Origin of the sequence: Alistipes sp. cv1 (assembly GCF_900240235.1) — a bacterium.
GTDB classification, from domain to species: domain Bacteria; phylum Bacteroidota; class Bacteroidia; order Bacteroidales; family Rikenellaceae; genus Alistipes_A; species Alistipes_A hominis.
In genome coordinates this window covers 57,672-115,015 of sequence record NZ_OEPW01000004.1, presented here as the reverse complement: position 1 = coordinate 115,015, position 57,344 = coordinate 57,672, and the positions used below count along the sequence as shown (strand labels likewise).

Annotated in this window: 58 protein-coding genes (2 of these 58 cut by a window edge); 41 read left to right on the top strand and 17 right to left on the bottom strand. The window is 56.0% G+C overall.

Annotation, left to right across the window (positions count from 1 at the left end; all coding sequences use genetic code 11):
- From zwf to C1A08_RS07715, 4 genes are all read left to right on the top strand, one after another.
- Positions 1-596: the 3' end of a glucose-6-phosphate dehydrogenase gene (zwf, locus tag C1A08_RS07730; protein WP_101572549.1), read on the top strand. The gene continues 925 nt to the left of window position 1, outside the view; 596 of the gene's 1,521 nt are visible here — the last part of the coding sequence; its start codon lies beyond the left edge, outside the window; it ends in the stop codon at positions 594-596.
- A 7-nt stretch (positions 597-603) separates the two neighbouring features.
- The gene (gene pgl, locus C1A08_RS07725) at positions 604-1,302 is read left to right on the top strand and encodes a 6-phosphogluconolactonase (protein WP_055204758.1); all 699 of its coding nucleotides are present in this window, start codon (positions 604-606) and stop codon (positions 1,300-1,302) included.
- Positions 1,303-1,374: 72 nt separating this feature from the next.
- Positions 1,375-2,835 carry an ATP-binding cassette domain-containing protein gene (locus C1A08_RS07720; protein ID WP_101572547.1) on the top strand — a complete coding sequence of 487 codons (1,461 nt, stop codon included), beginning with the start codon at positions 1,375-1,377 and terminating at the stop codon, positions 2,833-2,835.
- 23 nt (positions 2,836-2,858) lie between these two features.
- Complete coding sequence (locus C1A08_RS07715; RefSeq protein WP_101572545.1) at positions 2,859-3,647, top strand: PhzF family phenazine biosynthesis protein; 789 nt, start codon at positions 2,859-2,861, stop codon at positions 3,645-3,647.
- 38 nt (positions 3,648-3,685) lie between these two features.
- Here the strand turns inward: C1A08_RS07715 and C1A08_RS07710 are convergent, their stop codons facing one another.
- A complete protein-coding gene (locus C1A08_RS07710) occupies positions 3,686-6,661 on the bottom strand; it encodes a PEP/pyruvate-binding domain-containing protein (RefSeq protein WP_055205137.1) in 2,976 nt (991 codons plus the stop codon).
- An 81-nt stretch (positions 6,662-6,742) separates the two neighbouring features.
- On the opposite strand from C1A08_RS07710, the gene C1A08_RS07705 reads away from it, so the two are divergent.
- The 6 genes from C1A08_RS07705 to C1A08_RS07680 all read left to right on the top strand — a co-directional run bounded on the left by C1A08_RS07705 (position 6,743) and on the right by C1A08_RS07680 (position 11,991).
- The gene (locus C1A08_RS07705) at positions 6,743-7,966 is read left to right on the top strand and encodes a hypothetical protein (protein WP_055204753.1); all 1,224 of its coding nucleotides are present in this window, start codon (positions 6,743-6,745) and stop codon (positions 7,964-7,966) included.
- An 81-nt stretch (positions 7,967-8,047) separates the two neighbouring features.
- Positions 8,048-8,491, top strand: a complete 444-nt coding sequence (locus C1A08_RS07700; RefSeq protein ID WP_055204752.1) for a peptidylprolyl isomerase — start codon at positions 8,048-8,050, stop codon at positions 8,489-8,491.
- Positions 8,491-8,877, top strand: coding sequence for a DUF3127 domain-containing protein (locus C1A08_RS07695; protein ID WP_055204751.1), 387 nt, complete (start codon positions 8,491-8,493; stop codon positions 8,875-8,877). The genes C1A08_RS07700 and C1A08_RS07695 overlap by 1 nt, the downstream gene beginning before the upstream one ends.
- Positions 8,878-9,390: 513 nt before the next feature.
- The gene (locus C1A08_RS07690; protein WP_145996539.1) at positions 9,391-10,803 is read left to right on the top strand and encodes a hypothetical protein; all 1,413 of its coding nucleotides are present in this window, start codon (positions 9,391-9,393) and stop codon (positions 10,801-10,803) included.
- Entirely contained in the window at positions 10,800-11,348 is a 549-nt protein-coding gene (locus tag C1A08_RS13105) for a hypothetical protein (protein ID WP_145996538.1), read from the top strand. Before C1A08_RS07690 ends, C1A08_RS13105 begins: the two co-directional genes overlap by 4 nt.
- 91 nt (positions 11,349-11,439) lie before the next feature.
- A complete protein-coding gene (locus C1A08_RS07680; RefSeq protein ID WP_101572539.1) occupies positions 11,440-11,991 on the top strand; it encodes a hypothetical protein in 552 nt (183 codons plus the stop codon).
- Positions 11,992-12,076: 85 nt separating this feature from the next.
- On the opposite strand, the gene miaB is transcribed toward C1A08_RS07680, so the two are convergent.
- Together miaB and C1A08_RS07670 are read right to left on the bottom strand one after the other, a co-directional pair.
- The gene (miaB, locus tag C1A08_RS07675) at positions 12,077-13,447 is read right to left on the bottom strand and encodes a tRNA (N6-isopentenyl adenosine(37)-C2)-methylthiotransferase MiaB (RefSeq protein WP_101572537.1); all 1,371 of its coding nucleotides are present in this window, start codon (positions 13,445-13,447) and stop codon (positions 12,077-12,079) included.
- 3 nt (positions 13,448-13,450) lie between these two features.
- Positions 13,451-14,365, bottom strand: a complete 915-nt coding sequence (locus C1A08_RS07670) for a YitT family protein (protein WP_101572536.1) — start codon at positions 14,363-14,365, stop codon at positions 13,451-13,453.
- Positions 14,366-14,491: 126 nt separating this feature from the next.
- On the opposite strand from C1A08_RS07670, the gene plsY reads away from it, so the two are divergent.
- Complete coding sequence (gene plsY / locus C1A08_RS07665; RefSeq protein ID WP_101572534.1) at positions 14,492-15,124, top strand: glycerol-3-phosphate 1-O-acyltransferase PlsY; 633 nt, start codon at positions 14,492-14,494, stop codon at positions 15,122-15,124.
- 134 nt (positions 15,125-15,258) lie between these two features.
- Entirely contained in the window at positions 15,259-15,603 is a 345-nt protein-coding gene (locus C1A08_RS07660) for a TIGR04076 family protein (RefSeq protein ID WP_101572532.1), read from the top strand.
- 187 nt (positions 15,604-15,790) lie between these two features.
- On the opposite strand, the gene serS is transcribed toward C1A08_RS07660, so the two are convergent.
- Complete coding sequence (gene serS / locus C1A08_RS07655; protein ID WP_101572530.1) at positions 15,791-17,059, bottom strand: serine--tRNA ligase; 1,269 nt, start codon at positions 17,057-17,059, stop codon at positions 15,791-15,793.
- A 113-nt stretch (positions 17,060-17,172) separates the two neighbouring features.
- On the opposite strand from serS, the gene C1A08_RS07650 reads away from it, so the two are divergent.
- The 8 genes from C1A08_RS07650 (at position 17,173) to C1A08_RS07615 (ending at position 26,700) form a co-directional block, all read left to right on the top strand.
- Positions 17,173-18,270: a glutaminyl-peptide cyclotransferase gene (locus C1A08_RS07650; RefSeq protein ID WP_101572528.1), complete on the top strand. Its 1,098-nt coding sequence runs from the start codon at positions 17,173-17,175 to the stop codon at positions 18,268-18,270.
- A gap of 21 nt (positions 18,271-18,291) precedes the next feature.
- Positions 18,292-21,951, top strand: a complete 3,660-nt coding sequence (metH, locus tag C1A08_RS07645; protein ID WP_101572526.1) for a methionine synthase — start codon at positions 18,292-18,294, stop codon at positions 21,949-21,951.
- A 28-nt stretch (positions 21,952-21,979) separates the two neighbouring features.
- Complete coding sequence (locus tag C1A08_RS07640) at positions 21,980-22,942, top strand: methylenetetrahydrofolate reductase (protein ID WP_101572525.1); 963 nt, start codon at positions 21,980-21,982, stop codon at positions 22,940-22,942.
- 13 nt (positions 22,943-22,955) lie between these two features.
- Positions 22,956-24,137 (top strand): M20 metallopeptidase family protein, encoded by a 1,182-nt coding sequence (locus tag C1A08_RS07635; protein ID WP_055204722.1) that lies wholly within the window; start codon positions 22,956-22,958, stop codon positions 24,135-24,137.
- 85 nt (positions 24,138-24,222) lie between these two features.
- Positions 24,223-24,393, top strand: a complete 171-nt coding sequence (locus tag C1A08_RS07630; RefSeq protein ID WP_055204719.1) for a DUF362 domain-containing protein — start codon at positions 24,223-24,225, stop codon at positions 24,391-24,393.
- A gap of 70 nt (positions 24,394-24,463) precedes the next feature.
- The gene (gene mqnC / locus C1A08_RS07625; RefSeq protein ID WP_101572523.1) at positions 24,464-25,564 is read left to right on the top strand and encodes a cyclic dehypoxanthinyl futalosine synthase; all 1,101 of its coding nucleotides are present in this window, start codon (positions 24,464-24,466) and stop codon (positions 25,562-25,564) included.
- A gap of 132 nt (positions 25,565-25,696) precedes the next feature.
- The gene (locus C1A08_RS07620; RefSeq protein WP_055204716.1) at positions 25,697-26,209 is read left to right on the top strand and encodes a ferritin-like domain-containing protein; all 513 of its coding nucleotides are present in this window, start codon (positions 25,697-25,699) and stop codon (positions 26,207-26,209) included.
- A 128-nt stretch (positions 26,210-26,337) separates the two neighbouring features.
- Positions 26,338-26,700: an arsenate reductase family protein gene (locus C1A08_RS07615; RefSeq protein WP_055204713.1), complete on the top strand. Its 363-nt coding sequence runs from the start codon at positions 26,338-26,340 to the stop codon at positions 26,698-26,700.
- A 15-nt stretch (positions 26,701-26,715) separates the two neighbouring features.
- On the opposite strand, the gene ribH is transcribed toward C1A08_RS07615, so the two are convergent.
- Positions 26,716-27,240 carry a 6,7-dimethyl-8-ribityllumazine synthase gene (gene ribH, locus C1A08_RS07610; RefSeq protein ID WP_055204711.1) on the bottom strand — a complete coding sequence of 175 codons (525 nt, stop codon included), beginning with the start codon at positions 27,238-27,240 and terminating at the stop codon, positions 26,716-26,718.
- Between the two features lie 78 nt (positions 27,241-27,318).
- Entirely contained in the window at positions 27,319-28,017 is a 699-nt protein-coding gene (locus C1A08_RS07605) for a tetratricopeptide repeat protein (RefSeq protein ID WP_101572521.1), read from the bottom strand.
- A 211-nt stretch (positions 28,018-28,228) separates the two neighbouring features.
- Between C1A08_RS07605 and recF the strand changes: the two genes are divergently transcribed.
- Positions 28,229-29,329, top strand: coding sequence for a DNA replication/repair protein RecF (recF, locus tag C1A08_RS07595; protein ID WP_055204707.1), 1,101 nt, complete (start codon positions 28,229-28,231; stop codon positions 29,327-29,329).
- Positions 29,326-29,622: a DUF721 domain-containing protein gene (locus C1A08_RS07590; protein WP_101572517.1), complete on the top strand. Its 297-nt coding sequence runs from the start codon at positions 29,326-29,328 to the stop codon at positions 29,620-29,622. Before recF ends, C1A08_RS07590 begins: the two co-directional genes overlap by 4 nt.
- Positions 29,623-29,717: 95 nt before the next feature.
- On the opposite strand, the gene C1A08_RS07585 is transcribed toward C1A08_RS07590, so the two are convergent.
- The 3 genes from C1A08_RS07585 to C1A08_RS07575 all read right to left on the bottom strand — a co-directional run bounded on the left by C1A08_RS07585 (position 29,718) and on the right by C1A08_RS07575 (position 33,031).
- Positions 29,718-30,413 (bottom strand): FKBP-type peptidyl-prolyl cis-trans isomerase, encoded by a 696-nt coding sequence (locus C1A08_RS07585; RefSeq protein WP_055204703.1) that lies wholly within the window; start codon positions 30,411-30,413, stop codon positions 29,718-29,720.
- Positions 30,414-30,550: 137 nt separating this feature from the next.
- Positions 30,551-31,837, bottom strand: a complete 1,287-nt coding sequence (gene nhaA, locus C1A08_RS07580) for a Na+/H+ antiporter NhaA (RefSeq protein ID WP_257937068.1) — start codon at positions 31,835-31,837, stop codon at positions 30,551-30,553.
- A gap of 153 nt (positions 31,838-31,990) precedes the next feature.
- A complete protein-coding gene (locus C1A08_RS07575) occupies positions 31,991-33,031 on the bottom strand; it encodes an agmatinase family protein (protein WP_101572739.1) in 1,041 nt (346 codons plus the stop codon).
- A gap of 417 nt (positions 33,032-33,448) precedes the next feature.
- Between C1A08_RS07575 and C1A08_RS07570 the strand changes: the two genes are divergently transcribed.
- From C1A08_RS07570 to C1A08_RS07555, 4 genes are all read left to right on the top strand, one after another.
- Positions 33,449-34,489 carry a 4-phosphoerythronate dehydrogenase gene (locus tag C1A08_RS07570; RefSeq protein ID WP_055204700.1) on the top strand — a complete coding sequence of 347 codons (1,041 nt, stop codon included), beginning with the start codon at positions 33,449-33,451 and terminating at the stop codon, positions 34,487-34,489.
- A gap of 122 nt (positions 34,490-34,611) precedes the next feature.
- Positions 34,612-35,691, top strand: coding sequence for a quinone-dependent dihydroorotate dehydrogenase (locus tag C1A08_RS07565; RefSeq protein ID WP_101572513.1), 1,080 nt, complete (start codon positions 34,612-34,614; stop codon positions 35,689-35,691).
- A gap of 381 nt (positions 35,692-36,072) precedes the next feature.
- A complete protein-coding gene (locus C1A08_RS07560; protein WP_101572737.1) occupies positions 36,073-37,344 on the top strand; it encodes a competence/damage-inducible protein A in 1,272 nt (423 codons plus the stop codon).
- A 361-nt stretch (positions 37,345-37,705) separates the two neighbouring features.
- The gene (locus tag C1A08_RS07555; RefSeq protein ID WP_101572511.1) at positions 37,706-37,897 is read left to right on the top strand and encodes a hypothetical protein; all 192 of its coding nucleotides are present in this window, start codon (positions 37,706-37,708) and stop codon (positions 37,895-37,897) included.
- 120 nt (positions 37,898-38,017) lie between these two features.
- On the opposite strand, the gene C1A08_RS07550 is transcribed toward C1A08_RS07555, so the two are convergent.
- On the bottom strand, positions 38,018-40,120 hold the full coding sequence (locus C1A08_RS07550; protein WP_101572509.1) for a beta-N-acetylhexosaminidase: 2,103 nt from the start codon (positions 40,118-40,120) through the stop codon (positions 38,018-38,020).
- Between the two features lie 232 nt (positions 40,121-40,352).
- On the opposite strand from C1A08_RS07550, the gene rpmB reads away from it, so the two are divergent.
- The 4 genes from rpmB to ftsY all read left to right on the top strand — a co-directional run bounded on the left by rpmB (position 40,353) and on the right by ftsY (position 42,031).
- On the top strand, positions 40,353-40,586 hold the full coding sequence (gene rpmB / locus C1A08_RS07545) for a 50S ribosomal protein L28 (protein ID WP_055204692.1): 234 nt from the start codon (positions 40,353-40,355) through the stop codon (positions 40,584-40,586).
- A gap of 19 nt (positions 40,587-40,605) precedes the next feature.
- A complete protein-coding gene (gene rpmG / locus C1A08_RS07540) occupies positions 40,606-40,788 on the top strand; it encodes a 50S ribosomal protein L33 (RefSeq protein ID WP_019245673.1) in 183 nt (60 codons plus the stop codon).
- A gap of 10 nt (positions 40,789-40,798) precedes the next feature.
- Positions 40,799-40,954, top strand: coding sequence for a DUF4295 domain-containing protein (locus C1A08_RS07535; protein WP_081032587.1), 156 nt, complete (start codon positions 40,799-40,801; stop codon positions 40,952-40,954).
- 117 nt (positions 40,955-41,071) lie between these two features.
- Entirely contained in the window at positions 41,072-42,031 is a 960-nt protein-coding gene (gene ftsY, locus C1A08_RS07530) for a signal recognition particle-docking protein FtsY (RefSeq protein ID WP_055204690.1), read from the top strand.
- A 73-nt stretch (positions 42,032-42,104) separates the two neighbouring features.
- Here the strand turns inward: ftsY and C1A08_RS07525 are convergent, their stop codons facing one another.
- Entirely contained in the window at positions 42,105-42,512 is a 408-nt protein-coding gene (locus tag C1A08_RS07525) for a GIN domain-containing protein (protein WP_145996537.1), read from the bottom strand.
- 212 nt (positions 42,513-42,724) lie between these two features.
- Between C1A08_RS07525 and C1A08_RS07520 the strand changes: the two genes are divergently transcribed.
- Positions 42,725-43,453, top strand: coding sequence for a DUF4919 domain-containing protein (locus C1A08_RS07520; protein ID WP_145996536.1), 729 nt, complete (start codon positions 42,725-42,727; stop codon positions 43,451-43,453).
- Between the two features lie 86 nt (positions 43,454-43,539).
- On the opposite strand, the gene C1A08_RS07515 is transcribed toward C1A08_RS07520, so the two are convergent.
- On the bottom strand, positions 43,540-44,049 hold the full coding sequence (locus tag C1A08_RS07515) for a ferritin (RefSeq protein WP_101572502.1): 510 nt from the start codon (positions 44,047-44,049) through the stop codon (positions 43,540-43,542).
- Positions 44,050-44,146: 97 nt separating this feature from the next.
- Here C1A08_RS07515 and rimO point away from each other — a divergent pair, with 97 nt between their 5' ends.
- The 4 genes from rimO (at position 44,147) to rny (ending at position 47,974) form a co-directional block, all read left to right on the top strand.
- Positions 44,147-45,439, top strand: a complete 1,293-nt coding sequence (gene rimO, locus C1A08_RS07510) for a 30S ribosomal protein S12 methylthiotransferase RimO (protein ID WP_101572500.1) — start codon at positions 44,147-44,149, stop codon at positions 45,437-45,439.
- A 78-nt stretch (positions 45,440-45,517) separates the two neighbouring features.
- Positions 45,518-45,808 carry a hypothetical protein gene (locus C1A08_RS07505; protein ID WP_055204679.1) on the top strand — a complete coding sequence of 97 codons (291 nt, stop codon included), beginning with the start codon at positions 45,518-45,520 and terminating at the stop codon, positions 45,806-45,808.
- Between the two features lie 16 nt (positions 45,809-45,824).
- A complete protein-coding gene (locus C1A08_RS07500) occupies positions 45,825-46,112 on the top strand; it encodes a cell division protein ZapA (RefSeq protein ID WP_081032585.1) in 288 nt (95 codons plus the stop codon).
- A 320-nt stretch (positions 46,113-46,432) separates the two neighbouring features.
- Positions 46,433-47,974 carry a ribonuclease Y gene (gene rny / locus C1A08_RS07495; RefSeq protein ID WP_101572498.1) on the top strand — a complete coding sequence of 514 codons (1,542 nt, stop codon included), beginning with the start codon at positions 46,433-46,435 and terminating at the stop codon, positions 47,972-47,974.
- 175 nt (positions 47,975-48,149) lie between these two features.
- On the opposite strand, the gene C1A08_RS07490 is transcribed toward rny, so the two are convergent.
- The 5 genes from C1A08_RS07490 to rplU all read right to left on the bottom strand — a co-directional run bounded on the left by C1A08_RS07490 (position 48,150) and on the right by rplU (position 51,086).
- Complete coding sequence (locus C1A08_RS07490) at positions 48,150-49,331, bottom strand: 6-bladed beta-propeller (protein WP_101572496.1); 1,182 nt, start codon at positions 49,329-49,331, stop codon at positions 48,150-48,152.
- Positions 49,332-49,380: 49 nt separating this feature from the next.
- A complete protein-coding gene (locus C1A08_RS13100) occupies positions 49,381-49,644 on the bottom strand; it encodes a hypothetical protein (RefSeq protein ID WP_118457851.1) in 264 nt (87 codons plus the stop codon).
- Positions 49,645-49,688: 44 nt separating this feature from the next.
- A complete protein-coding gene (locus C1A08_RS13545; RefSeq protein ID WP_373419258.1) occupies positions 49,689-49,862 on the bottom strand; it encodes a hypothetical protein in 174 nt (57 codons plus the stop codon).
- Positions 49,863-50,494: 632 nt separating this feature from the next.
- Complete coding sequence (gene rpmA / locus C1A08_RS07485; protein WP_055204673.1) at positions 50,495-50,752, bottom strand: 50S ribosomal protein L27; 258 nt, start codon at positions 50,750-50,752, stop codon at positions 50,495-50,497.
- A 22-nt stretch (positions 50,753-50,774) separates the two neighbouring features.
- The gene (gene rplU / locus C1A08_RS07480; RefSeq protein ID WP_055204671.1) at positions 50,775-51,086 is read right to left on the bottom strand and encodes a 50S ribosomal protein L21; all 312 of its coding nucleotides are present in this window, start codon (positions 51,084-51,086) and stop codon (positions 50,775-50,777) included.
- A gap of 386 nt (positions 51,087-51,472) precedes the next feature.
- Here rplU and C1A08_RS07475 point away from each other — a divergent pair, with 386 nt between their 5' ends.
- The 6 genes from C1A08_RS07475 to C1A08_RS07450 form a co-directional block, all read left to right on the top strand.
- Positions 51,473-51,778, top strand: a complete 306-nt coding sequence (locus C1A08_RS07475; RefSeq protein ID WP_055204669.1) for a DUF4286 family protein — start codon at positions 51,473-51,475, stop codon at positions 51,776-51,778.
- Between the two features lie 10 nt (positions 51,779-51,788).
- Positions 51,789-53,348, top strand: a complete 1,560-nt coding sequence (locus C1A08_RS07470) for a TIM-barrel domain-containing protein (protein WP_101572494.1) — start codon at positions 51,789-51,791, stop codon at positions 53,346-53,348.
- A gap of 45 nt (positions 53,349-53,393) precedes the next feature.
- Complete coding sequence (cysQ, locus tag C1A08_RS07465; protein WP_055204665.1) at positions 53,394-54,233, top strand: 3'(2'),5'-bisphosphate nucleotidase CysQ; 840 nt, start codon at positions 53,394-53,396, stop codon at positions 54,231-54,233.
- Between the two features lie 83 nt (positions 54,234-54,316).
- The gene (locus C1A08_RS07460) at positions 54,317-54,790 is read left to right on the top strand and encodes a methylglyoxal synthase (RefSeq protein WP_055204663.1); all 474 of its coding nucleotides are present in this window, start codon (positions 54,317-54,319) and stop codon (positions 54,788-54,790) included.
- A 101-nt stretch (positions 54,791-54,891) separates the two neighbouring features.
- Positions 54,892-57,129, top strand: a complete 2,238-nt coding sequence (gene bglX / locus C1A08_RS07455) for a beta-glucosidase BglX (RefSeq protein WP_101572492.1) — start codon at positions 54,892-54,894, stop codon at positions 57,127-57,129.
- 11 nt (positions 57,130-57,140) lie between these two features.
- Positions 57,141-57,344 carry the 5' portion of an NUDIX hydrolase gene (locus C1A08_RS07450; RefSeq protein WP_101572490.1) on the top strand. The gene runs 393 nt beyond the window's last position, so the window shows 204 of its 597 coding nt (coding positions 1-204); the start codon lies at positions 57,141-57,143; the stop codon falls past the right edge of the window.

Below are 57,344 nucleotides of genomic sequence, written 5' to 3'. Positions count from 1 at the left end.
GATACCGCGAAGAGAAAAACGTCGCTCCGGATTCGACGACCGAGACTTTCGTGGCGATGAAACTCTTTATCGACAACTGGCGCTGGGGCGGCGTACCGTTCCTGTTCCATACCGGCAAACGGCTGTCGAAAAAACAGTCCGAAGTCGTGATCCACTTCAAATCGACGCCGACGCAACTCTTTTCGGGCCAGTGCTCCGGGCGTTCGTGCAACAAGCTCACGCTGCGTATCCAGCCCGACGAGAGCATCTCGCTGAAATTCGGACTGAAAATGCCCGGCGCGGGACTGAGCGTACGGCAGGTCAGCATGGATTTCCGCTACGACTCGCTGTCGTCGGACTACCTGCCCGACGCTTACGAACGGCTGCTGTTGGACGTGATGCTCGGCGACTCGACGCTGTACGCCCGCCGCGACTCGCTCGAAGCGAGCTGGCAGTTCATCGACCCGATCCTGCGGGCCTGGAAGCAAAACCCGCAGCGGGGCCTGCTGACCTATCCGGTGCTGACCGAAGGGCCCGACCCGCAGCAACTGCTCGAAGACGGCAACGACCGGCCGGATGAGAATTGTACCCTGGACGAATCCATTTTTCAGGAATAAACACGCTATGGAAATGCTCTCTTTCGACTGCGTGCACGACGCACTGCAGGCAATGACCGAACAACTGGCCGCAGCGGTCCGGCAAAAAACGGACGGTCCGTTCCACATCGCCCTCTCGGGCGGCGGGACGGCCAAACTGCTATTCCGGCTCTGGGCGCAGGAATACGTACGGAAAATCGCGTGGTCACGGCTGCGCTTCTATTGGGTCGACGAACGATGCGTCCCGCCGGACGACCCGGAAAGCAATTTCAAATATGCCGACGAACTGCTGTTTCAAAAGATCGGCATCCCCGACAACCACCTGTTCCGGATACGGGGCGAAGAGGATCCCGAACAAGAAGCCCGGCGCTACGCGGCGGCCGTCCGGGCCGAACTGCCGCTACAAGACGGACTGCCGCGCTTCGATGCGGTCGTCCTCGGCATCGGCGACGACGGCCACACCGCTTCGATCTTCCCGCACACGCCCGGATTACTGACCGACCCGGCCTGTTACGCGGTATCGCGGCATCCGGTCACCGGTCAGTGGCGGATCACGATGACCGGCCCGCTGATCCTCAACGGGGCGGAACTGCTGTTTCCGGTCATCGGCCCCGGAAAGGCGGAAATCCTGCAAAAAATAGACGGCCCGCAGGGAGCGGAATATCCCGCGGGGTACATCCTCCGCCGCGCCGAACGGGCGGCGGTCTATACGAACTGTAAAATATAATCCCGCGCGCTCCGCCTTCCGGTCATCGTCGGGTATTTTTGCGTACCTTTGCGGCGACCAAACCGGAAAACGATGGAACAACCGATCATAGCACTGCAAAACGGAGTCGTCCGCGACGAAAGCCGGCGGTTCCGCACGCCCGTCAATTTCACGCTCGAAGCCGGGGAGCATATCGCCGTCATGGGGCTCAACGGCAGCGGCAAAACGATCCTAATCGAAACGCTGTTGGGCAACCTTTACCTCGCGGAAGGCAAGTTGAACTACGATTTCCGCTCGGACGACAACCGTGCGTCGCAGCACATCCGCTACATCACATTCCGCGACGCTTACGGCAGCGCCGACGGAGAATACTATTACCAGCAGCGGTGGAACGCCACCGACCGCGAAAGCGCGCCGCTGGCCTCGGAAATGTTCGACCGCGTGACCTGCGACCCGCTGGAACGCGAACGGATCTTCGATCTGCTCGGCATCCGCGGCATGTTGCAAAAACAGATCATCCTGTTGTCGAGCGGCGAGCTGCGAAAATTCCAGATCGCCAAAATGCTGCTTGCCGCGCCGCGCGTACTGGTCGTCGAAAGCCCGTTCATCGGACTGGACGTCGAAGCGCGCCGGACGCTCGAAGAGTTGTTCGTCACGCTGACCCGCCGGTCGGACGTACAAATCGTGCTGTCGGTCTCGTCCCCGGCCGACATCCCGTCGTTCGTCACGCACGTCTGCACGGTGGACGGTATGCGGTGCGGCGCGAAGCAGACCCGCGAAACGTTCCTGCGCGACGAACCGTTCTCGCGACGCCGGGCCGAAATGACCGCCGCTTACGAACGGCAGCCGATCCAACTACCCCCTCCCCTCGCCGAACCGCTGCATTGCGACGAAGTGGTGCGGCTGCGCAACGTTACGATCCGCTACGGCGAACGGACGGTGCTCGACTCGGTAAACTGGACAATCCGGGGCGGCGACAAATGGACGCTGACCGGCGCCAACGGCTCCGGCAAATCGACGCTGCTGAGCCTGATCTGCGCCGACAACCCGCAATCCTACGCCCAGGACATCGTGCTGTTCGGACGGCAACGCGGATCGGGCGAAAGCATCTGGGATATCAAAAAGCACATCGGCTACGTCTCGCCGGAGATGCACCGCTCGTACATCAAGAATATCCCGGCGATCGACATCGTGGCGTCCGGATTTTTCGATTCGATCGGCCTGTACCTGACTCCGAACGACGACCAGCGGGCCGTCTGCGAAGAGTGGCTGAAGACATTCGAAATGGACGGACTGCGGGATAAATCGTTCGTGAAACTATCGTCGGGCGAACAGCGGCTGCTGTTACTGGCTCGCGCCTTCGTCAAAGACCCCGACCTGCTGATCCTCGACGAACCGTTGCACGGACTCGACTGCTACAACAAGGAGCGCGCCCGCGCCGTGATCGAGGCTTTCTGCCGCCGGCCGGACAAGACGATGATCTACGTGACGCACTACGAGCGGGAGCTTCCCCGGTGCGTGGACAAAAAAATGGTGCTGCAAAAACATGCATAGCGAACCGGAAGTTCCGAACAACGATGAATACGTATAAACTATACCAGGTCGATGCATTCGCCGAAAAGTTATTCACGGGCAACCCGGCGGCCGTCTGCCCGCTGGACAGTTGGATAAGCGACGACCTCTTGCAGAAAATCGCGATGGAAAACAACCTCGCCGAAACGGCCTTTTACGTCGGCCGGGGCGACCGGTACGAAATCAGATGGTTTACGCCGAACACCGAGGTAGACCTGTGCGGCCACGCCACGTTGGCGGCGGCCCACGTCCTGTTCGAATACGAAGATCGGCGAGAAACCCCGATCCGTTTCTACTCGCCCCGGAGCGGGGAATTGCAGGTGAGCAAAAAACCGGACGGCCTGACGCTGGACTTTCCGGCCGACGAACCGCACGAAGTTCCGGTTTCGGACGAACTCCTGAACTGCTTCGATAAAAAACCGGTCGGGACCTATAAAGGAAGAACCGATTACATGCTGGTTTTCGCGAACGAAGCCGATGTCGCCGACATCGAACCGCGATTGGAATCCATCGCAAAATTGAAAGCCCGGGGGGTCATCGTTACGGCAAAAGGCGAAAAGGCGGATTTCGTATCCCGTTTTTTCGCTCCGCAATCGGGAGTCGCCGAAGATCCCGTCACCGGATCGGCGCACACGACCCTCGCCCCGTACTGGGCCGCAAAGTACGGCAAAACCGAACTGTCGGCGATACAACTGTCCGCCCGGAAAGGTTACTTACGGTGCAGAGTCCTCGGCGAAAGGGTCGAAATCAGCGGCCGGGCCGAACTCTATCTCAAAGGCGAAATCTACATCTGACGCTTCCCGGCCCGTTCCCGGCCTCTTTATCCTTCCGGTCATCCTTTGCGGATGATGCCTTTGTTTTTGCGGCCGTCGACGTAAATGTACAGCGGCTCCGTAAAACGGACATGCCGCACCAATTCGCTCTCGTAGACGGCTTGTTCGCCGTCCAACTGAGCCGCGTCGAACGCTCCGTCGCCGAGGAACGGGCTGATGGTCATGTAGCCGACGCCGAACGACGTGAGGTTCTGGAAAAAATGGGTCCCTTGACTCGGTTCGACGCGGAAATTTTCGAGCCCGCACTCGACGATCACTTTCGCTTCCGAAATCGCGGTCCACTTGACCGGAATGCCGAGCCACGGGTCGCTCGACCCCCAGCGTCCGGGACCGATCAGCACGTAGGAACGCTTTTCTGCGCGCATCCGGTTGTTCAGCGCGCCGATCTCGTCGGCGATCTGCTGCGTGCGCGCCGAATCGAACGCCTCGTTGCGAATATAAACCACGTCGCATACGTCGCCGATCGCGCCGAGCCCGAGAGCGTGTTCGGCATAGACCAGCGCGCCGTCGGGGGATACCTCCGACCAGTCGAGCGAAACGTTCGACTGCGTATCGACGATCGGGCGTATCTGCAGGAAATTGAACACGCAATCCGTGCCGTACGGCACGTCCATATCGACGGCAAACTCCATTTCGATCGGGCAACGCATCTCTTTTTCGCCCATTTCGAGCAGGTCGCAGACGATCTGCGCCAGCGGGATCGTATCGTATTTCAGGATTCGCGAGAAGGTGACGATCTTGCGCCCGTCTTCGAACGTACTGTCCGTAATGCGTTGATTCTGCATATCCCAGGTCGAAGCGACATGACGCATGTTGCGAAAATGCTTCGCCTTGTTGATCTCGAAACGCTGCAGGTTCACCGCGTCGTCGATCGACGTTTTGAACTCTTCGGGCTTCAAGTTCAACGCATACATCTCGCGCTGCGTCTCGCTCAACGCCAGTTCGGGCGTCGAAAGTTGCAATACGTTTTTCGGATAACGGGGCGAAAAGCGGAGCGTCTGACCGCCGTCGACAACCAGCTTGCCGAGCCCGAACGCGAGGTTCACGATACCGTCCTGCGGCTTCTCGTCGCCGATCGGATAAAAATTCAGCGAACGGGCCACGCCGGAAATCGTCGGAAAGAAATACCCGCTGTCGGCCGTCCCGCACACCTCCTGGATCACGACGGCCATCTTCTCCTCGCTCAGCAGGTTGGCCGTCGCCTGGATATAGGCGCGGCTCGATGCGAAATAGACCGACGCATAAACGCTCTTGATCGCCTTGCCGAGCAGTCGCAGCGTCTGGTCTTCGTTGCTGGTCATCGGAATCATATAAGTCGAATAGATACCGGCAAAAGGCTGGTAGTGCGAGTCCTCCAGTTTCGAACTCGACCGCACGGCCAACGGTTTCGACGAGTGGCGGATGAAGATTCGCAGGTCGTCGACCAGCGACTCGGGCAGCCGCGAGCTGACGAATTCGGAAAGTATCTCGTCGTCGGAGATATCGGAGTTGATCACGTATTGCAGGCCGTTCTCGCGGATGAACTCGTCGAAACAGTCGGTGGCGATCACCAGCGTCCGCGGCAGGTAGATCCGCACGCCCTCGTACTTGTCGTAAAAGCGGTACTTATGCAGCATACTGTTCATAAAGGCCAGTCCGCGCGCCTTACCGCCGAGCGAACCGTTGCCGATCCGGGCGAAACCGATGTAATTGTCGTACGTGTCGGGGTCGAAACGCGCCACCACGCCGTATCCCTGCAGGATGCGGTATTCGCGGATCGCCTGCGCGATGAATTCGCGCATCCGGTCGATCGAGTCGAACGAACCGTTGTGCAGCTTGCGCACCGTCGCCGCCAACGAAAAAAGCCCGCGGGCATACATCCACTTCGACAGCCGGTTGCGTTCGCCGTGATAGAACAGCACCTCCTCGGGAATCTCCATAACCAATTGTTGCAGATCGCGCAGGTCGCGGGCGCGGCCGATCACGGTTCCCGTCTTCAAATCCTTGAACACGAAGTCGCCGAACGAAAACTCCTCGCCGATGTAGTCGCTCAGTTCGATCAACAGCGTCTTCGAATACTTCGCAATAAAGCCGACGCCCAGTTCCTCGGCCGTCGCGCGCATACTCTCCTGCGACGATTGCAGCAGGAACGGCATTTGCGGATTATCTTTTTTAATCAGCTTGCAGAGGTCGATTCCCGCATCCAGCTTTTCGCTCGACGCCGGATCGTCCTTGTGAATAACGAAACCGACGTCGGAAATCACCCCCAGCAGGTTGTTCTTGTATTTTTCATACAGTTCGACCGCCTCCGCGTAATTCGTCGCCAGCAGGATCTTCGGCCGGGCGCGCTTGCGCAGCTTTTGCTGCTGCTCGTTGAGCGCCTCCTTCGCGAATTCGCGGCTCTGCTGCAACACCAGCTTGTAGATCGTCGGCAGGTAGGTCGAATAGTACTTCACCGAGTCTTCGACCAGCAAGATCGACTGCACGCCGACCTGCAGGATGTCGTTGTCGGCGTTCATCCGGTCTTCGATCAGCTTGATGATCGTCAGGATCAGGTCGGGATTGCCGTGCCAATAGAACGTGTAATCGATGGCCGACGTGTCCTCGTTCTCGATCCGCATCCCGATATCGCGCGAAAAATTGGTCAGCAGCACGATCGGAATGTCCGGCTGCTGTTCGCGGATCAGCTTCGACAGGTGGAAAACGTCGATCTCGCCGACATTGAACATACTGATTACCAAATCGAATCCCGGATCGTCGCGCAACAATTCGAGCGCTTCGACCGACGAACTGACGCGCCGGAACGACGGCGGATTGCTCAGGTTCAGATCGATGTACTCGTTGCTGATCTGCACGTCGATCCGGCCGTCCTCCTCAAGCGTGAACGCATCGTAACTGCTTCCGATCAGCAGTACCTTGCGGATGCGCCGCCGCATCAGGTTGCCGTAGTCGATCGTCGTGTCGGCCGTGATCCGGCCGATGGTATCCTGTGTCATAATCTTATCCGAATAGTGCGAAACAAACTTACGCATTTTTTGGAACTTTTTTTACCTTTGCACAAACTATCGAACAACCCTATGGCTAACTATACGCTCGAAGAAGTCACCTCGCGGCGGGCTGCGCGTGAATTTCTCGACCTGCCCAAACGGCTTTACCGCGACGAACCGCACTGGATCTGCCCGTTGGACAGCGACATCGAAAACCGGTTCCGCCCGCAGACCAACGAATTGCTGCACGACGGCGAAGCGATCCGCTGGATCGCACTCGACGAACGGGGCCGCGCGGTCGGACGCATCGCCGCCTTCTACAACCGCGAGTTGGTCAAAGCGTCGGAATACCAGCCGACCGGCGGCTGCGGATTTTTCGAATCGATCGACGACCAACGGGTAGCCGACCTGCTTTTCGACGCGGCGCGCGACTGGCTCGCCGCTCGCGGCCTGGAGGCGATGGACGGCCCGATCAACTTCGGCGACCGCGATTCGTGGTGGGGATTGCTGGTAAAGGGATTCGAATTCACGCCGCTGTACTGCAACCCGTACAACTTCGAATACTACGTCCGCCTGTTCGAGAATTACGGCTTCCAAAACTATTTCAACCAGCACACCTACCTGCGCGAACTGGCCGAAGGCCTGTTTCCGGAAAACGTTTACGAACGGGTCAAACGGCTGAAGGAAGAGCCGCGCTACCGGTTCGAGCACATGGACAAGCGCCGGATCGAAAAATACGCCGACGACTTCCTGGAGGTTTACAACAAAGGATGGGCGGGATTCTCGGGCGTCAAACCGATCGACCGCGAACACGCTTTCGCCCTGCTGAAAAAGATGCGGCCGATCATCGACGAACACCTGATGTATTTCGCCTACTACGACGACCGGCCGATCGGCTTCTTTTTGATGATTCCCGACCTGAACGGCGTGATCGGGCCGCTGAAGGGGCGTTTCGGCCTATTGCAGAAATTCCGCTTCCTGTGGCGGTTGAAGGTGACGAAAAAAGCGACGCGCATCTTCGCCCTCATCTTCGGCGTCGTTCCCGAATTCCAGGGGAAAGGGATCGAATCGGGCATGATCTACACGTTCGAACAGGACGTGGCGAAAAAGATCAAATTCAGGTATAAAAGCCTCGAACTGGCATGGATCGGCGACTTCAACCCGGTGATGATGCGGATGGTCGAGAATTACGTCTGCGCCCAGAAGCACAAAATGCACACGACTTACCGCTACTTGTTCGACCGCACCAAAGAATTCAAACGGGCGCCGCGGATGAACCTGCGCAAACGGGAACCGGCGACGGCGGCCGAATAGCGCCCGGCCCGGCCGGTTTGGAATTCAGCCGGTAAAGCCTTACCTTTGACTTGACCAATTACCGATAACAAAAAATAAACCATGACAAAAGGAATCATACATACCGAGAAGGGGGATATGACCGTCGAGTTTTACGACAACGAAACGCCGATCGCGGTGAACAATTTCTGCAAACTGGCCGAATCGGGCTTTTACGACGGGCTGACGTTCCACCGCGTTATTCCCGATTTCGTGATCCAGGGCGGCTGCCCGCAGGGAACCGGAGCCGGCGGTCCGGGTTATACGATCAAGTGCGAGACATCGGCGGGCAAACAGTATCACGACCGGGGCGTACTGTCGATGGCGCATCGCGGCAAGGACACCGGCGGATCGCAGTTTTTCATCTGCATGAACCGCACGAATACGGCGCACCTGGACGGCGTGCACACCTGTTTCGGCCGCGTGGTCGAAGGGCTCGACGTGATCGACCAGATCCGCCAGGGCGACCTGATTCTGAACATCGAAATCTTTAAAGACCAAGCGTAATGGAATTCGAAGGAACCGTATGGCGGGTACTTCCGCTCGTCAAGGGAACGAGCGCCCGCGGCGAATGGATGAAACAAGAGGTGGTATTCGAACTGCCCGGCGAGTTCAACCGCAAACTGTGCGTCGGGTTCTGGGGCGACAAGGCGCAGGAAGCCGGCACGCTGCAACCGGGCGAATCGGTCGCCGTTTCGGCCAACGTCGAATCGCGCGAATATAACGGCCGCTGGTTTACCGAAGCGCGCGCGTGGAGAATCACCCGCAAAGCGGCCCAGCAACCGCAGCCGCAGGCTCCGGTAGCCGACGGGCTGCCGCCGATGGACGCATTCGCTTCCGACGAACCGGCCTCGACGAGTTCGTCCGCCGAAGTAGACGACCTGCCGTTCTAAACGCAACGAGGTTAGAACAGATAAAAAGCCGTTCTCCGATTGGAGAGCGGCTTTTTTGCGAAACATGCGAACCAATCCCGGAACCATTTTCTCGTCCGGCGATAACAACCGCCGTCGCACGGATACTATAAAAAATACTATTCCACCCTAAAAAACACATTTTAACATCTTTTTACGCCATAATTAATTGATTTCTCCTTGTTTTTCCATATATTGATCCAAATTATATAAAAAAGGAGGTGTATATGACATAAAACCATTATATGCAGGAACAAAGGAATATCCACTGTTATTTATTATCTAAAATTCAAAATCAATGAATCAAAAAAATGGCGATTAAGCTGTATAATCGCATTTATTTTTATTTGCAGTTGCCAGAGCGATCCGTATGATAATGCAGAATTTCCAAGCGCAACGAACTCTTCTTCAAAATTCTCCCCCCAAGAGGCCCGTTCCTATTTCGAACGAACCGCAGAAGATTTGCGGGCAGTCTCGTTTCGACACACGCACTCCATGCAGACAAAATCGTCGATTTGCGAACAACCGGAGTCTCAGGAGGTATTTACGCCTTTATGGAACGACCTGAGGCAAACGGACGAAAACGACCTTTGCGTCACAATGGAGATTCCGTTGGAAACGAGAGGCGTACCTTTGCTGGGCTGGTGCGAGTCGCATCTGACGGGCGATCGACCAGGCGGCGTTTCGCCGGTAGCGATCGCCAGCAACCTGGTGATCAAAAAAAACATCGAAACCGACGACATTTTTTATTTTGTGGCTACCTTTATACCCGACCCGACATGCGCTCGGGAACGCAAGGGTCAGAAACATCCTTATCGGTTTATGATGGATCGGCAATACAGCGGATACGTAGTGATTTCCGACGTGACGGGCGAATATGTTACGGCTTTTTTACACCGGAACGGATCGCACTGCCAGGTACATCTCCGTATTCCCGAGTCAGAGCAACCGACGGATTCGTCCGAAGTGACCGACCGGCTGCGCCTGGCAACCCCGGGGGCGGAACTGATGACCCGGAGCGCGGACTCCGAGCAGGACGAAACGCGTTACTATTGCGCCTATTGTAACTGGCAGATCGTAAACGGCTCCTGCCCGAATCCGAACTGCAAACCGGTGGAAGTCGTCGCCTGCCCTGTCTGCCACAGTCAGGAGTGCGTCTGTTGCCCGGTCTGCAAAAGCTATCCGTGCAAATGTAACCCGAAGACGTGCACCAATGCGAATTGTCCTTACGGCGGATATTGCAACGGACTGTGCTCGACGGGCAGCGGAGGCGGCACCGGAGGGGGAGGCAGCACCGGAGGGGGTACCACCGGAGGAGGTGGAACTCCCGGAGGGAACATAACGCCGCAATCGTTCAGTTGGAAACCGGGAACTCCGTATCCGACGGTGTCAACCACCTATGTCCGGTGGAAAAATTTGTTTAATAATGCTCAGACGACTCTCGATTTTCGACTGATTTATATCAACTCGGCCATCGTAGACGATAAATTTATCATCCGCAACTTCAAATATCCCTCGAACATCGGATATGTAACAAAAGATCCATATTCGGGAAAATGGTATATAGACCTGGATGCGTCTCAGATCCCGCAGGGAACTTTTGCGGAGCAACTCATTATGGTGCATGAGTTGTATCATCTTCATCTGTATTTGAAAGCCGGTGTGACAAAACCAACTTCTTCCGACAATGATGACCATCATCGACAAATGGTCGAAGACGGAATTTATGTCGAATGGCTTAAAAAAATGTTTCCAGGCCATAAGGATGCAGAATACGAGCTGATGAAATATGCAGGAACTGTTGATTCTCCTGTATATAAAAATAGACCGTTTACTGAACGAATGGCAATTCAAAGTTTCTTCGATAAAAACAACATTACTCATTATAAAATCGTCAATTTACCATGAAACGTATATTTATTTTATCAATAACCTGTTTAACTTTAAGTCAGATCATTTGCGCTCAACCCCAATCGCGTGTCAAGGGCGATGCGATCTATTTCTATTGTACTTCACGCACCGATCCCGACGAAGGCGTCGAAAGAGGAGAAAATCCGGCAAACGACAATGACCCGCTTTATGTACATAGACCTATCTTTTTTCAGATGGTTTCAAAAACTAAAGATATTTATATTGATTTTGCTTTTTTCAACTACAATCCGGCGGAACTCAGCAAAACCCGCCCGGTAATCCCGGCGAAAGACCAAATGGAAATCGTCACGGGACCCCGAACCATGCTGCGGTTTATCAATACGTTCAACCCGATCACGCTGGAAAACAAATTGGCATCCTTCAAAACGAAAGAAGAATCATGGGCCTGGGTAGACTCGCTCAAAGCAACCGGTAAACAGATTTACCTGATCGATTGGAATGATCCGATAAATGGTAGCGGAGGAACAGAACTCAGACTGATCCAGGTAAGGCCTACCCTTACCAACCGTCCGTCTTACTAACAAATTAAATACTAAATGATAACTATCGGCAGAAAGGTGCGATTCTTTCTGCCGATTTTCATTATATTTACAAAAACGAGCCTGTCGAATTATGAAAACATGGTTGCTATTTGTATTCGTTTGCTCAGCGGCATTCACGGCACTCGGTGTCGAACCCCAACCCCGTGTCAAAGGCGATGCGATTTATTTATACTGTTCCGCATCTACACAAGACACCCGGGAAGGCATCGAAAGATTCGAAGATGCTGAAAACGACAATGACCCGTTATTCGCGCATCGGCCGATCAGTTTCGAAATGAAATCGAAACAAAAAAACATTTACATACTCTTTTTCCATTGCAGTTTCAATCCGGCGGAACTCAGCAAAACCCGCCCGGTAGACCCCGCAAAAGATCAGATGGAAATCGTCACGGGACCCCGAACCATGTTGCGGTTTATCAATACGTTCAATCCGATCACGCTGGAAAACAAATTGGCATCCTTCAAAACGAAAGAAGAATCATGGGCGTGGGCAGACTCGCTCAAAGCCACCGGTAAACAGATTTACCTGATCGATTGGAATGATCCGATAAACGGTAGCGGAGGAACAGAACTCAGACTGATCCAGGTGGCACCAACAACTATCAACCGACCGCTTTTTTAGATATAAAAGCAGACTAAAAAAACCGGAGGACAGGGACATGCTTTCCGCCGGTCTGTTTTTTCAGTTTTGGGACTTTCGAAAAGAGCTAAAGCAGTTCGCCGATCAGCGTGGCCGAACTGCAATCGGTGATCCGGACGGTCGCGTATTCGCCGATCCGCCGGTCGCCGCGGTCGAAGACGACGACTTTGTTCTGCGACGTGCGGCCGAACAGCCGGTCGTCGCTGCGTTTCGAAACGCCTTCGATCAGCACTTCGAACGTGCGGCCCACGTCGCGGCGGTTGCTTTGCAGCGACAGTTCGTTCTGCAGGCCGATGATTTCGGTCAGTCGGGCCGTCTTCACGTCATCGGGCACGTCGTCGGCATAGCGGCGGGCCGCCTTGGTATTCGGGCGTTCGGAATATTTGAACATGAAGGCAAATTCGTAGCCGACTTCCCGCATCAGCGACAGCGTGTCGCGGTGATCCGCATCGGTCTCGGTGCAGAAACCGGCGATCAGATCGGTCGACAGCGCACAGTCGGGCAAGATACGCCGGATCGCGGCGATCCGGCCGAGGTACCACTCGCGGGTGTATTTTCGGTTCATCAACTCCAGCATCCGCGTGCTGCCGGACTGCGCCGGCAGGTGGATTGCGCGGCACAGGTTCTCCCGCCGCGCCATCACATGCAGCACCTCGTCGCTGAGGTCTTTCGGATGCGAAGTCGAAAACCGCACCCGCAACAGCGGATCGATCCCGGCTACCGCATCGAGCAGCGCGGCGAAGCCGGTCGAATGCCCGTCCTGTTCCCAACGGTACGAATTGACGTTCTGCCCGAGCAGCGTCACCTCGCGGTAACCGGCGTCGAACAGCTCGCGGGCTTCGCGGAGAATCGTCCGCGGATCGCGGCTGCGTTCGGCTCCGCGCGTATAGGGAACCACGCAGTACGAACACATGTTGTTGCACCCGCGCATGATCGAAATAAAAGCGCTGACGCCGTTCTTATCGAGCCGCACCGGGGCGATTTCGGCATAAGTCTCCTCCTGCGACAACAGCACGTTGACCGAACGGCTGCTGTCGCCGGCCTGCCGCAGCAGCCGAGGCAGATCGCGGTAAGAGTCCGGCCCGGCCACGATATCGACCAACTGTTCGCGCTCCATCAACTGCTCTTTCATCCGTTCGGCCATGCAGCCGATCACGCCGACGAGCAACGCTTTCTTACGCCGCTTATAAGGCTTGAACTCGCGCAAACGGCCGAGGACGCGCTGCTCGGCATTGTCGCGTACCGAACAGGTATTCACGAGGATCACGTCCGCTTCGTCGATCCGCTCGGTGTAACGGTATCCGTCGCGCTGCAGGATCGACAGCACCACTTCGCTGTCGCTGACATTCATCTGACAGCCGTAGGTTTCGATATACAGTTTACTGCCATCGCCGGACAACGGCCGCAGTTTTTTCAGATTTTCGGCATTGAAATCCATCGTTTACTCTTTTTGCGGGAAAGGCTTGAAACCGTCCCCATAAGTTTCGTCGGCATCGACAATCACGACGAACGCCGTCGGATCGATCTCGTGCACCATACTGCGCACCATCGACACCTCGCCACGGCTCACCACCACGAAAATCACCTCCTTATCCCGCGCGGTGTACAAACCCGACGCCTTCAGGTAAGTGCCTCCGCGTCCCATTCGTTCGAGGATATATTCCCGGATCTGCTCGCGCCGGTCGGAAACGATGAACAGCAGCTTGTCGTAGCTCGCGCCGTCGAGGATATAGTCGATGACCCGCGACGAGACAAAGATAGTGACTAACGAGTAAAGCGGCAAGCGCCAGTCTCCCAAAACGATCATGCCGAACAGTACGACGCACGAATCGACGATCAGTATTCCGCGCGAAAAGCGGATGTGCGCGTAGCGCGTCAGTAACTTCGCGATGATGTCGGTGCCTCCCGACGTGGCGTGCGACTTGATGATCAGCCCGGTTCCGGCGCCGATCAGCACGCCGCCGAAGATACACGGCAGGAACATGTCCTGCGACAGATTCATGGCTCCGCCGAACAGCGTTTCGGGACTCTCGCCGAAAAGCCACGTCATCGCGTTCATCGAAAGGGGGATCAACAGCGCGGAAAAAATCGTTTTCGCCCCGAACGCCCGCCCGAATACCTTCATCCCGACCAGCAGCAGCGGGATGTCGAGCATCAGGCCGAACGTCCCGACCTGCACCGACGGAAACAGATAGTGCAGCACGATGCCGGCGCCGTACACCCCTCCCGGCACGATGCGGTACGGGTTCATAAACAACACGAACCCGGCGGACAGCACGACACTGCCGACGAACACGTAAATCCACGAAACGACGGACTGTCTCGCAAGCCATCGGTCGTATACTTTCGGAATCATAACATTCCTCCTTTTTCTATTTTCGTTCCAATAAATAACAAAAGTAATCAATTCTGTTAAAAACCAAACTCCGGATTTCGTTTATGCGTTTTATTTGCCTAATTTTGCGGCTCAACGCGAAAAATCATGGTACTCAATATAACCTTAATCGTCATTGCTTATCTGCTGGGATCCATTCCGAGCGCCGTATGGATCGGCCGCCGCTTTTACGGCATCGATGTCCGCGAACACGGCAGCCATAACGCCGGAGCGACCAACACGCTGCGCGTGCTGGGGCTGCGGGCGGCGCTTCCTGTCTTCGGGATCGACATGCTGAAAGGATTCGTCGCGGTGATGCTATCGCACCTGACCGCTTACGAAAACGGCAGCGACGCGATGTTCGACCTGAAGATCGCGCTGGTGGCGGCAGCCGTGATCGGGCATATCCTGCCGCTGTTCGCCGGGTTTCGCGGCGGCAAGGGCGTCGCCACGCTGGCGGGAGCGGTGTTGGCCGTCTATCCGTCGGCCGTGTTGTTGTGCCTGCTGATTTTCGGGATCGTCTTCGTAACCACCCACTACGTATCGCTCGGTTCGATCAGCGCCGGGATCGCGTTCCCGATCTTCGTAATCGGCGTATTCGGCGAACGGTCGGTATCGCTGATCGTATTCAGTTGCGTCATCGCGGTGTTGCTGCTGTATACCCACCGCAGGAACATCCAACGGCTGTTCGACCACAGCGAATCGAAGACCTATCTGTTCAAAAAAAAGGACAAAAAATAACCGCTTCCCGGAACAACCCGTTTGCAAAGGAGCCTGAAAAAGAATTTCCCAAAATTCGTTATTTTTAAGAAACCGCATCCTGCCCCCGCCGGCACAGACGATCTTACCCGACGCAGGGCAAAAACAGATCCGATATGAAAAAAGTGAAAATAACGGTGCTGAAAACCACCCTGGACGAAGAACTGGCCAAAGAGTACGGGGCCGAAGGACTGACCGCATGCCCGATGCTGAAACAGGGACAAACGTTTTATGCGGATTACGCCCGCCCCGAAGGATTCTGCGACGAAGCGTGGAAAGCGATCTACCAATACGCGTTCGCCCTGGCCCACGGAGCGGGAAACGGTCTTTTCTATTACGGCGACTGGATCCGGAAACCGGGAATGGCGATCTGCAGTTGCAACGACGGACTGCGTCCCGTGATTTTCAAGCTGGAAGCGACCGACGAAGAATCGACGATCGACTACACTCCGGTGCGGTAATTCGGCCCCGGCCGGAAACGCCGGAAGCGGAAAACCGTTCCCGCGCTTCCGAAACCGGCACTCACTCCGGCACGCCCACGGCGCATACCGGAGTTTGCTCCGCCCGCCGCGACAGGAACGTCGGATACCCATAAAAAAACGGACGGCAGCCCCGCGAGGCCTGCCGTCCGTTTTTAAAACCCGGTCGTCAGATCCGGTCGAAACGCGTGTATTGGGCCAACGCCGCCGGGATACGAATATTCTCCGGAGTCTGGTTGTTCTCCAGCAACGCCGCCAGGATACGCGGCAGAGCCAGCGAACTGCCGTTCAGCGTATGGGCCAACTGCGTTTTCTTATGAGCATCGCGGTAGCGCAGCTTCAACCGGTTTGCCTGGAACGACTCGAAATTCGATACGGACGACACCTCGAGCCAACGTCCCTGCGCCGCCGAATAGACTTCGAAATCATACGTAATCGCCGACGTGAAACTCATGTCGCCGCCGCAAAGTCGCAGAATCCGGTACGGCAGTTCCAGTTTTTGGACAATGCTTTCCACATGCGCGATCATCCCGTCCAGCGCCTCGTAAGAGCGGTCGGGATGCGCCAGTTGGACGATCTCCACCTTATCGAACTGGTGCAGCCGGTTCAATCCGCGCACATCCTTGCCGTAGGAGCCCGCTTCCCGGCGGAAACAGGGCGTATAAGCGGTCATCTTGATCGGAAAATCGGATTCGTCGAGGATTACGTCGCGGTAGATGTTCGTCACGGGCACTTCGGCCGTCGGGATCAGGTAGTAATTGTCGAGCGTCACATGGTACATCTGCCCCTCTTTGTCGGGCAACTGCCCGGTACCGAAGCCCGACGCCTCGTTGACCATCAGCGGCGGCATGATCTCGGTATAACCGGCAGCCGTATTGCAGTCGAGGAAAAACGCGATCAACGCGCGCTGCAGCGCAGCGCCCTTGCCTTTATAAACGGGAAAACCGGCCCCGGTCAGCTTGACACCCAGTTCGAAATCGATCAGGTCGTATTTGCGGGCCAATTCCCAGTGCGGCAACGCTCCTTCCGGAAGCGCGGGATTCGTCCCGCCCATACGCACCACCACGTTATCGGCCGCCGTCTTGCCGCGCGGCACGTCCTTGTTCGGGAAATTCGGCAACGTCACGATCACGGCGTTCAGCTCTTCGCCTACGGCCCGCAACCGCTCCTCCATGCTCCGCGAGCGTTCCTTCAACTGAACCGTTTTCGCCTTAGCGGCTTCGGCCTCCTCCTTTTTGCCCTGTTTGAACAGCATACCCACTTCCTTGGCGATGGCATTTTGCTGCGCCAGGCATGCATCCAATTGAGCCTGAATAGATTTACGTTCATCGTCCAGCGCTTCGATCTTCTCGACGGCCTCTGTGGCATCCACCCCCTTGACGGCCAAACGTTCCAGCGTAAACGCCTTGTCTTCCCTGATTTGCTTAAGTGTCAGCATTTGGTTTCGATCTTTTTAAATTTTTGTATACTGCTTTCGTTCGTTTTTACGTAATATCAGTGAGGCAAAGATACTATTTTTTCGTACCTTTGTAACCTGTGAATTCATAATTTATGGACATCCGGAAAAACATATCGCCGCTGGTCGTACTGCTGTTTTGCCTGTTAAGCGCATGCGTAGGAACCGGAGGAGCGAAAGCCGACGGCGTTTCTGAAAAGAAACGGGAACAGACGGAAAAGAAAAAAGCCGGCCTGATACGCAGCGTATCGCCGCTGTACGGCACCTACGTCACGCAGGGGGAATCGCAGCGGATCGTAGCGGAACTCGGCGCGGAAGTCGATAGCGTCGTTTTGTCGATCGGCGGCAGCCGCGTGACGGCGCTCGACACGGCGGGTTACGTGTATGCCACCGACGGGAAACACCCCACCGGACGGATCGTTTACCGAATCACCGCCTACCGCGACGGCGACAGCGACAGCCGCACCGGCGAATTTACCATCCTGGCCGCAAAAGCGCCCATACTGTACGGACACAAGGTGCTCAGGCAATATCCGCACAACGCCGACTCGTATACGCAGGGCTTGCTGTGGCACAACGGCTCGCTGTACGAAAGCACCGGCCTCGAGGGACGTTCGTCGGTACGCAGGGTCGAACTCGCCACCGGCAGGCCGGTCGTCACCAAAAAACTGGACGACAACCTGTTCGGCGAAGGCCTCGCGCTGCTGGACGGCAAGCTGTACCAACTGACATGGCAAAACAACAAGGCGTTCGTCTACGATCTGGAAACGTTCGACAAAGTCGGCGAATTCGATTACAGCGGCGAAGGCTGGGGACTGACCACCGACGGGAAGCACCTGTATATGAGCGACGGCAGCGAAAAAATTTATGTCCTCGACCCGGAAACTTTCCGGCGGATACGCACGATCGAAGTCTATACCGACCAGAGCAAGGTAGCCTACGTCAACGAGATGGAGTGGATCAAAGGCGAAATCTGGGCCAACGTCTACATGACCGACACCATCATCCGGATCGACCCGCAGACCGGCGCGGTGACCGGAGCGATCGACATGAGCGGACTGCTCTCCGAAGCGGACGTCACGCCGGCGACCGACGTGCTGAATGGCATCGCCTACGACGCCAGAACGGGCCGGATTTTCGTCACCGGCAAAAACTGGAACAAACTATTCGAAATTTCGGTCCATCCGAAGTAGGGCCGACTCCACAATTTACGTATGCTGAAATTTTCGATACACGACCAGAGCGCGCGCCGAATCCTGATCCTCGACGGCGGACTCGGAACGATGATACAGGGCTACGGCCTGAGCGAAGAGGATTACCGCGGAACGCGTTTTGCAGATTGGAAAATCCTGCTGAAAGGGTGCAACGACCTGCTCGTGCTGACCCGTCCGCAAGTGATCGCCGAAATCCACGAAGCCTATCTCAAAGCGGGAGCCGACATCATCTCGACCGACACGTTCAACGCCAGCGCGGTATCGATGGCCGATTACGGGCTCGAGGCGTATGTTTATGAGATGAACCGGGCGGCGGCGGCGCTGGCCCGCAAAATCGCCGACGGCTATACGCTCCGCAATCCATCGAAACCGCGCTTCGTAGCCGGTTCGATCGGCCCGACCAATCGCACGGCGTCGATCTCGCCGGACGTCAACAATCCGGGTTACCGGGCGGTGACGTTCGACGACCTTCGGGCATCCTATGCCGAACAGGTGCGCGGTCTGCTGGACGGCGGAGCGGACGTGCTGCTGATCGAGACGATCTTCGACACGCTGAACGCGAAAGCCGCGCTGTTCGCCATCGAGGAGACTTTCGCCGAACGCGGAAGACGGATTCCGGTGATGGTCTCCGGAACCATCACCGACGCCAGCGGACGGACGCTGTCCGGGCAAACGATCGAGGCTTTCTACGCTTCGATCGCCCATGCGAATCCTTTTTCGGTAGGACTGAACTGCGGCTACGGCGCCGAACTGATGCTGCCTTACATCGAACGGCTGGCGGCGGTCGCCGGGTGCGCCGTATCGTCGCACCCGAACGCCGGACTGCCGAACGGCTTCGGCGGTTACGACGAAACGCCCGAAATGATGGCGGCAACGATCGGAACCTACCTGGACAAAGGCCTGCTGAACATCGTCGGCGGATGCTGCGGCACGACGCCGGAACACATCGCCGCCATCGCGCAAGTCGCATCGAAATACACGCCGCGCGCAATCCCGGAACCGGAGCACGTAACTACGCTCAGCGGACTGGAAACGCTGCGGATCACGCCCGAAGCTAACTTCGTCAACGTCGGCGAACGGACGAACGTGGCCGGATCGGCCAAATTCGCCGGCTTGATCCGTGAAAAAAAATACGAAGAAGCGCTGTCCGTAGCGCGGCAGCAAGTCGAAGGCGGCGCTCAGATCGTCGATATCTGCATGGACGACGGGCTGATCGACGGCCCGACGGCGATGCGCGACTTCCTGAACCTCGTGATGTCCGAACCGGACATCGCACGGGTCCCGGTCATGATCGACTCGTCGAAATGGGAAGTGCTCGAAACGGGGCTCAAATGCGTGCAGGGTAAATCGGTAGTCAACTCGATCTCGTTGAAAGAAGGCGAGCGGGAGTTCCTGCACCGGGCCGGACTGATCCGCCGTTACGGAGCGGCGGCCGTCGTAATGCTGTTCGACGAACAGGGTCAGGCCGATACTTTCGAACGGAAAATCGCGGTCGCCGGCCGCGCCTACAAATTGCTGACCGAAAACGGCTTCCCGGCCGAAGACATCATCTTCGATCCCAACGTGCTGTCGGTAGCCACCGGTATCGAAGAACACGACGGCTACGGCATCGACTTCATCCGCGCCTGCGGCTGGATCAAGGCCAACTGTCCGTATGCGAAGGTCAGCGGCGGGGGCAGCAACCTGTCGTTCTCGTTCCGAGGCAACAACAAGGTGCGCGAGGCGATGCATTCGGTATTCCTGTACCATGCGATCGCCGAAGGGATGGACATGGGCATCGTCAACCCGTCGATGCTGCAGGTGTACAGCGAAATTCCTTCCGAATTGCTGGAACTATGCGAAAACGTCGTGCTGAACCGGCGTCCCGACGCGACCGAACGGCTGACCGCATACGCACAGCAACTCAAGGATAAAAGCGGCACCGTGTCCGACGATACGCAACGGCTACAGTGGCGCAAAGGGAGTGTCGACGAACGGCTGGCGCACGCCATGCTGAAAGGAATCACCGATTTTATCGACGAAGACACCGAAGAAGCCTACCGGTCGCTGGGCAATGCGCTGGCCGTGATCGAAGGGCCGCTGATGAACGGCATGAACCGGGTCGGCGAATTGTTCGGCAGCGGAAAGATGTTCCTGCCGCAGGTGGTCAAGAGCGCCCGCGTGATGAAACGCGCCGTCGCGGTGCTGACTCCCTACATCGAACAGGAGCGCAGCGAAGGACGCGCCGCATCGGCCGGGAGGATCGTCGTGGCGACGGTCAAGGGCGACGTGCACGACATCGGCAAAAACATCGTCTCGGTGGTGCTGGCCTGCAACGGCTATCAGATCGAAGACCTCGGCGTGATGGTCGAGACGGGACGGATCGCCGACGCCGCCTCGAAATGGCAGGCCGACGTGATCGGACTCAGCGGACTGATTACCCCGTCGCTCGAGGAGATGGCCAAAGTAATCGTCTCGGTCGAACAGATGGGCCTGAAGATCCCGATTCTGATCGGCGGCGCCACCACGTCGGACATGCACACGGCGGTCAAACTGGCCCCGCTGTACAGCGGCCCGGTGATCCACGTCAAAGACGCGTCGGAAGACGTGCGGATACTCGGCGAACTGAATTCGGCGCACCGCGAAGACTTTTTGCGGAACCTGCGGACAGAGCAGCAGCGGCTGCGCGAAGAGTTCGTCCGCAAAGAGAGCGGCAAAACCTACCGCACGCTCGCCGAAGCCCGCGCCCGCGCACTGAGAATCGACACGAGCCGGATCGCGCGGCCCGCGCGCACGGGACGTTTCGTTTTCGCGGACTACCCGTTGGACGAAATCGCGAAACTAATCAACTGGAGTTACTTTTTCGCCGGCTGGGGACTGGCCGGACGCTACCCCGCCCTGCTGGACGACCCGATCAAAGGCGAAGAAGCCCGCAAACTGTTCGCTGACGCGCAGGAGCTATTACAGCAAATCATCGACAACAAATGGCTGAGGGCCAACGGCGTCGTCGGAATTTACCCGGCGACCGGCGACGGCGACGACATCGTGCTGTACGCAGACGACAGCCGGCGGCAGGAACTCCTGCGGCTGCCGCAGTTGCGCAACCAACAACCCGACGACGAAACGAACCTGTCGCTGGCCGACTTCGTCGCTCCGGCAGGCAGCGGAATAGCAGACTACGTCGGCGCGTTCGCCGTAACGGCGGGCATCGGTCTGAACGAACTGGCCGAACGTTTCCGCCGCGACAACGACGACTACCGCGCCATCATGACCAAGTTGCTCGGCGACCGGCTGGCCGAAGCCTTCGCCGAAACGTTGCACCGGCGGGTGCGCACCGAACTGTGGGGATACGAAAAACCGGACGCATTCACGCCGAAAGAGCTGTTCGCCGGACGGTACCGGGGTATCCGCCCGGCATTCGGCTACCCCTCGTGCCCGGATCACTCGATGAAAGAGGACATCTTCCGGCTGATGCGGGTGACCGAAGCGACCGGCATCGCGCTGACCGAATCGTACATGATGACGCCCGGCGAATCGACCTGCGGCCTGATCTTCGGCTGCGAGGAGGCCCGTAACTTCTCGATAGACAAGATAGACGGCGAACAACTCGCCGATTACGCGGCAAGGAGGAACGTCGATCCGGAAAAACTGAAAACAATCATGCCGCAGCACCTGCGGTAGCGCCATAGCGAAATTAAAAACCTATTTCATGCACATTACCGACATCATACGAAAAGCCGGCGCGGAAGGCAAACCCCGTTTCTCGTTCGAACTGCTGCCGCCGCTCAAAGGCGACGGAACACAGCGCACGTTCGAAGCGATCGACCCGCTTATGGAATTCTCCCCGATCTTCTGTAGCGTCACCTACCACCGCGAGGACGTCAAATACGTCGAAAAAGAAAACGGTCTGCTCGAACGGCACACGGTACGCCGGCGGCCGGGGACGGTCGGCATTTCGGCGGCCATCATGCAGCGGTACGGCCTGACCGTCATCCCGCACCTGATCTGCGGCGGCCAGTCGCGCTACGACATCGAAGACGCCCTGATCGACCTGGACTTCCTGGGAATACAAAACGTGCTGGCGCTCCGCGGAGACAATCTGAAAGGAGAACACACGTTCCGCAACCACCCGGACGGACACCTGCACGCGTCGGAGCTGGTCGAGCAGATCGAACGGATGAACCGAGGCGTTTTCATCGACGGCGAGGTCGAACAGTGCCACAACACGAATTTCTGCATCGGCGTGGCCGGTTACCCCGAGAAACACGCCGAAGCCCCGAACAAAGCCGAAGACCTGCGCCGGCTGAAAGAGAAAGTAGACGCCGGCGCCGCGTACATCATCACGCAGATGAGTTTCGACAGCGCGAAAATCCTGTCGTTCATCGACGACTGCCGCGCGGCCGGAATCGACGTGCCGATCGTTCCGGGCATCAAGCCGTTCTCGACGAAAGCCCAGCTCACGATGCTGCCTCAGATTTTCCATGTCGACCTGCCCGAAGCGTTGGTCGAAACGGTGAAGCGGTGTAACAACAACGCCGAAGTGCGCGAAGCGGGCGTCGAATGGGCCATTGCACAGGGACGCGAGCTGATCGCGGCCGGAATTCCCGTCCTGCATTTTTACACGATGGGAAAGACCGACAACATGGTCAAGATCGCCCGCGCGTTATTCTAAAAACCGAGAACCTATGGACTACGAATCGATTAAAAAACACGCGAAGGCCGTTTCCGAACAGGTATTGACCGTCCGCAGGACGATCCACTCCCGGCCGGAGCTGTCGTTCGAAGAGCACGAAACGGCGGATTACATCGCCGCACAGCTTACCGAAGCGGGAATCCTGTTCCGCAGGATCGCCGGAACGGGTATCCTGGCGCGCATCGAAGGGCACGGCGACCTGCAACGCTGCGTGGTGCTCAGGGCCGACACGGACGCGCTGCCGATCTGGGAGGAAACCGGACTCGAATGCGCCTCCCGGCACGACGGAGTGATGCACGCCTGCGGGCACGACATGCACACCGCCTGCCTGCTCGGCGCGCTGCTCGTGCTGAACCGGCACAAATCGGAGATCGCCGGAACCGTGTTCGGGCTGTTCCAGCCCGGCGAAGAGGTTTGCCCCGGAGGCGCGTCGATGGTCATGGCAGAAGACCCGTTCCGCGATTACCGGGTGGTCGCATTCGTCGGGGAGCACGTCGCCCCGGAAATGGCAGTGGGAAACCTCGGTTTCCGCAGCGGAAAGTACATGGCTTCGAGCGACGAATTGTGGATAGAAGTACACGGCACCGGCGGCCACGGCGCCCTGCCGCACACGATGACCGATCCGGTCGTAGCCGCCGCCGCGCTGATCACGTCGCTGCAACAGGTGGTCAGCCGCAACAACAACGCCACGATCCCGACCGTGCTGTCGATCGGGCGGGTCATCGCCAACGGAGCGACCAACGTCATTCCGCCGGTCGTACAAGTCGCCGGGACGCTGCGCACGATGGACGAACGGTGGCGCGCGCAGGCCAAACGGCGCATTCACGAGATCGCCGCCGGAGTCGCCGCGGCCCATTGCGTTACGGCCGAAGTGAAAATCCCGGAAGGATATCCGTGCGTGGTCAACGATCCGGCGCTGACCGTCCGCGCCCGCAGCATCGCCGCCAAACTCTGGGGCAAGGAGCACGTCGAAGAGCTCGACCTGCGGATGACCGCCGAAGATTTCGGCACCTACACGGAACGCTACCCCAGCCTCTTTTTCAGGCTCGGCACCGCGCGTAAAAACGGCGAATGCGGCGGCGCGTTGCACACCGCTACGTTCAACCCGGACGAACAAGCGCTGGATTACGGCGTGGTCACGATGGCCGTATTCGCCCTGGAGTTTCTGCAATAATCCGCCAAATTTATTCGTTGTTAACTTGACTCGTATATAGAATAATTATACATTTGCGTCGTGGAACTCTTAAAACAAACAGAAAATGGCTTACAAAATCAGTAAAGACACATGCACCGCTTGCGGTACCTGCATCGACGAATGCCCGGTGGGAGCTATCTCCGCAGGGGATGTCTATGTAATCGATCCCGAGTCCTGCACCGAGTGCGGTACCTGCGCCGACGTTTGCCCGACCGAATCCATTTCGCTGGAATAATACGGCCACGCAACGTGGGAAAATAGAACCGCTTTCTCTTCGGAGAAGCGGTTTTCCTATTTAAAAAACGATGGACAACGAAAAAATATACCGCAAGGCGCTCGCCCTCGAACCGCTGACCGCCGGCGAGGCGATGCGGCTGTACGACACCGCCCCGACCGGCGAGTTGACGTTACTCGCATGGGAACTGCGCCAAAAGCAGGTTCCGGGCGACGTGGTAACGTGGCAAATCGACCGCAATGTCAACATCACGAACGTCTGCATTTCGGGTTGTAAATTCTGCAATTTTCACTGCAAGCCGCACCAGACCGAACGGGCCTACGTCACCACGATCGAACAGTATGCCCAAAAAATCGAGGAAACCCTCGCGCTGGGCGGCGACCAACTGTTGTTGCAGGGCGGCCTGCACCCGAAACTGGGGATCGATTTTTACGAAAACCTGTTCCGGGAGCTGAAAACGCGCTATCCGCAGATCCGACTGCATGCGCTCGGCGCGCCCGAAGTATTCCACATCGCCCGGATCAGCGGGCTGGACACGGAAACGACGCTGCGACGGCTGGTCGACGCGGGACTCGACTCGCTGCCCGGAGCCGGAGCCGAAATCCTCGACAACGGGGTGCGGCGGGCCGTCTCGCCCGGCAAACCGAACGCCGACCAATGGCTCGACGTCATGCGCACCGCGCACCGCCTCGGCCTGGCGACCTCGGCGACGATGATGTACGGGCACGTAGAAACGCCGCGGCAACGCATCGAACACCTGATCCGAATCCGCGACCTGCAGGCCGAATGTCCGGCCGGAAACTACGGATTCATCGCCTTCATCCCGTGGATCTTCCGCGCGAGCGGAACGCAGCTCGAACGCGAGGGCGTAAGCGCCCGGTTCGTTCCGCTCGAATACCTACGGATCATCGCGATCAGCCGCATCGTCCTGCACAACATCCGCAATATACAGGCTTCGTGGCTGACGGTCGGCAAAGCGACCGCGCAAATGGCGCTGCACGGCGGCGCCAACGATATGGGATCGATCATGATCGAAGAAAACGTCGTCTCGTCGGCCGGCGCGCACAATCGTTTCGACGCGCAGGGTATCCGGCAGGCGATCCGAGAGGCGGGCTTCGTGCCGCGCCTGCGCAACCAGTTATACGAATTCCGGGACGAACCGTCCGCATAGGAACACCCGGAACGGGCCAAGTTATTCTGTACACGGGACTTTTCCGAAACATTCCGACAATCCCGCCGCGATTTAGCACAATATTTGCACGAACCGTTTCCAAACCGTCATTAATCACTAAAACGCAAAACGATGAAACAGGTAAGTGCAGAGGTGCTAAACCTCGATGTTCAGAAACTGATCGAAATGCTTAACGCCGCCCTGTGCGAAGAGTGGCTGGCCTACTACCAATATTGGGTAGGCGCGCGCGTCACGGAAGGCCCGATGCGCAGCGAAATCGAATCGGAAATGCTCAAGCATGCCGACGAAGAACTGTCGCACGCCGTCAAACTGATCGATCGGATCATCCAGCTCGGCGGCACGCCCGTGCTCAGTCCCGACCAATGGATGAAAATGGCCCGGTGCAAATACGAAGCGCCGACCGACCCGTACATCGAAACCGTTCTCGAACAGAATCTGCGCGGCGAACGCTGTGCAATCAAGCGCTACCAGGACATCGCCGACTTTACGAGCGGGATCGACTATACAACCGCCAAAATGGCCGTCGAAATCCTCGAAGACGAACTGGAACACGAGCAAGACATCATCTCGTTCCAGCGCGACATCACTTCGCTGAAAAAGACGCTCGACAAAATGATGAAATAAAACAACCCGGTTACGGACATAAGAGGGAATCCCGCTATTTGCGGGATTCCCTCTTATGTTGCCGAAACTGCGGCGCGGCCCGGAAAAATTTCCTAAATTTGTCCGTACTTCAAAAAAAACGGAACGTCATGAAATACCTGTTTCTTCACTATCCAAAGTGCGGCACCTGCATCAAAGCCGCCAAATGGCTGCGGGCGAACGGCATCGACGTCGAAGCGCGCGACATCACGCTGCAAAACCCGACCGCGCAGGAACTCTCCGCATGGATTCCCGCCAGCGGACTGCCGATCCGGAAATTCTTCAACACCAGCGGGCTGAAATACAGGGAACTGAACCTGAAAGAAAAAATGGAAACAGCAACCCGCGAAGAGTTGCTGTCCGTACTCGCCTCCGACGGCAAGCTGGTCAAACGCCCGTTGTTGGTCGCCGCAGACTTCGTGCTGGTCGGCTTCGACGAAACCGCATGGCGGCAACGGCTGGCGGTACGCTAAAAACCTTCAGGCTGATTAGTTGATCTTCTTTCGGTCGGCTTCGGTCTCTTCGGGCTCCATCTCTATCTGCAAAGCGATCATCTTGATGACCGCAGCGGCGGCTTCGTCCCCCTTGTTGCCGTACTTTCCACCGGCACGGTCGATGGCCTGCTGCAAATTCTCAGTCGTCAGCACCCCGAAGGCCACCGGCATGTTCCACGACAGCATCAACTGCGTAACGCCCTGCGTAACGCCCTGGCACACATAATCGAAATGCCGCGTCTCGCCCTGGATCACGCAGCCCAGCACGATCACGCCGTCCACATCGGTGTACTCGGCGAAAAACTGCGCTCCGAGGGAAAGTTCGAACGTCCCGGGGACGCGTTTCACTTCGATATTCTGTTCGTCGCACCCGGCGTTTTTCAACGTACGCACCGCTCCTTCGAGCAACGCGCCGGTGATCTGCTCGTTCCACTCCGACACCACGATGCCGATCCTCATATCCGCCGCCGAGGGCAGTTCCGTTCCTATTTCCGACAAATTTTTATGAATCGTCGCCATATCTTTTATTTATAGTTTAAGTCAAAAAAGGTTGCCGTACAACACAGCAACCTTTCGGTTTATGGATTCCGTAAACGGTTACTGCTGCTGAATTCGCCCGATGTATTTCTGAATATCGCGGGCCTCCATGCTGGTCGGATAATCGACCTCGACCGCCTCGTACGCCGCGAGCGCCTTGGCATTGTCGCCGAGCTTTTCGTACACTTCGCCGGCTTTTTTCAGGTAGTAAGGCGCCGTAAGCGGATCGCTGCTCGTGGCGACGGCTTTTTCATACGACTTGGCAGCCTCGGCGTAATCGCCCATCTGGACATAAACGTCGCCCCGCAGTCCGTAGTTCTGCGCGGCCAGCAAAGCGGACGGCACGTCGTCGGTCGAGCCTTTGTACTGAGTCAGGTAGTCCAGCGCTTCCTGGTACTGTCCCAGGCGCAGGTAGCAGATTCCGGCGTAATGCCTGGCTACGTTGCCCGTTCCGGTCGAACCGTATTTTTCGATCACCTGCAGGAAACCGGCGAAATTACCGTCCCCGTTCAGCGCCAGTTTGAACGAATCCTGGGCGAACTGCTGCTCGGCGGCGAACATCATCGCCGAAGCCTTCTCCATCCGCGGAACGGCGACCAGGTATTTATATCCGAAGAAACCTCCCACCACGATGATAACGACTCCCAAAGCGGTCAGCAGCGACCGGCTGTTTCGCATGATAAAAGCCTCGACGCGACCGATCGCCGATGCGATGGCTACCTCGGGATCTTTTTCGGCCTGCGGTTTGTTTTGTACCATAATCGATTCAAAAATTAAAATTTACATACTTACGAAATGCAAAAGTAACCTTTTTTAGGGAAATTAAAACTATTTCGGCATCTTTTTTATCTTTGCCCGCCTCCGGAGCGACGCCCGCAAAATCCTCCCGTCGGCATCCGGGAAGCAAAAAACCGCGCGCCGCGGAATATTCCCGAAAATTAAGTATCTTTGGGAACGTAAAAACAACCTTATGCACCTCCACAAACTGTCGCTGATCGACTTCAAGAACATTGCGGAAGCCCATATCGAGCTTTCGCCGCAGATCAACTGCCTGGTAGGCGACAACGGAACCGGCAAAACCAACCTGCTCGACGCCGTACATTACCTGTCGGTCGGTAAAAGCGGATTCAATTTTGCCGATTCGCAGTGCATACGCCACGGTGCGGACGCATTTTTGATCGACGGCGTTTACCGGACGTCCGAAGATCGCAGCGAGCACATCGTTTGCTCGTACAAAAAAAATTCTCAGAAAAAGTTGTGCCGCGGCGGGAAGGAGTACGAAAAGCTGTCCGATCACTTCGGACTGATCCCGCTGGTGATGGTCACCCCGTCGGACACCGCGCTGATCAACGAATCGGGCGAGGAGCGGCGCAGGTACATGAACAGTCTCATTTCGCAGCTCGACCGGAAATACCTCGCGACATTGGTGCGGTACAACCACCTGCTCGCCGAACGGAACAAACTGCTCAAGGCGCAGCAAACGCCGAACTTTTCCGAAATAATGGAAGTGATCGATCTACAGATGGCGGCTCTCGGAACGGATATCAACGCAAGGCGCAAACAACTGATTGACGAACTGGCGCCGCACGTAGCGCGATATTACGCCGCACTGTCCGGCGACCGAGAACAAATCAAACTGAAATACCGGTCGGAACTGAACCAACTGCCGTTCGATGAAATCTTGCGCGATGCGCAGCCACAAGACCGGGCGAACCAATACACTACGCGCGGCGTGCACCGTGACGACCTACGTATGACCCTCGGCGACTATACGTTGCGCAAATACGGTTCCCAGGGACAACAGAAGTCGTTTCTCATCGCGCTGAAGTTGGCCCAGTTCGATCTGATAGCCGGCCACAGTCCGGTTCGGCCGATCCTGCTGCTGGACGACATCTTCGACAAGCTCGACATGCAGCGCGTCGAACAGTTGATCCGCATCGTGACCAGCGAACGTTTCGGTCAGATCTTCATTACCGACTGCAACAAAGTCCGGCTCGAAAACGTACTGCACAGCAACGGATGCCGGTACACCCTGTTCAACGTAACCGACGGCGAAATCCGAACGGCATGAGAAGACGCGATCCGATCCGGATAGGCGATGCGCTGAACGATTTTTTCACGTCCACGCCGACGATCGCCCGCAAAATAGCCGAAGCGCGGATTCCGGACGTGTGGCCGCGCGTGGTCGGAGACATCGTCGCATCGTATACCGTCCGGCTCGAGATCAAGACGGGCGGACGGTTGTTCGTCTACCTCAGTTCGTCGGTCGTCCGCAACGAGATCTTCATGCAGCGCGCGGCGCTCAAAGAGGCGATCAACCGGGCCGTCGGCAGCGACATCCTGACGACGATCATCGTCAAATAGCCGCCGCGAAATACCGCCGCCCCTTTTCAAAGAAACCGATAAAAAACCGGGAAGCGTTTACACGCTTCCCGGATCTCTCTGCTCGGAGCGAAAAATTATTTCGTAGCCGAATCCGCAGGAATCACGTCGATCAGATCGACTTCATAGTACAATGCCGAGTTGGCGGGAATCATCTGACCGCGGCCCTGTTTGCCGTAAGCCAGTTCGGACGGCAGCCACAGTTTGATTTTGCCGCCTTTGCCTACCAACTGCATACCTTCGGCCCAACCCGGGATTACGCCCTTCAACGTAATGTTGGCGGTATCCTTGCTGTCATAGGTATTCTGCAGATCCTTTCCTTTGCGGTCGGTCATCTTGTAGAGTACGCGTACGGTCGAAGCCGAATCGGGTTTCACGCTCTCGTCACCCATTTCAACGATCTCGTACAGCAGGCCCGAAGCGGTCTTCTTCACGTTGCTTCCTTTTTCGGCTTCGGCGATGAATTCCGCGCTGGCGATACTGTCTTTACGGGGTTTAACCACCGTGTAGTATTCGCGCATAAAGTTATAGGCGGCCTCCTTGCTCATCACGGAAGTATCGCTCTTGGCAACGTCCTGCATCGCTTTTGCGATCACCGCCAGATTCAGGTTGGCGTCCAACATCGTATCCATGTTCTGGATATAGCTGCCCATATCCAGGCCCATAGCATAGGCCAGCGAATCTTCGGTCGATTTGAGGCTGCCTCCGCCGGTCGAGGTGCAGGCGCCGAGGAAAAGGGCGGCTACACCGCTTAAAATAACAACTTTTTTCATTTTTTTAGAACTATAAATTAATAATCAGAATCGTCTTCAAAACCGTGCCACGTTTTCAGTAGCCGTATACGAGTCGCAAACTTAAACAAATTCAGCGAATAATGCACCATTTTCGCCGCATTTTCGGGCAAATATTTTCAATCTTCCGGTTTTTCCTTCCGTTTCACCATCGTGCGGGTAAAAACGAACCCGACGATCACGGCGGCCAGCGACGCCACCAGAATCGCGATTTTGCCGTTACTCACCGTCGCCGGATCGGCAAAGGCCAGGTTATTGATAAAAATCGACATCGTAAATCCGATCCCCGCCAGGCACGAAACGCCGAAAACCCCGGCCCAGGTAGCTCCCTGCGGCAATTCTCCCCATTTCAGCCATACGACCAGCCGGCTGAACAGAAATACGCCCAGCGGCTTGCCGACCACCAATCCGAAAAAGATTCCCATCCCCAGCGGCTCCAACAGCACGCGCAAGTCGCCGAATCCGCTGATCGCGACCCCGGCGTTGGCCAGCGCAAAAACGGGCATAATAAAAAAGGAGACGACGTGGTGCAGCGCATATTCCAGCCGTTGCGACGGGCTGATCGCATTGGTCGCCACCAAGCGCACCATCTCGATGTCTTCGAGCTGTTTGCGGTTCGACAGCACCTGCACTCCTTCGCGGTCGTGCCGGCGGAACGAACGCAGGTAATACCGCGTCTTGTAGGAAAAATAACGTTTCGTAAAACGGGGCGTAGACGGAATCGTCAGCGCGATCAGCACGCCGGCGATCGTCGCATGAATCCCCGAATACAGAAACAGAATCCACATCACGATACTGAGAATCAGGTAATAGCGCATCTTGTAAACATTCAGCCGCTTCAGCAGGATCATGAAGACGAACACGACGGCCGCCGCCACGAGCATTCCGACCTGGATGTCGGTCGAATAGAAAACGGCGATTACCAGAATGCCGCCGAGGTCGTCGACTACGGCCAGCGCCATCAGGAACACCTTCAGCGAAACCGGAACCCGGTTGCCGAGTAGCGACAGGATGCCGATCGCGAATGCGATGTCGGTTGCCATCGGGATCCCCCACCCCGACAGGAAATCGCCGCTCCGGTTGATCAGCACGTAAATCAGCGCAGGCACCGCCATGCCTCCGATCGCCGCCGCCACCGGAAGCGCGGCGCGGCGCACCCCGGAAAGTTGGCCGGCGATGATCTCGCGTTTGATTTCCAAGCCGACATAGAAAAAGAAAATAACCATCAACCCGTCGTTGATCCACGCTTCGAGCGGCTTGCTGAGCCGGAAATGGTCGAACCCGACGGTCAGATGGCTCTCAAGCAGGTGGTGATAGACCCCGGCGGTTTGCGGAATGTTGGCCAGAATCAGGGCCAACACCGCGAACGCGACCAAAATCACGCCGCCCGCCCAGGGGCTATGCATGAAACGGTGGTGCTTTTCGTGGCGGACAAAAAAATTCCGCTTGCGTCTGAAAGTAACGGCCCTCGTCATAATCCGTTGTCGAATCGATAAAATAACGCCGCTGCAAAACGGCAAAATGTCAGAGCCTTACCGCAAACAGGATACCAAAACCTCCTATTTGCCGCTCCGCAACGCAAAATTGCACAGTTTATAGAGCATCCGCGCGCCGACGTTGGCGTCCCAGTCATCGTCGCCGGCCGGATCGGGAGCCACCTCGCAAAGGTCGAACCCGACCACCTCGCGACCCGAAGCGGTCAGCCGGTCGAGCAGGTAAACCGCTTCGGCAAAACTCAGTCCGCCCGGAACCGGCGTTCCGGTATGCGGGCAATACTCCGGCGCGAGCCCGTCGATATCGAAACTGACGTACGCCTTTTCGGGCAGGCAGGCGATGATCCGGTCGCACACGGCACTCCAACTTTCGCCGCCGAACTTCGCGGCGGACAGCGCGTAATCGTCGAACAGGCGGACACGCGCATCCGCCGCGGCCAGGCGCGCCTCGTCGTCGCAGAGATCGCGAACGCCCACCTGCACCAGAGCCGACACTCCGGCCGCTTCGTTCAACACATTATACATAATGGAAGCGTGCGAATAGGTAAATCCTTCGTAAGCCCGGCGCAGGTCGGCATGAGCGTCGACATGCAGTACGCCGACGCCCGGATTACGCTCGGCCACCGCGCGGATCAATCCGAGCGGGACGCTATGGTCGCCGCCGACCAACCCCACCTTTTTACCGGCGTCCAGCCATCGGCAGGCCTCGTCGTACACTTCCGCATTGAGTTTTGCGGAACCTTCGTTGACCCGCGCGATACGGCGGCGCACCGATTCTCCGGCCGTACCGCCCGATTCCCAGTGTTCGATCACCCGCCGAGCCTCTTCCCGCAATTTTTTACCGCGCAGTTCCAGCGTATCGCCGACCGGCAGCGTCCCGATTCCCTGCCGCCAACCGTCCGGATTGTGCAGGTCGTACAGATCGACCTGCAACGAAGCGTCCAGGATTGCATCGGGACCGCCGGCCGTCCCCTCGCGGTAAGAGGTCGTCACGTCCCACGGAACGGACATCAGCACCAGTCGAGCCTGCTCCGGCGTAAAAGGAAGTCCGAAATAGCGCCCGTTATTCACGCCCGGAGCGTTCGGATCAAAATCTGTTTTCTCCACGTTTTTCGAAATTAAGCGGCCCGCAAACGACCGGCCCGCACGGACAAAAATAGATAAAAATACCGGATTTCCGGGAAAAGGCTTTTTTCCGAATTTTGAAATCCAACCCGTTACCGTTTTTCTTCCGACAAAAAGAACGATCCGGACAATATCCGCCAATCCGCCCGCGTTACTAATGTAGATTTCCGATTATCGTTGTGAAACGGAGATCGGGTAGTTTTTTTCATAATCATACATTAAGTTGGGTAACCCCCGTCGCAGTAGCTGCGGCGGGGGTTTTTTCACGATTCGTCCGCCCGATGCCGGATTCCGTCGCTGCCGGAGCCGGAACAAGCCGTAAAAACAAGCCTTTGCGAAAATCCGGACGGCGATTCCAAAGTTATTGTTACATTTGCCCCGGAAACAATAAGCTGGAAGATGAACGCAAAACCTTACGTGCTGGCCGACTGCGACATTCCCTTTCTCAAAGGCGTGCTGGAACCCTACGCCCGCGTGCAATATCTCAAAGGCAGCGAGATTTCGCACTGCGACGCGGCCCGGGCCGACGCTCTGGTCGTGCGGACGCGCACGCACTGCGACGAACGGTTGCTCGGCGGCACGCCGGTCGGATTGATCGCCACGGCCACAATCGGCCACGACCACATCGATTCGGAATACTGCTCCCGGCACGGCATCGCGATCGCGACCGCCCAGGGATGCAACGCGCGCGGGGTGCTGCAATACGTCATGGCGGCCCTCGCGGCCCTCGCAGTCCGGGACGAATGGTCGCCCGCAGACAGAACCCTGGGCGTCGTAGGCGTAGGAAACGTTGGGTCGCTGATCGCCGAATACGGCGAGCTGTTCGGCTTCCGAGTGCTGCGCTGCGACCCGCCGAAGGCCGAACGGAACCCGCAGGACGACTACCTGCCGCTCGGCGAACTGTTGCCGCAGGCCGACATCGTCACCTGTCACGTTCCGCTGAATCGCACGGGAAACTATCCGACGCTGCGAATGGCTTCGGCCTCCTTTTTCGAAGCGATCAAACCGGGGGCGATATTCATCAACACGTCCCGGGGAAAGATCGTCGACGACGAGGCGCTGATCGGCGCGCTGCAAAGCGGACGGCTGTCGCACGCGGTCGTCGACACCTGGAACAACGAGCCGGATATCCACCCGACGTTGCTAAGCCTGGCCACGTTCGCCACGCCGCACATCGCCGGCTACTCGATCCAGGGAAAAGCCGCCGGAACGGCGGCGGCCGTACGAGCCGTCAGCGAATTTTTCGGATTCCCCCTGAACGGCTGGTATCCTCCGCAGGTAACCCCGAGCCGGGCCGACCCGAACATCACATGGGAACGGATGCGGGAAACCATGCCGCGCTATTTCCGGATCGAAGCCGAGACGCAACGCCTGCGCAGTGCGCCTTCCGCATTCGAAAACATCCGCAACAACTACGACTACCGCACCGAGTTCTTCTAAACGATCCGATTCATAATGAAAATGTTGCGGGCGACGTACTTTTGCCCGGAATTGCTTCCGGAATGCCCGTTATTTTAAAAATTATTCCTACTTTTGCAGAAATTCTGGCCGCCTGATTAATTATGTATAAGAAAGTCATCCGTCCGATCCTGTTCCTGATTCCCCCGGAAATCATCCATCGGATCATCGTCACCGCACTGCGCGTGATTCATTACATTCCCGGTTCACGTATGCTACTGAGAGCCTTCTGCGCCGTCAGACATCCGTCGTTGGAACGGGAAGTGTTCGGCATCCGGTTCCAAAATCCGGTCGGGATCGCCGCCGGCTTCGACAAGGACGCCGAAGTGTACAAAGAGCTGCTCTCGCTCGGATTCGGATTCACCGAGATCGGAACGGTCACCCCGAAAGCGCAGCCGGGCAATCCGCGCCCGCGCCTGTTCCGGTTGCCCGAAGACAACGCGCTGATCAACCGGATGGGCTTCAACAACCAAGGGATGGAAAACGCCGTCCGCAACCTGCGCCACCGCCGTCCGCACCAGATCATCGGCGGCAACCTCGGCAAAAACACGCAGACGCGCAACGAAGACGCTCCGGCGGACTACCTGCGTCTGTTTCGCAACCTGTACCAATACGTCGACTATTTCATCATCAACGTCAGCTGCCCGAACGTCGCGAACCTGACCAGCCTGCAAGACAAGAACAACCTGAACCTGATCCTGCGCGGTTTGATCGACTTCAGGCGCGGACAGAACCAGTACCGGCCGATCCTGCTGAAAATATCGCCCGACCTGACCGACGCGCAGATCGACGACATGATCGACGTGCTGGTCGAAACGGGACTCGACGGCATTGTCGCGACAAACACGACAACCCGCCGCGACGGACTCGAAACCGATCCGGCCACGGTCGCAGCCATCGGCAACGGCGGACTCAGCGGAGGTCCGCTGACCCGACGGTCGCTGGAAGTGGTGCGCTACATTCACGAAAAAACCGAAGGTCGCTTCCCGATCATCGGCGTGGGCGGCATCATGACCGAGGACGACGCCGTAGCGATGCTGAACGCCGGCGCCAGCCTGATCCAGATCTATACCGGCTTTATCTACAACGGTCCGCAATTCGTCAAACGTATCTGCAAGCGACTGAAGCAGGAAGCCGAGAGCAAGACGAAAACGGAAACCCGATCGGAATCCGGACAACGCTAATCCCTACCGTATGCGAAACGTTCCGCTCGAAAAGGCGGAACGTTTCGATTTACGACGAACGTTCCGGAAACCGGTTTCGAAAAAATGCCGGGCGAAAACGGCCGCCGGAAACCCGACGGCGGGCGAAATCCGGGCGGAGCGGAGCCGGGAACGCCGCCCGACGCTCCTTTACCGCAGCCGGCGACTCCGGAAATTTATCGAAAAAATCAGCCGATCCGCAGTCTCGGCCGCAACGGTCCGAACGAATTTACCGATAAAGCCGTATCTTTGCCGGACGTTTCGCCGGCGGCGGGAACGTTCCGAACAACGTCCGCCGGAATCGGCCGAACGACTTTAAACCGTATAATCATAAAAAATCCCGGATTCGGGATCAGAGAAACGATGCAAGCAGAAATCATTACCATCGGCGACGAAATTCTGATCGGACAGATCGTCGACACCAACTCGGCATGGATCGGCGAAAAGCTGAACGCGGCCGGAATCAAAATCCACCGGATCACTTCGGTATCCGACCGAGCCGAACCTATCTCCGAAGCCGTCACGCAAGCGTTGTCGCACTCCGACATCGTCATCTGCACCGGCGGTCTCGGCCCGACCAAGGACGACATCACCAAACATACGCTGGCCCGGTTGTTCGGCATGAAACTGGTACGCAACGAGGCCGTCTACGAGCAGGTGCGCGCGATGACTGCCGTACGGCACATCGACTTCAACGAACTGAATCAGGGCCAGGCCCTCGTGCCGGACGGATGCACCGTCCTGCCGAACCGTTGCGGAACGGCTCCGGGCATGTGGTTCGAGCGGGACGGCAAAGTGCTCGTATCGCTGCCGGGCGTCCCGTTCGAAATGAAAACGCTGATCGGCGAGCAAGTGCTGCCGCGGCTGTACGAACATTTCCGATTCGACGCGATCGTACACAAAACGGCGATCACCTACGGACTGGCCGAATCGATCCTCGCCGAAACGATCGCCGACTGGGAAAACGCGCTGCCCGCCTACCTGCACCTGGCCTACCTGCCCAGCGCGATGAATATCCGCCTGCGGCTGTCGGCCTACGACGTAGACGGACAGCAGGCCGCGGCGGAAATCGACCGGCAATTCGCATTGCTGGACCAAGCGATCCCGTACCGGATCATCGGTTACGGCGACGCTACGCTCGAAAGCGCCGTCGGCGAGTTGCTGCGCGGCCGCGGCGAAACGGTCGCCGCCGCCGAATCGTGTACGGGCGGCAACATCGCCCACCGCTTTACGGCGCTGCCCGGAGCGTCGGATTACTTCCGGGGAGGCGTCGTAGCCTATTCGAACGACGTCAAGACGGCCCTGCTCGGCGTGAACGCGGACGACCTGAACCGCTGCGGAGCGGTCAGCCGACCGGTGGCCGAACAGATGGCGGCCGGAGTGCGCAAGGCGACCGGAGCGACTTACGGGATCGCGACGACCGGCATCGCCGGCCCGACCGGAGGAACGCCGGACAAACCGGTCGGCACCGTCTGGATGGCCGTCTCAGGCCCCGATGAGACGTATTCGATCCGGATGGTTTTCGGATCGCTGAGGAGCCAGAACATCGAACGCGCGTCGTCGAACGCGATCAATCTGCTCAGGCTGCGCCTGTGCGGCGCTCCGGGAAACGGACTGTGGACGATCCGGTACTGAAGCCGCCCGTAACCGCTTGTGTATTCGGATTATTTCATTGCTGTTGTAGTACTCACGCGTTGAAAGACGTCGTGATATTGTTTCGGCCTGAAAATCGGGAACTTTCAAAGGAACAGGGCGATAGGCACGGGCTCACGCCGGGAGTATGCCGTATGTGAAACGGCCGTTTTCCTGCGTGAAATCTTTTGTATCCGGGATCGATCTCGACACGGGACGTATCCGTACATTCGTGCATACTTAAAGCGTGAACTGTATGCGCTTATTCGTTCCGGATACCCAGGATCTCAAACCGGATCGGTCATGCAGCCTCACGTCTTCCTATGCACTTCACCGGGAGGCGGGTGAAATAAAATCCGGAACAATGAGCCAACCGATCTTTCCGAAACACGGCCCCTGCGCGACGCCGATCGCCCAGGACAATCAATTCCTGCACGAACAGACATTCGCCCTGCAACAGGAAACCGCCCGGCTCGACCGGGAGATCCGAAAAATCATGCAACGCAACGAAGAACTCGAAAAGAGGCGCAAAACAAATGCCGTTGCAATAAAATAGCCTGCGAAACAGCGAAACACATTTAGAATTCCCTTTGCGGAACGCGTATGCAAAGCGTAGCCGGATATGAAAACGGCGCGGACGAAATATCCGCGCCGTTCGAAATTTCCCGCCGGCGTTTTATTGCTGCGGCCTGTCGAAACGGAAACCGACCTGCTCGCGCGGAAGGTGACTCCCGTCGCGCCCCTGCTGTTGCAGGTCGAGCTGGATACGGTCGTACTGCTGCTCCCATTCCAACAGCATACGGTCGTAGCGGATCGCCGCCACGTCCCAGTGAATCGGACGGTTTTCGCCGCGCCACAGATCGCGGTGAAACAGTTTCAGTTCCTTGGTCATGTCCCTCAGCGATCCGAGGCGGCTGGCGTACGGCATAATCAGGTCGTACAACGCCGTATTGACCGCATATCCCTTGTCGTCGTCGCGGACGAACGCATCGTACAGGTCGGACATCTCGCCGGCCAACAGCGCCTTGTGAAACACGAAATCCATCCGCCGGGCGGCGAACAACAGCGCATCGACCGTCGAACCGTGCAGCGCGACCCGGTCGCGCGCGCGGCTGAACTGCGTATAAGCATCCTCGCACCACAAGCGCATCTCGCGGCACGCCCCCGTATTTTGCAAGTGATTCTGCAACGCCACGCCGGCTTCGGTGAACGGCGAAGTGTAAGCCATCTCGAAGTTGACCGCCCCGACGCGGCCGTGCACGTCGGCCAACTTGCAAATTCCGTCGGCGAACGGATGCCCGTCCGAATTGCGATAGAACGCCCAATCAAACGCATCGCGGTAGCGGTCGAGATCCGACTCGCCGTACTGCCAGGCGCAGGCGGCGGCGTAAACCACGCCGTACCAACCCATATCGAACAAGTCTTCGCCCATATCGTCCCACGAAGTGTTCAGCATCCCCATCGAGCCGTATTTCTGCCCGTCGCGGACGAAATTACGGATATTCTTCATGTGAGACAGGTAATCCGGGAAAACGCGCCCGCCGTAGAAAGCCGACGGCGCGACGAACGTGGCGAAGTGTTTGTCGGCATACGGCTTCAAGAACGTCTCGTAGCTATCCCGGGGCAGGTAGTCCCACGCGACGGCGATCACGTTCGACGGCAGCAGATCGAGTTTCTCGGGATGTTCGACGGCGATCTCTCCCCAAAACAACAACTTTTTATCCTTCAGCGCGGGCAGTGCGGCCACCTTTTTCAGATGTCCCAGGTAAACGTCGGCGTGCGACGACCCGGCCACCGACTCTTTACTTTTGCCGCGTCCGAGTTCGAACGTCTCGTCGCAACCGATATGAATGAACTCGGACGTGAACATCGGCACGATCTCGCCCAGGTAGTCGCCGATAAAATCGTACGCCCCCGGTTCGGTCGGACTCAGTATCTGGCTGCCGCGCTTTTCGCCGAGGTCGGCGTAACGCTCCTGCCGCAACACATAGTGCAGGTGCCCGAAGGTCTGTTGCTGCGGGATGATCTCGACATGGTAACGTGCGGCGTAATCGATCAGTTCGGCGATCTCCTCCGGGGTGATCGTGCCGCCGTACGGGTTGATCGCCGGATGCGACTTCGACTGGTATAGGTTTTCGGCGTAGATACTGTATCCGTTGATTTTATATTCTGACAAAATGCGCACCTGCTTTTTGGCGTATTCCAGCGTCGGAATCGGCCCGCGGCTCCAGTCGTCCTGCTGCCAGCGATAACGCATCGCCGGAGCGTCGCGCACGGCGACCGCCCGCACCCGGTATCCGTCGCCGGACGGATAGACCAGTTGGCGTAGCGTCTGCACGCCATAGAACAGGCCGGCGGCCGTATTGGCCGAAACGATCACGCCCTGCCCGTCGGCCAACAGCACATACCCTTCCGGATTAAAATCCGGAGCGAGTTCCAACCCCGCCTGTTTCAAGCGTTCGTCGGCCTGACGGTTCAGCCCCGGACGCGTCAGCATCACGGCCCCCTTAACGCCCGACCGCGACTTTCTTACGACCGTGCGGATATTTTCCAGTTCGTCGGTCAACGTCGCGGCGGCAAAAAAATCTTCCTCGTCGCCGGAACACACCCGGACGGTAAGCCGCTCCCCGGGATCGAAATCGCGCTCCCCGACCCGCACCTCGGCCGGATAAGGTATCAACGGCAGTTTTCCGCCTTCGAACGGGTTGTGTTGCTGCGCGATCGCCCGGCCCGTGCCCAATGCCAACAGCGCCAACAACGGCAAAATGATTCGTTTCATACGTATTTTTTATTTGAATTCGTCACACGAAAATACGCATTTCGGACGACATTCCGTTCCGTCCCGAAAAAATTATTGACCGCCGCCGTCCGAAACGGCGCATCTCCGCATTTCCCGTTATCTTTACGGCTTCGTACGAAACGCCCTGTTTTTTTACCGCCGTATTTTTTTATTCGGAGAATATTTCGTATTTTTGGCGATCCTTTTGGAGTAATGTAAAAAAACGAATTCTATGAAAATTTGTGAAATCACGGGTAAAACGGCTCAGGTTGGCAACAACGTGTCGCACTCGAACAAAAAAACCAAGAGGCGTTTTAATCCGAATCTGAAAACGAAACGCTTCTGGAACGAAGAAGAAGGCCGGTGGATCACCCTTAAAGTGACTGCCGCAGGCATGAAAACCATCAACAAGAAAGGTTTGTCCGCAGCCCTGAAAAGCGCCGCTGCGCCCAAATCGGTCTATTAATTATTAATCGAAGCAGAAAATGGCAAAAAAAGGTAACAGGGTTCAGGTTATCCTTGAGTGCACGGAACAGAAAGAGAGCGGGCTTCCGGGAATGTCAAGGTATATCACGACCAAAAACAAGAAAAACACGCCCGACAGGATGGAGCGTAAAAAGTATAACCCGATCCTGAAACGAGTAACCATCCACCGCGAAATTAAATAAGGTTTGAATCATGGCAAAGAAAGTAGTTGCGACGCTGAAGACCGGAGCCGGTAAAGCGCACACGAAATGTATTAAGATGGTGAAATCCGAAAAGACCGGAGCCTACTCCTTCAAAACCGAAGTAGTGCTGAACGATCAGATCAAAGATTTCTTCGCAAAAAAATAAGCGATTTTCCGTCTTATTACAAAAAGCTTCTTAACTGTAAGGAGCTTTTTGTATTTTTGTAGGGCGCATCCCCCGAGTCTCCCGGGGCCCATGCATATCATCAAATAGCGTACGATTATGGGACTGTTCAATATTTTTTCAAAAAAGGAGCATAAAGAAGACCTCGACAAAGGGCTCGAAAAGACGAAAGAAGGGGTTTTCTCGAAACTGGCGCGGGCCGTGGCCGGCAAGTCGAAGGTCGACGAAGAGGTGCTGGACAACCTCGAAGAGGTGCTGATCACGTCGGATGTCGGCGTCGACACCACCGTACGGATCATCGAACGGATCGAAAAACGGGTCGCCGAAGACAAATACATGAACACCGCGGAACTGAACCGCATCTTGCGCACCGAAATCACGGCCCTGCTCGAAGAGAATAAAAGCGCCGGCGAGGAGAACTTCTCCTACGAGAAACGCAACGGTATGCCATACGTGGTCATGGTGGTCGGCGTCAACGGGGCCGGCAAAACGACCACGATCGGCAAGCTGGCTTCGAAACTGAAAAACGACGGTAAAAAAGTCTATATCGGCGCCGCCGACACGTTCCGCGCCGCCGCGATCGACCAACTGGCCGTCTGGGCCGAACGCGCCGGGGTCACGATGATCCGCCAGGACATGGGTTCCGACCCGGCCTCGGTGGCTTTCGACACGCTGCGTAGCGCCGTAGCGAACGACGCCGACGTCGTACTGATCGACACGGCGGGACGGCTGCACAACAAAATCGGCCTGATGAACGAGTTGACCAAGATCCGCAACGTTATGGCCAAAGTGATTCCCGACGCGCCGCACGAAGTGATGCTGGTGCTCGACGGATCGACGGGCCAGAACGCCTTCGAACAGGCGAAACAATTCACGCAAGCCACGCGCGTCACCGCCCTCGCGATCACCAAACTGGACGGCACGGCCAAAGGCGGCGTAGTGATCGGCATCAGCGACCAGTTCAAAATCCCGGTGCGCTACATCGGCGTCGGCGAAGGGATCGACCAACTGCAGGTATTCGACCGCAGGGAATTCGTCGACAGCCTGTTCGGGGAATAAAAACCGCCCGGCGAAACCCCAGCGGTTTCGTTCGGGCGGGAAATCCGCGCCGCACCGGCGCAGGAAGCCGATTTTAAGGATTTAATTTTCCGAAAGACCCCCGGTCGATCTGGAGCGTGCCGATCCGCGGATCGCCTTTATACCGCACGGTCGCCGCGCCGGACAGGCTGGAAACGCTCAGGTTCTGAACGGCCCATACTCGCAACCCCGCCGCGCCGGAACCTCCCAGCGTAACGTCGTTTGCCTTCAGTCCGACCGCTTCCAAATGCGCGCCGCCCGACCCGGAAGCCTTCAGAGCCCCGGTTTCGCCGAAAGCCGTAATGCGCGCGCCGCCCGACATTCCGATTACGATCTGCTCGCATTTTACGGCCATATCGATATTGGCCCCGCCGCTGGCGTCGATCTTCAGGCTGCCGGCTGTCAAATCGCACACCGTCGCGAAGATAGACAGCACGATCAAAAACGAAATGGTAATCGGCATCAGTAACCGGTTCAGGATTCCGATACGCCAATCGGAGATGTCAACAAAATCGACTGCTTGCAGGCATTCGGCCACAAGAGTACCTGTTCAGGAAACAACCAACGAATTGCATTCCTATCACCGTATCACCCCATACGGCCAACTTAAATCTATTTTTGCATATTCAGACTAATTTCTTTAATTTTGAATACCTCACTAAAACTACCTCTCTTATGAAAAAACTTTCCATACTCAGCCTCACCGTCTTATTGTTGACCAATAGCTATCGAGCTCAAGCCCGTTCCCAGGAAACTAAAACAATAACAACGGAAACCATTATGAAAAAATTCCTCACGACCGTCCCTGGCGACAGTGTGGCAACCGATTCACCGAATACCTACAACCAGTTGCTTGCACGTTTTGAGCAGGCCGATACGACCCTGACCCCGTGGGAATGCGCCGAAATCTATTACGGATTCGCCCGGCAATCCAATTACAAAGGTCTCGTAGGAAACGGAGAAAGCGAAGCACACAAACTATTACAACTCGGAAAATACCAAGAAGCATTCGATCAGGCCAAATCGATTCTGCACGAATGTCCTACTTCCCTGGGAGCCCATGAAATACTGCTTGCTGTTAGCGACGTATGTAAACTTCCCCCGGAGGAGACGGAGCCTTATCGGAAACGTTTCAGAATGCTACTGCAAGGTATCTGGACTTCCGGCGACGGACGAACAAAGGAAACGGCTTTTAAAATACTCGGAATACCGGATGAATATGTTATTCTGCGCGTATTGAACGTCACAAAAACAATCCGGGGGGAGTCACTGGACAGGGAAGGGTATCTCGAAACGAAGATCAAAGCGGAAGGTATTCCTGAAGGCAAACTTTATTTCGACATAAAAATCCCGTTGGAAGACAGACGGCAAAAATTGATGAAAGGCCGAAACAAAACGGAATGAAACCTAAAACAACATCCGCCTCAAACAAAAATATGCCGTCACAAAGACGGCATATTTTATATACTTGTATACTTGAAACGCCGGAATTATTTCCCCGGCGCAGGCGTGCTAGTTCGCGCCCCGAGTTCCTTGTCCAGCATAAAGGTTCCCACCTTGTCGTCGCCGACCAGCTTCAGCGCATCGATAATGCCCTGCACGTTCTCCTCTTCCTCGATTTGCTCGTCAACGAACCAAACCAACCGGTTAGCCGAAGCGAAATCCTTTTCGGCGGCGGCCAGCTCGCACAGCGCGTCGATCCGGGCGGTCACGCTTTTTTCGTGTTTCAGCGTATCTTCGAAAGCGGCCAGCGGAGAATCCCAGGCGGAAGGCACTTCGGCAATCGGCGCCAGAGCGACCTTTCCGCCGCGTGCGAGGACATGATCCATCAGCATCCGGGCATGATCCTGTTCCTCGCGGAACTGGATCGAAAACCAGTTGGCCATTCCCTTGAGTCCTTTCCGAGCGAAATCGCAGGACATCGACAAATACAAGTATGCGGACCAGAATTCCGCATTGATCTGGGCGTTGATCGCCTCTTCCATTTTTTTACTCAGCATAATCTATCGTTTTAAATGTCCGTAAACATTCGGTCAATTTCATGTCGACATGCAAATATAGTGCGGATTTTCCTATTTTTGCAAGCAAATACGCACTATGAAACGTAAAATCAACGTCATAACGCTCGGTTGTTCGAAAAACCTCGTCGATTCGGAACACCTGATGGCGCAATTGCAACGCAACGGTTTCGAAATCGTCCACGACTCGAACGAAACGGACGCCAGGATCGTCGTAATCAACACCTGCGGATTCATCGGCGACGCCAAAGAGGAGTCCGTCAACACGATCCTCGCATTCGCCGACGCGAAGACCAAAGGCTGTATCGACCACCTGTTCGTCATGGGCTGCCTGGCCGAACGCTACCGGGAAGAACTGCGGGAAGAGATCCCCGAAGTGGACGAATACTTCGGCGTCAACGACCTGCGCGACATCGTGAAAACCGTCGGCGGACGCTACCGCGACGAACTGACCGGGGAGCGGCACCTGACCACGCCGGGCCATTACGCCTACCTGAAAATCTCGGAAGGATGCAACTGGGGATGCGGTTATTGCGCGATCCCGCTGATCCGCGGACGTCACGTCTCGGTGCCGATGGAAGAGCTGCTTCGCGAAGCGGAGATGCTGGCCGCGCGGGGCGTCCGGGAACTGATCGTCATCGCACAGGATACGACCTACTACGGCCTCGACCTGTACGGCGAGCGGCGGCTCGGCGAGTTGCTCCGCAGGCTGTGCCGCATCGACGGGCTCGAATGGGTACGCCTACACTACGCCTACCCGGCGCAGTTCCCGACGGACGTGATCGACGCGCTGCGCGACGAACCGAAAATGTGCAAATACCTCGACATCCCGTTTCAGCACATCAGCGACCCGCAACTGAAAAGTATGCGCCGCGGGCTGAACAAGGCGCAGACCTACGAACTGATCGGCGAACTGCGCCGCCGGATCCCCGGCATCGCGCTGCGGACGACGCTGCTGACCGGCTATCCGGGCGAAAGCGAAGCGGATTTCGACGAACTGCTGGAATTTGTCGAACGGGTGCGATTCGAACGGCTCGGAGTCTTCCCGTACTCGGAAGAAGAGGGCACCTATTCGGCCATGCGGCTGCGCGACGACGTACCGGACGAGGTGAAACAACGGCGGGCCGACGCGATTATGGAACTGCAAAACCGCATTTCGGCCGAAAACAACCGCCGGCGGATCGGCACGCGAGAGCGGATCATCATCGACCGGCGCGAGGGAGAGTTCCTCGTCGGACGTTCGCAATACGACTCGCCGGAAGTCGATACCGAAATCCTGGTCGAAACCGACGAGAATCCGTCGCCGGGAACCTTCCTGGACGTAAAAATAACGGAAGCAGGAGATTACGACCTTTACGGAAAATTCGTATAGGGAAGCGCGGAAAATAGATTTTGCATTTTGACAAAAAATAACTACTTTTGAGTGGACGAATCAATTTTGTCTGCAGAAATGGATGACAACAAGGCGATTATCGATTCACTGAAGAAAAAGGTTTCTCGGATCATCGAGGACAACCGGCGACTTCGCAGCGAAGTGCGTGAATTGACCGCCGAACGAGACACGGTCATCCTCGAAAAAAGAGCGGCCGAAACGGAAATACGGCAGCTCGGCAGACGAATCGAAACGCTCGAAACGGCGGCCGGTCTGATGGGAAACCGCGGCGACAGCCGGATAGCAAGGCTCAGAGTCAACAAACTATTGCGGGAAATTGACAAATGCCTTGCATTGATGAACAAGTAGCGAAGACGTTATATTGATGGCAGGAACGCGCAGGATATCGGTGAAGTTGGCGGGTAAAGAATACCCGATGACGATCCGGCAGGCCGAGGAGGAAAAGTACCGGCGTGCGGCACAAGATATCAATGCCCTGATCTCGGTTTACAAAACCCGGTTCGCCGCCGAACCGGAAGATTATCTGGCCATGGCCGCTTTGCAGGTGGCCGTCGACAAGGTCGGGCTGGAAATGAACCGGGAGATGACGGAAGAGGCACAGCGTTTGCAGAAAATCGAACGAGAGATCGACGACTACCTGAACAATATTTGAAACGTAAACGACGTCTTAATAACAGACAACAGGTTCTTGGACATATAAGTTAAGGAATAAAAACCCGCATGGATTCCTTTTAAGCTTTGCGAAACTCAACACTATTTACATTGGGGTCAAGCTCAGTATTTCAAAAACAGGCCTTAACCTTCCCCCCGGAAGGTTCTTCATCCGAAGACGTTGGACGTTTGCGATAAACGGCAGCCCCATACATGACGAGATTGGAGATTCGTCAAACAAGGAAAGAGGAATTTGTGCGGGTCTTTTTTATACCCAAACGTACATTTTGTTTAACATATAAATACATTTAACTAACACCTATGAGCATTGTAATTATAGCAATAATTGCCGTCATCTGTTCCGCCGCAGGCTGCTATGCAGGCTATTCGATCACATCGAAAATCGTCCGGAACAAGAAGGCCGCGATTCTGAAAGAGGCCGAATCGGCCGGCGAGATGATCAAAAAGGAGAAGATTCTCCAGGCCAAGGAAAAATTCATCCAGCTCAAAAGCGAACACGACCGGGCCGTCAACGAGCGCAACCAAAAGCTCTCCCAGAGCGAACAGCGCGCCAAACAACTGGAAAACAACCTGACCCAGCAGCAGGACGAGCTGAACAAGAAAATCCGCGAACAGGATTCCGTACGCGAGCGTCTGCAGGCTCAGATCGAGAGCGTCGAACGCAAGAAGGAAGACCTCGACCGCAAAATCAAGGAACAAAACACCCGTCTCGAACAGATCAGCGGCCTCAGTAGCGACGAAGCCAAGAACATCCTGATCGAAAACATGAAAGAGGAGGCCAAGACCGAAGCGATGACCTATGTCAACGAAGTGATGGAAGAGGCCAAGATGAGCGCCAACAAGGAAGCGAAAAAGATCGTCGTACAGACGATCCAGCGCGTCGCTACCGAAGCGGCCATCGAAAACTCGGTCACGGTGTTCAACATCGAGAGCGACGAAGTGAAAGGCCGGATCATCGGCCGCGAAGGACGGAACATCCGGGCCCTGGAAGCCGCTACCGGCATCGAGATCATCGTCGACGACACGCCGGAAGCGATCATCCTGTCGGGCTTCGATCCGGTACGCCGTGAAATCGCGCGTCTGGCGCTGCACCAACTGGTAACGGACGGCCGCATCCATCCGGCACGCATCGAAGAAGTCGTTGCCAAAGTACAGAAACAGATCGAAGAAGAGATCGTCGAAGCCGGCAAGCGCACCACGATCGACCTGGGCATCCACGGGCTCCATCCCGAACTGATCCGCCTGATCGGTAAGATGAAATACCGTTCGTCTTACGGACAAAACCTGCTGCAACACTCGCGCGAAGTGGCCAATCTGTGCGGCATCATGGCCTCGGAACTGGGACTGAACGCCAAGATGGCCCGTCGCGCCGGCCTGCTGCACGATATCGGCAAGGTGCCCGACGACGAACCGGAATTGCCGCACGCAATCATCGGCATGAAACTGGCTGAGAAATTCAAGGAAAAACCGGAAGTGATCAACGCCATCGGGGCGCACCACGACGAAATGGAGATGAACAACCTGATCTCACCGATCGTACAGGTCTGCGACGCGATCTCCGGAGCCCGTCCGGGAGCCCGCCGCGAAGTGGTCGAATCGTACATCAAGCGGCTGAAGGAGATGGAAGACATGGCCCTCGCCTATCCCGGCGTCATGAAGACCTACGCGATTCAGGCCGGCCGCGAACTGCGCGTGATCGTCGGCAGCGAGAAGATCACCGACCAGGAGGCCGACAGCCTGTCGCACGACATCGCCAAGAAGATCCAGGACGAAATGACCTATCCGGGCCAGGTGAAGATCACCGTGATCCGCGAAACCCGCTCGGTCAGCTACGCGAAATAAGGACAACCGGAACCGGAGGAATCCGGATTCATAAAAAGACGACGCCCGGAACTGCAGTTCCGGGCGTCGTCTTTTTATGAATAACACATAAGAGACTGCCAAACAGCATCTTATTTTTAAATCGCCGCATTAAAATACGGACATAAACCATTGAAGCACATCAATCCGGCACGTCTCAGTAAATCCACTTATAGAATAATAAAACAGGATTACTGTTCTCCGAGACTTTTAAAGATAATTCATCCAGCAAAGCGGAATCGCAACCTTTTCTCCGACCTATCTTTTTATCAGCCTCGATATTCACCGGACTGAAATATGAAATCAGATAACCGGAATTGTCGAAATCCAGATACGGTACGGGCCTCAATAAAACGCCATTCTTATCCCTGGCGCTGTTACCGGTGTACAATATCTCTCCTTGTTCGTTGGCAATCAGCACATACGGTCGGAAATCATAAGTATATTCGGCTAAATAACCGTTCGGAAATTTATAGAACGCTACCGGAACTTCTGGTTTTTCACCGCCTAAACCTTTCTGGTAGTTCGAAATCGGGTAATTCTCATCATCCGCCCTCGGTCGTTCGACACCCAAATCAAACACAAGACAGGGCGTTATCCGACCGGAGGTATCGGATACCTGGTAAATAGTATCGTTATGCTGAGCGCTCATATAAATTTGCTCTCCATACCGGTAAAAAAACGACTTCCCTTTATCGTATTGCGTCGACAATCCGAACATTTGCTTATTGAACGGAACAGCAGATATCCGTGTTTTGCCGAAACTGTCGATACATCTGTAATTAAAATAGTCTTCCTTTTGCAAAAAGGTGCTCGAACCATTTCCCATATTAAAAGCGATCAGGCCATCACCCAAAAGTTTGAACGCCTTTGCATGTGGGATCATTTCCTTAACAGAAACGGCTTTATCGTCCATGTCATACGTCAATAACTTTCCCGCATTCTTGTCATACACATGACATACCCAGTCCTTTTCCCTACCGATCTCCATGTCCGTCATTTGCAAATATTCGTTAGGACCGCGCCCCTGGCGATCCCAACAATGCACCAGCCTACCAGTCGAATCGAAAACGTAAGCTTTATTCTCACTCGCAACACCTATATGTCCGTCCAGAAGTTGCAACTTCTTTATTTTTCCAATCAGGACTTCTTGTTGCGGATCCAAAATGACATAATGCGAAAATTCCAATATACTGTCTATCAGTTTACCGTCATCATTCCGACCGACGTCAACAGTTATCGTCAACAAATCGGTAGGGTAATCCGGTCGGGATGCCGAACTTACGCAACCGGAAAACACAACGGAAAATGCGATTGCAACAAACGAGGTTCGTTTCATAAACGGAGACTCTTTAAAAAGTTACCATCATATTTATCTAAAATTATTTTCATTTCATATGATCACAAGAGCAAGCCAGATCGCCCTCCCCAGAACAACTCCTCGAATGGACTTTCACAACCAAACTGTCACTATTAACCACGTCTTCATATACGCAACTAACCTCGGCATATCCAGATGACGTTTCATCCCGGGCTAAAGCTTCTACATTTTCAGTCATCACATCAGATACTGCTGTTTGATGTAATTTCTTACTAATTCCAGAGAAAACCACCAAAGAAAAAGCACCAATAAAGAAAGTCGATTTTTTCATCTTTAATATTCTTTTAACAAAACGTTAATTTATAAACACTGTATTTATTTTTCATGACTACAAGTACAAGCCTTATCTCCTTCTCCCTCACACATTATCGCATGCGACTGGACAACATCTCCATTTGAATCAGTAACTTCTTCATAATAACAAGAAACCTCTGCAAACCCAGACGAAGTTTCGTCTCGAGCAAGAGCCTCCACATTTTCAGAGATCAAATCAGAAACCGCCGTTTGATATGAATTGACTTCCCAGGAAGTCCCAAAACGAGAGCCCCTCCAATTAAAAAAATTGTTTTTTCATCCTTCGTGTTTTTTAATGAATAAAAAATATTTATTTATCAAACTATAAATATAAACCTTAGCTTTATTTCTTTTGCGTATTGTCAAATATGACTAGACAATACCCCATTCAAGTCTATAACCTAAAGAAACATCAGCAAATCCTAATATAATTTCACTCCGAGAGTAACTCGCATATTTCCAAATTTACATGCAAAGGGGATCGCTCAACGTGATTTTTTTTGATTTCTGAAAGGATGCAAAATATACCAACATAATACAACTTTCTTCATACTATATAGATTTAAATAAAATAAATTTCACATTAAAACACTCCATATATTTGAGCAATATATACTTTTTTTTTGCGTTATTCCAAATACAAAACAGCATAAAATGAAATAATTATACGGCACAAAGCACATAATCGTCATTTTAAATCATTTTTCTGTATCATCTCTTAAACTTACAAACAAAGAATTTATCGCTTCTTTCATGAGATTTCCCGTATAAAGAATTGCCCGGAAGCGTCTGCTTCCGGGCAATTCCTATATCCGATCTCGGATTCCCTACGACAGCGGAGTCACCGAAACGTAAGATCTGTCTTTTTCTTTCTTGCGGAAAGAAACCACTCCGTCAACGAGGGCATAAAGCGTATGGTCTTTGCCAATGCCTACGTTTTCACCCGGATTGTGTACGGTGCCGCGCTGGCGAACCAGAATATTGCCCGCTTTGGCAACCTGTCCTCCGAAAAGTTTTACGCCCAAGCGTTTGCTTTCGGATTCCCGACCGTTCTTGGAGCTACCGACTCCTTTCTTGTGTGCCATCTCTGTTCTGAGGTTTTAAACGTTAAGCTTTAATTTCATCGATCTGAATCTGGGTCAGGTATTGACGGTGACCGTTCTTTACCCGATAGCCCTTCCTTCTCCGCTTCTTGAAGACGATCACTTTGTCGTCTTTCAGGTGCTTGAGAATCGTTGCATTCACTGCGGCCCCTTCTACTACAGGTGTGCCGACGTTAACCTGACCGTCATTGTCTGTTAGCAGGACTTTGTCGAAGCTCATCGAGGAACCTTCATCCCCCTGAAGACGGTGAACATAGAGCTTCCGACCTTTCTCAACTTTAAACTGTTGACCTGCGATTTCTACGATTGCGTACATTTAGTCACAAATTAGATTTGCATAAATCGGAGAGCAAAGATAGCGATGTTTTTCGAATAAAACAAAATCCCCGCGCTTTTTCACCGACGACGGGCGGAATTTCGCCGGACGGAAAGCGCGGAACATTCCGTTTCCGGCGCGCATCTATTGGTAAAAAACACGGAATCATTGTTTTTGAAGGGATAAAAAAGTCTTTTCGGGATACAAAAACCGCATTTTATTTCGTTAACGCAAATGAACGGACATTCTCCACTACCGGAATAAGTTACGGAACGTTCCTTTTGCGGCTGTCCGGACGGCTCCGCGGAGAAAGCCCCTGAAAAATTTGAGTAAATCGGAATAAAAACGTACCTTAGACAAAATTTTAAAGACAGATTACCGGACTTATGTATATCGTCAACACCTCTTTCATGGTCGATCCGGCGATCCACGACCGCTGGCTGGAATCTTTGCGCAAACACTACCTCCCGCTGCTCGCGGCACAGGGATTCGATAAAATCACTTTTACCCGCGTATTGCCGGCGACCGCCGAGGAGCATTTCACCTATTCGCTGCAGGTGGACGTCGGCGACATGCCCCGGTACAAGCGACTGGTCGGGGAACTGTTCGAGGAGTATGCCGCAACGGCCCGGGATTTGTTCGGGGACAAACTGATGTGGTTCAATTCCCTGCTGAAAAAAGTGGAATATTAACAAAACGGATATGTACAAAAAAATAGCAGGACTGGTACTGGCGGCCGCGTTGCTTTGCGAATCGCTGGCCGCGCAGTACAGTACGAAAATCGACGTATTGAAGGGAGAACAGTGGTGGGGTGTATTCGTCGGGGGCGAACAGGCGATGCCGCTCAGCGAGCCTTTTCCGCAAACGGACCTTTCCACCTGGGTGAAAAGCAACGTCGCTCCGCTGCTGATTTCGAGCCGGGGACGCTACATCTGGAGCAAATCGCCCTTTAAGATCGAATATACCGGAACCGAATTCCGGATCGAATCGCCGATCGAAGAGGTCGAAGCCGTCACCGGGGGTAAAACCCTGCGGGAAGCCTACCTGGTCTGCTGCCATAAGAATTTTCCTCCGGCAGAAAACGCGCCGACTCCGGCGGCGGAGTTCTTCACGGCCCCGGTGTACGACATGAGCGCGGAAATTCCGTTCTCGGCTACGGCCGACGACATCCGGCAGTATGCACAGAACATTCTCGCCGCAGGCTATCCGGCCGGAACGCTGGTCGTTCCCGGCGGGTGGCAATCGACGATCGGCAGTTTCACGCCGAACCTCGAAATGTACGGCGATTTTGCAGCCCTCATCCGCGAATTGCACGACAAAGGATTCCGGCTCATGCTGACCGTCACGCCATTCGTCAGCGGAGACGGGCCTATTTACCGCGCTTTCCGCAACAGCGGAGCATTCGTCAAACTGTCCGACGGACGCACGGCAATGGCCGAATGGATCGGCGGATACAGCGCTTTTTACGACATCACGCGGGAGACCGTGTACGAAATGCTTCGCCGGCAATTGGGCGTGCTGCACGACAGCCTCGGGGTCGACGGCTTCCTGTTCGACTGCGACGGAGCGCTGCCTTACGCGCGCTTCGCAAATGCCGGGGCCGCCGAATTTCTGAAAAAATGGAGCGAACTGGGCAACGATTTCCACTCCAGCCAATATACGATCAGCCGGGGCGACGGCTTCGCGCCCTATATCCACGATTTACAAACGAAACGTCCGCTGGAATGGGGGCTCTTACAGGAGATGGTATCCAATATCCTTACGGCCAACCTGCTGGGATACCCGTACAGCACGGTGAGCGCCGATCCGGCCCTGACGTCGGACTCCGTCGCACGGGACCCGAAAGTGCTGCTGCGTTACGTGCAGCTCTCGTCGGTATTGCCGGTCGCCGCGCTCGACATCGCCCCGTGGCGGATCACCGATCCGGCGGTCGCCGCGCAGTGCAAGGCGGCGTTTACCGCCCGCGAGAGAATCGGCGAATATTACCGACAGTTGATTCAGGAGAGCGCCCGCACGGCCGAACCCATCGTACGCCACATGGAATACGAATTTCCGCGTAACGGATTCACCGACTGCAACGACCAGTTCATGATCGGGTCGAAATACCTCGTGGCCCCGCTGCTCAGCGAGTCCGACAGCCGGACGGTACGATTCCCGCGCGGAGTGTGGATCAGCCGCAAAGGGGAACGCTTCAAAGGGCCGCTGGTAACCACCGTAACCGTCGCCGACGGAGAAATTCCGATCTTCGAATCCTCCAAATAATATGCGAACCTAATCTGAAACCGAACGCCATAAAACCGAACAGCCATGCTGAACAAAGAACAAACCGACTTCCTGCTGGTAAATGCCTATAATGCCGCGATCCGCGCCGGGGCGCGCATCATCGACATCTATACCGGGGACGCCGATTTCGCCGTGGATATCAAAAGCGACCACACCCCGATCACGATAGCCGACCGGGATGCGCACGAACTGATCAAGAAATACCTGAGCCAGACCCGCGTCCCGCTATTGAGCGAAGAGGGGCGCGACCTGCTGTACGAAGAGCGGCGCAACTGGGATCTGTTTTGGATGGTCGACCCGCTGGACGGCACCAAGGAATTTCTGAAAGGCAACGGAGAATTCACCGTCAACATCGCGCTGATGCACAACAACGAACCGTACATCGGGGTGATCTACGTTCCGTATATCCATAAAATTTACTTCGCGCTGAAAGGAGCCGGATGCTACCTGAAAACCGACGTAGAGCCCGACCACGAAGCGTTGTTCGACCTGCCGCAAATCTGGAGCGATACGACCCGGCTGCCGCTGTGCGACAAAGCCAACGAACCGATCCGCATCGCCGTAAGCCGTTCGCACAATACCGACGAAACGTTCGAACACATCGCCCGGATCAAAGCGGTTCATCCGGCGGCCGAGATCGTCGAGCAGGGCAGTTCGTTCAAATTCTGCCTGCTGGCCGAAGGTACCGTCGAAATTTACGTCCGCACGTCGAACACCTACGAATGGGATACGGCCGCCGGAGAGATCATTCTCAGCGAAGCGGGCGGGGTCGTCGAACCGTTCGACGGGGGCGCGGGATTGCAATACAACAAGATCTCGCTGCACAATCCGCATTTCGTATGCCGCAGCAAATATTTCAGGTAATCTTCCGGAATTTTAGACCGGGAACGTTCCGTTTCGGCCGAACTTTTAGTACCTTTGCGCCGTAATGTATTATTATAATGGTTATGGAAAACAGAAAGAGCGTGGCCCTGGTCGCTCATGACAACATGAAGCGCGACCTGGCCGAATGGGTGGACTGGAACTGGGAGGTTTTGCTGAAACATCATCTGATCTGCACCGGAACGACCGGGAAAATGGTCGAACGGACGTTGCGCGACCGGCGCGGCAAAGAGTTCGATGAGGAAGCGGTCGATATCGTACTGCTGAAATCGGGTCCGCTGGGCGGCGATCAGCAGTTGGGCGCGATGATTGCCGAAGGCAAGGTCGAAGCGGTGATCTTCTTCTGGGATCCGATGCAGGCCCAGCCCCACGACGTGGACGTAAAAGCGCTGCTGCGTCTGGCGACGCTGTACAACGTGCCCACGGCGATCAACCGTTCGACGGCCGATTTCCTGATCTCGTCGCCGCTGTTCGGCAGCAACTACTGCCCGGTGGTGAAAGATTACAAAAGTTATATCGAACGGACGCTGAATCAATAGTTCGGCGTTTCGACCACATACTGCGAACGACGACATTCCTGCTGCAGGTTGTCGTCGTTCGCCGATCATGACAAACCTAAACCAACACGCATAACCCGACCATGAAAAAATTGTTACTGTCGCTTACCTTGCTGTGCGCTTCGCTGGCATACGGACAACGCGACCCGAAAATGGACGCATTCATCGACGACCTGATGAGCAAAATGACCCTCGACGAAAAACTGGGGCAGTTGAACCTCGCTTCCGGGGGCGTTCCGGGCGTCGTAGGCGCCGCCGTAGGCCAGGACGAAGCGATCCGCAAAGGATATCTCAGCGCAACCGGCGGCATGGACCCCGCCGCGACGCAAAAAGCGCAGGAGATCGCCGTCAAGGAGTCGCGGCTCGGCATTCCTCTGCTGATCGGTCTCGACGTGATCCACGGCTATAAAACCGTATTTCCGATCCCGCTGGCCATCTCGTGCAGTTGGAATCCGGAACTGATCCGAAAAAGCGCTCGGATCGCTGCCGAAGAGGCTTCGGCTTTCGGCATCAACTGGTTCTACTCGCCGATGGTCGATATCGCCCGCGACGCCCGTTGGGGCCGAATCGCCGAAGGTTCCGGCGAAGATCCGTGGTGGGGGTCGGAAATAGCCAAGGCGATGGTAAAAGGATACCAGGGCGACGACCTGTCGGCGCCGAACACCGTGATGGCCTGCGTCAAGCACTACGCGCTGTACGGCGCATCGGAAGCCGGACGGGATTATAACACGGTGGACATGAGCCGCGTAGCAATGTACAATTATTACCTGCCGCCGTACAAGGCGGCAGCCGAAGCCGGCGCAGGCAGCTTCATGTCGTCGTTCAACGTCGTAGACGGAATTCCGGCGACCGGCAACCGCTGGCTGCTGACCGACGTATTGCGCGACCAATGGAAATTCGACGGGTTCGTGGTTTCGGACGCCGGATCGGTCGGCGAAATGACCGCCCACGGCATGGGAGACCTACAGCAGGTCGCGGCGCTGGCGCTGAAAGCCGGGCTCGACATGGACATGGGCGCGAACGCTTTTATCTGGACGCTGAAAAAATCGCTCGACGAAGGGAAGGTAACCCGGCAGGAGATCGACCAGGCGTGCCGCCGCATCCTCGAAGCCAAATACAAACTGGGACTGTTCGACAACCCGTACCAGTACACCGATCCCGAACGCCAGAAAAAGGCCCTGTCGCCCGAATATTTGCAAACGGCGCGCGAACTGGCCGGAGAGTCGATCGTGCTGCTGAAAAACGACCGGCAAATCCTGCCGCTGCAAAAAACCGGCAAGATCGCCGTGATCGGCCCGATGGGCAACACGCGCGGCGAACTGTTCGGCACCTGGGTCATGCTGCGCGAAGAAGCCCCGGCACGCAGCATTTTCGAAGCCGTCAAAGAGGTCGTCGGCGACCGGGCCGAAGTGGTCTATGCACAGGGATCGAACCTGACCGAGGAACCGATGCTGCTGGCTCAGACCGGGAAAAACACGACGCCGACCGAAACGTTGATCGAACAGGCGCTCGAAACGGCCAAAGACGCCGACGTGATCGTCGCCACGGTCGGCGAACCGAGCGGCTGGTCGGGCGAAGCGCGCTCGCGCTCGGACATCGGACTTCCGGAATGCCAGAAAGCGTTGCTCAAAGCGCTGCACGATACAGGTAAACCGGTCGTCGTGGCGATCATGAGCGGACGCCCGCTGACCCTGTCGTGGGAGAACGAACGGTTCGACGCGATTCTCGAAGCCTGGCACGGCGGAACGATGGCCGGCTACGCGCTGGCCGACGTACTGTTCGGCGACCGCGTACCGTCGGGCAAACTGACCGCGACCTTCCCGCAGAGCGTAGGCCAACTCCCGCTGTACTACAACTCGCTGAATACCGGACGGCCGTACCGCGCCGACTTCTGGGCGACGACCAAATACCTCGACATTACGAACGATCCGGTCTATCCGTTCGGATACGGGCTGAGCTACACGACGTTCGATTACAGCGACATCCAGCTCGACCGGGCGGTCGCTTCGGGCGGTAGCGGGACGATAAACGCCACGGTCAAAGTAACCAACACCGGCACCCGCACGGGCGACGAAATCGTCCAGCTCTACATCGGCGATCCGGTGGCCAGCATCTCGCGACCGGTCAGGGAACTGAAAAACTTCCGCCGGATCACGCTGAAACCCGGCGAAACGCAGGGCGTAACGTTCCGCATCACAACTGCCGACTTGAAATTCTACAACAGCGAACTGGAGCACGTCTGGGAACCCGGAGAGTTCAACGTCTGCATCGGTCCGAACTCCCGCGACGTCAAGACGGCCAAAATAAACTGGACAAAATAGCCCTTCCCCGAATGGATCTGCGCAAAGACATCCGGCGTTTACAAAAACGCTATTTCAGGCATTTTCCCGAAGAAAAAGCCGAAACCGGGCCGTTCACGGAATTCGTCGCCCGGTTCGACGGGGAATCGCTGTACGACCGCAAAAACTTCGCCGGCCATATCACCGCCGGCGGCGTGATCGTCAGTCGGGCGAGCCGCCGGGTACTGCTGCTCAAA

Coding starts and splice junctions, on each gene's coding strand:
- pgl (WP_055204758.1), top strand. CDS start 604: ATGGAAATGCTCTCTTTCGACTGCGTGCACGACGCACTGCAGGCAATG.
- C1A08_RS07720 (WP_101572547.1), top strand. CDS start 1,375: ATGGAACAACCGATCATAGCACTGCAAAACGGAGTCGTCCGCGACGAA.
- C1A08_RS07715 (WP_101572545.1), top strand. CDS start 2,859: ATGAATACGTATAAACTATACCAGGTCGATGCATTCGCCGAAAAGTTA.
- C1A08_RS07710 (WP_055205137.1), bottom strand. CDS start 6,661: ATGACACAGGATACCATCGGCCGGATCACGGCCGACACGACGATCGAC.
- C1A08_RS07705 (WP_055204753.1), top strand. CDS start 6,743: ATGGCTAACTATACGCTCGAAGAAGTCACCTCGCGGCGGGCTGCGCGT.
- C1A08_RS07700 (WP_055204752.1), top strand. CDS start 8,048: ATGACAAAAGGAATCATACATACCGAGAAGGGGGATATGACCGTCGAG.
- C1A08_RS07695 (WP_055204751.1), top strand. CDS start 8,491: ATGGAATTCGAAGGAACCGTATGGCGGGTACTTCCGCTCGTCAAGGGA.
- C1A08_RS07690 (WP_145996539.1), top strand. CDS start 9,391: ATGCAGACAAAATCGTCGATTTGCGAACAACCGGAGTCTCAGGAGGTA.
- C1A08_RS13105 (WP_145996538.1), top strand. CDS start 10,800: ATGAAACGTATATTTATTTTATCAATAACCTGTTTAACTTTAAGTCAG.
- C1A08_RS07680 (WP_101572539.1), top strand. CDS start 11,440: ATGAAAACATGGTTGCTATTTGTATTCGTTTGCTCAGCGGCATTCACG.
- miaB (WP_101572537.1), bottom strand. CDS start 13,447: ATGGATTTCAATGCCGAAAATCTGAAAAAACTGCGGCCGTTGTCCGGC.
- C1A08_RS07670 (WP_101572536.1), bottom strand. CDS start 14,365: ATGATTCCGAAAGTATACGACCGATGGCTTGCGAGACAGTCCGTCGTT.
- plsY (WP_101572534.1), top strand. CDS start 14,492: ATGGTACTCAATATAACCTTAATCGTCATTGCTTATCTGCTGGGATCC.
- C1A08_RS07660 (WP_101572532.1), top strand. CDS start 15,259: ATGAAAAAAGTGAAAATAACGGTGCTGAAAACCACCCTGGACGAAGAA.
- serS (WP_101572530.1), bottom strand. CDS start 17,059: ATGCTGACACTTAAGCAAATCAGGGAAGACAAGGCGTTTACGCTGGAA.
- C1A08_RS07650 (WP_101572528.1), top strand. CDS start 17,173: ATGGACATCCGGAAAAACATATCGCCGCTGGTCGTACTGCTGTTTTGC.
- metH (WP_101572526.1), top strand. CDS start 18,292: ATGCTGAAATTTTCGATACACGACCAGAGCGCGCGCCGAATCCTGATC.
- C1A08_RS07640 (WP_101572525.1), top strand. CDS start 21,980: ATGCACATTACCGACATCATACGAAAAGCCGGCGCGGAAGGCAAACCC.
- C1A08_RS07635 (WP_055204722.1), top strand. CDS start 22,956: ATGGACTACGAATCGATTAAAAAACACGCGAAGGCCGTTTCCGAACAG.
- C1A08_RS07630 (WP_055204719.1), top strand. CDS start 24,223: ATGGCTTACAAAATCAGTAAAGACACATGCACCGCTTGCGGTACCTGC.
- mqnC (WP_101572523.1), top strand. CDS start 24,464: ATGGACAACGAAAAAATATACCGCAAGGCGCTCGCCCTCGAACCGCTG.
- C1A08_RS07620 (WP_055204716.1), top strand. CDS start 25,697: ATGAAACAGGTAAGTGCAGAGGTGCTAAACCTCGATGTTCAGAAACTG.
- C1A08_RS07615 (WP_055204713.1), top strand. CDS start 26,338: ATGAAATACCTGTTTCTTCACTATCCAAAGTGCGGCACCTGCATCAAA.
- ribH (WP_055204711.1), bottom strand. CDS start 27,240: ATGGCGACGATTCATAAAAATTTGTCGGAAATAGGAACGGAACTGCCC.
- C1A08_RS07605 (WP_101572521.1), bottom strand. CDS start 28,017: ATGGTACAAAACAAACCGCAGGCCGAAAAAGATCCCGAGGTAGCCATC.
- recF (WP_055204707.1), top strand. CDS start 28,229: ATGCACCTCCACAAACTGTCGCTGATCGACTTCAAGAACATTGCGGAA.
- C1A08_RS07590 (WP_101572517.1), top strand. CDS start 29,326: ATGAGAAGACGCGATCCGATCCGGATAGGCGATGCGCTGAACGATTTT.
- C1A08_RS07585 (WP_055204703.1), bottom strand. CDS start 30,413: ATGAAAAAAGTTGTTATTTTAAGCGGTGTAGCCGCCCTTTTCCTCGGC.
- nhaA (WP_257937068.1), bottom strand. CDS start 31,837: ATGCATAGCCCCTGGGCGGGCGGCGTGATTTTGGTCGCGTTCGCGGTG.
- C1A08_RS07570 (WP_055204700.1), top strand. CDS start 33,449: ATGAACGCAAAACCTTACGTGCTGGCCGACTGCGACATTCCCTTTCTC.
- C1A08_RS07565 (WP_101572513.1), top strand. CDS start 34,612: ATGTATAAGAAAGTCATCCGTCCGATCCTGTTCCTGATTCCCCCGGAA.
- C1A08_RS07560 (WP_101572737.1), top strand. CDS start 36,073: ATGCAAGCAGAAATCATTACCATCGGCGACGAAATTCTGATCGGACAG.
- C1A08_RS07555 (WP_101572511.1), top strand. CDS start 37,706: ATGAGCCAACCGATCTTTCCGAAACACGGCCCCTGCGCGACGCCGATC.
- C1A08_RS07550 (WP_101572509.1), bottom strand. CDS start 40,120: ATGAAACGAATCATTTTGCCGTTGTTGGCGCTGTTGGCATTGGGCACG.
- rpmB (WP_055204692.1), top strand. CDS start 40,353: ATGAAAATTTGTGAAATCACGGGTAAAACGGCTCAGGTTGGCAACAAC.
- rpmG (WP_019245673.1), top strand. CDS start 40,606: ATGGCAAAAAAAGGTAACAGGGTTCAGGTTATCCTTGAGTGCACGGAA.
- C1A08_RS07535 (WP_081032587.1), top strand. CDS start 40,799: ATGGCAAAGAAAGTAGTTGCGACGCTGAAGACCGGAGCCGGTAAAGCG.
- ftsY (WP_055204690.1), top strand. CDS start 41,072: ATGGGACTGTTCAATATTTTTTCAAAAAAGGAGCATAAAGAAGACCTC.
- C1A08_RS07525 (WP_145996537.1), bottom strand. CDS start 42,512: ATGCCGATTACCATTTCGTTTTTGATCGTGCTGTCTATCTTCGCGACG.
- C1A08_RS07520 (WP_145996536.1), top strand. CDS start 42,725: ATGAAAAAACTTTCCATACTCAGCCTCACCGTCTTATTGTTGACCAAT.
- C1A08_RS07515 (WP_101572502.1), bottom strand. CDS start 44,049: ATGCTGAGTAAAAAAATGGAAGAGGCGATCAACGCCCAGATCAATGCG.
- rimO (WP_101572500.1), top strand. CDS start 44,147: ATGAAACGTAAAATCAACGTCATAACGCTCGGTTGTTCGAAAAACCTC.
- C1A08_RS07505 (WP_055204679.1), top strand. CDS start 45,518: ATGGATGACAACAAGGCGATTATCGATTCACTGAAGAAAAAGGTTTCT.
- C1A08_RS07500 (WP_081032585.1), top strand. CDS start 45,825: ATGGCAGGAACGCGCAGGATATCGGTGAAGTTGGCGGGTAAAGAATAC.
- rny (WP_101572498.1), top strand. CDS start 46,433: ATGAGCATTGTAATTATAGCAATAATTGCCGTCATCTGTTCCGCCGCA.
- C1A08_RS07490 (WP_101572496.1), bottom strand. CDS start 49,331: ATGAAACGAACCTCGTTTGTTGCAATCGCATTTTCCGTTGTGTTTTCC.
- C1A08_RS13100 (WP_118457851.1), bottom strand. CDS start 49,644: ATGAAAAAATCGACTTTCTTTATTGGTGCTTTTTCTTTGGTGGTTTTC.
- rpmA (WP_055204673.1), bottom strand. CDS start 50,752: ATGGCACACAAGAAAGGAGTCGGTAGCTCCAAGAACGGTCGGGAATCC.
- rplU (WP_055204671.1), bottom strand. CDS start 51,086: ATGTACGCAATCGTAGAAATCGCAGGTCAACAGTTTAAAGTTGAGAAA.
- C1A08_RS07475 (WP_055204669.1), top strand. CDS start 51,473: ATGTATATCGTCAACACCTCTTTCATGGTCGATCCGGCGATCCACGAC.
- C1A08_RS07470 (WP_101572494.1), top strand. CDS start 51,789: ATGTACAAAAAAATAGCAGGACTGGTACTGGCGGCCGCGTTGCTTTGC.
- cysQ (WP_055204665.1), top strand. CDS start 53,394: ATGCTGAACAAAGAACAAACCGACTTCCTGCTGGTAAATGCCTATAAT.
- C1A08_RS07460 (WP_055204663.1), top strand. CDS start 54,317: ATGGAAAACAGAAAGAGCGTGGCCCTGGTCGCTCATGACAACATGAAG.
- bglX (WP_101572492.1), top strand. CDS start 54,892: ATGAAAAAATTGTTACTGTCGCTTACCTTGCTGTGCGCTTCGCTGGCA.